This is a genomic window from Shewanella frigidimarina (assembly GCF_003797125.1).
GTDB classification, from domain to species: Bacteria; Pseudomonadota; Gammaproteobacteria; order Enterobacterales; family Shewanellaceae; genus Shewanella; species Shewanella frigidimarina.
Window position 1 is genome coordinate 99,661 of the sequence record NZ_RKKE01000002.1, and the last position, 57,671, is coordinate 157,331.

Consider the following 57,671-nt stretch of genomic DNA (forward strand, 5'->3'; position numbering starts at 1 on the left):
CCTTTAAATTCTTTAACCACGATTTAAAAAGTGGTGGGTCGTGAAGGATTCGAACCTTCGACCAATTGGTTAAAAGCCAACTGCTCTACCAACTGAGCTAACGACCCATCTTGGTTTTGCAAGAACTAATATTCTTACTGGAACAAAAGCCAACTGTCTCTATTTCAAGACCAACTGAGCTAACGACCCATCTTGGTGTAACCTTTAAATTCTTTAACCACGATTTAAAAAGTGGTGGGTCGTGAAGGATTCGAACCTTCGACCAATTGGTTAAAAGCCAACTGCTCTACCAACTGAGCTAACGACCCATCTTGGTTTTGCAAGAACTGATATTCTTACTGGAACAAAAGCCAACTGTCTCTATTTCAAGACCAACTGAGCTAACGACCCATCTTGGTGTAACCTTTAAATTCTTTAACCACGACTTAAAAAGTGGTGGGTCGTGAAGGATTCGAACCTTCGACCAATTGGTTAAAAGCCAACTGCTCTACCAACTGAGCTAACGACCCATCTTGGTTTTGCAAGAACTGATATTCTTACTGGAACAAAAGCCAACTGTCTCTATTTCAAGACCAACTGAGCTAACGACCCATCTTGGTGTAACCTTTAAATCCTTTAACCACGACTTAAAAAGTGGTGGGTCGTGAAGGATTCGAACCTTCGACCAATTGGTTAAAAGCCAACTGCTCTACCAACTGAGCTAACGACCCATCTTGGTGTAACCTTTAAATTCTTTAGCCACGATTTAAAAAGTGGTGGGTCGTGAAGGATTCGAACCTTCGACCAATTGGTTAAAAGCCAACTGCTCTACCAACTGAGCTAACGACCCATCTTGGTTTTGCAAGAACTGATATTCTTACTGGAACATACCTAACTGCTATATTTCAAGACTTGTTAAATTAACATCCCATTTTGTTGATTGTTAATAATAACTCATATCACAGTAACTGTAGACTAAGTTAGTATCACCTCAACACACCCCAGAAGGCTCTGCCGTTCTGAGGGCGCCTATAATACCTTTTTCAATTTCTCATGCAAGCGCAAATTTATAATTTCTTGTTGTTTGCATGAAAAACAGACTAAGAGGCTGTTTTTTGGCTTAATTAGCCTTTCAATGCTGATAATTGTTGTTGTGCAAGGCGTGCGGAGGCACTATCTGCGTACTCTTTTAGAACTTTGTTATACAAAGCTCTTGCACCGGCAGAATCATTTTCTTTTTCTGCAATCATGCCAAGCTTAACTAAACTATCGCCACGCTTATTTGAATCTGCAAATTTACTGACAACAGTACTAAATGCTTGTTTCGCATCATTGTACTCGCTTTTGTTGTACAACAACTGGCCTAACCAATAGTTTGCATTAGCTGCATAATTAGAGTCTGGGTATGTCGATATAAAACTACGAAAAGCAGGAATGGCTTCATCGTACTTACGTTCTTTAAGGACCAAGTTCACAGCGGCCTCATAGCTTCCTGTCTCGCCCAACGTTGAACTGGCTGCGGCAACCGTAGTGGCATCAGCTTGAACTGGTGCTGCTGGGGTTGATGACTTAGCAGTAAGATTAGCAATTTCCTCGTACAGCTGTCGTTGACGCTGTAACATCTGATTCATTTGATAATTTTGTTGCTCAGTAATGCCTCTTAAATCCAACACTTCATTTTGCAATGCATCCATACGACGCTGCATGTCGAATTCGCCTTGTTGCTTTGCTTTAATGATGCGCTCTAATCTTGAAATTCTGTCATCATTTGAACCACCAGATGCATCCGAAACCGGTGCTGGTGCAGCAAAAGCCGTTGCCGTTGTAAAGAACATCGCCGCAACTAATATGGCTAGTTTCATTTTTATCTCCTAAAAAAGGCCAACCGATAACGGTTGGCCTTGCACTTTTTACGCTTTAGTAAACTAACACACCACGACGGTTTTTAGCAAAACCAGTATCGTTGCGTGAATAATCTAATGGCTTTTCTTCGCCGTAGCTCACGATGCTCATTTGGCTAGGTTGTACACCCATACCTTGTAAATACTTAGCAATCGCTTTAGCACGACGTTCGCCTAGTGCGATGTTGTATTCTGGCGTACCACGTTCATCAGCATGACCTTCAATCAATACTCGAACATTTGGATGCTCAACTAAATAGTTACCATGAGCTTGAATGATCTCAGCATTTTCACTTTGAACTTCACTGCGGTCAAAGTCGAAGTAAATGATATTTTGACGACGTAATTCTTGTTCTTTTAAACGCTGCTGTTCTGCAGAGCTTAGTACAGGAGCTACACCGCCAGTTTCAATACCACCATTACCGTATTCACTACCAGTACCACTCATAGAACCGTTAGCGTCAGTTTCAGAGTCTGAAGTTGAGCTACAGGCACCCAGTGCCATAAGCGGAACTGCAACCAACATAGCTTTAAACAACTTATTCAGATCCATTTTAAATCCTTATCAATATCTATTTAGAGAAACGGAGACCATGCGGGTGACTTCACCTCGCCCTGGCCGACAGGCAATCTTGCTTTAAATCTGCCGTCCATAGAAACAGCAGCTAACACTTGTTTACCTTGATGGGTTGTACCGTAGATAACCATAGTGCCATTTGGAGCAACACTTGGTGATTCATCAAGTTGAGTTGATGAAAGCACCTGCATAAAGCGTGTTGCAAGATCCATTCTAGCAATATGGAATTTACCGTTAGTACGGTTTACAAAAATCATACTACGACCATCTGGGCTAATTGAACCGCCGAGGTTCCATTCACCTTCAAAAGTCATACGCGAGACTTTATTTGTATCTAAACTTACGCGATATAACTGTGGTTTCCCACCACGTTCAGAGGTAAATAAAATTGATTTACCGTCTGGGAACCAAGATGGTTCTGTATCAATTGCGTAATGCTCTGTAATACGTCGAGTTGCTTTAGTCGCAATATCGACGACATAAATTTCTGGTTGGCCATCTTTTGACAGTGTAACAGCTAATTTTTTCCCATCAGGAGAAAATGCTGGTGCACCATTAATACCGTCAAAACTACTCACTAACGTACGAGTTTGGCTGTAAATGTCTTGAACAAAGATTTCAGCTTTTCTATTTTCAAAACTCACATAAGCTAAACGACGACCATCAGGAGACCACGTTGGTGACATCAATGGCTCTGGTGAACGTAGTAACATTTGTTCATTGTAGCCATCGTAATCCGCAATCATTAGATGGTAAGGTGCTTTTTGACCTTGTTTAACCACAACATATGCAATACGGGTTAAAAATGCACCACGAATACCGGTGAGCTTTTCATACACAATATCACTGATACGGTGGCTGTACTGTCTAAATTGGTTTGCACTAATAACCGTTTCACGGCTTTCAAGTAATAACTCATTGTTATTCTGAGGCCCTTTACCCGCTTGAAGTTGTGCTTTGACTAAATCAATCAGCTCAAAACTCACTAAATATTGATCGGCGCCATATGGCTTAACCGTACCAACCACAAGCGCTTCCGCTTCTACATTAGCCCAATTTTGAGCAGTAAATCCATTTACAGACGAAATAGTTGATTGTGGCAATGCACGCACATCAAGTGTCTTAAATGTACCACTGCGAGACAAATCAGATGCTACCACATCAGAAATAGATGCAGGAGCTGGAGCTGGACCTTGACCTTGCCATACAAAAGGTACAACAGCAATCGGTCTTGCTGCATCAACCCCTTCTGTAATCACAATATCTAACGCTGCGCGAGCGGGTGTAGTTAACACTATTAATACCAGTGTTAGCCATTTAGCCAAATTATTCATGCGACTCCTTTTAACTCCATTCCATCATTAAATACGATTGATATTAATTAAATTCCGGTGAAACGGTTAAATTAATTTCTTTTAATTGCTGATAAACAGCCGGTTCAGGCGATACTGGTAACCGTCCCGCTTTATTTATCGACGCTTTGGCGGCTCGACAAACTACCTGATCACCATCTAACGTTTGGCTTGTTGTGACAAAACCATCTGACGCTAGACGAATAAAGACCCTGCAGCTTTTCCCACGCATTGACTCATCAACAACTAAATTTCGTTGAATAGTGGCAATAATCATGGCTTTATACTTATCAACTTCTGACAACACTTGCTTGTTACGTGTTTTAGAAAGTGAGTCTTGTTCAGCAGCCATTGCCTCTGCCATTTCACGTTCTTGACGCGCTTTAGTATCTGCTTCAGCTTTACGTTTACGCTCAGCATCTTCTTTACGTTTACGTTCGTCATCAGCGCGTTGACGTTCTTCTTGAGCTTTTTTCGCAGCGGCTTCTTCTTGCTTACGTTTTTCAGCGGCTTTCTTAGCTGCGTCTTCAGAAGCTTTTTGCTCTTGTTCTTTTTGCTTGCGTACTACTTCAGCTTTATCTGCTCGCTCTTTTTCTAGCACTTGCTTTGCCTGAGCGGCTTTAGCAGCATCATTAGCCTTTTGAGTTTCCTGCTCTTTTTGTTTACGCTGGATCTCTAAAGTTTTAATTTTTTCTTGTTCACGTTCACGTTCACGGCGAGCTTCTGATGCTTTACGTTCTAGTTCTGCTTGACGGGCTTTTTCTTGCTTATCCACATCTTGCTTTTGTTTCTTTAATTGCTCAACTCTGTCATTCACTTTCTGTTGATCTATTACAATAGCTTGAACGGCAGGTGCACTTGCTGCTGCCGTTTGCATTTGCTTGGGCTTATCATCAAAACTAATGCCTAAAGCAAGAATGACGATAAATCCAATATGAATACCAGCAGAAATAGAAACTGGTACGGTTAAATCTGAATTTCCAGCCACCTATTTCTCCTTTGGTGAATCGGTCATTAGCCCTACGGCAGGCACACCAGCACCTTGCAAGCTAATCATTAATTGAATAACGCTTTCATAAGGTATCGTGCGGTCCGCTTTTACAACCACTGGCCTTAACGGTTCAAGTTGGATTAATGCTCCAACTTCAGTTGATACTTGCTCTAAGTCCATAACTTCAGAGTTAGAACTACTGCCGATATTCAAAAAATATTGTCCCTCTGCGTCAATCGATGCAACGATAGGAGGCTTACTATCAGGTGGCAACGACTCCGCATTACCTTGAGGCAATTCTACTTTGACTCCTTGCGATACAATAGGCGCTGTCACCATAAAAATAATCAACAACACCAACATCACGTCGATGTAAGGTACCACGTTGATTTCTGCAACTGGACGACGACGTTTACGCTGATACATTAAACAGCTTCCTTCTCGCTATACGCTTGACGTTGCAATATGTTGGAGAATTCTTCCATAAAGTTAGCATAACTCATTTCAATTTTATCAACTTGCGTTGTAAAACGGTTATAACCAATAACGGCAGGTATTGCAGCAAACAAGCCCATTGCAGTTGCAATCAATGCTTCTGCAATACCAGGTGCAACCATTGCCAATGTGGCATTTTCTACCGCGCCCAGTGCAATAAAGGAATTCATAATCCCCCATACCGTCCCAAACAAACCAATGTATGGGCTGGTAGAACCAATCGTTGCCAATAGCGGCAAATGGTTTTCAAGCTTTTCCATTTCTCGCGACAAACTCACTCGCATTGCTCGAGAAGTTCCATCCATAACAGCTTCAGGTGCTTTACTGTTTACTTTGCTCAAACGAGTATATTCTTTAAAACCTGCCACAAACATCGATTCTAAACCAGAGATAGCACTACCACGTGCTATTAATTCTTTGTAAAGACGGTTTAAATCAACACCTGACCAAAACGTTTCTTCAAAACGTAATGACTTAACTCTTGCAGAGCCTAATAATTTGTTGCGTTGAATGATCACTGCCCATGAGGCAATCGATAATGCCAACAAGGTCAGCATAACTAACTTTACCAACACACTGGCTTCTAAAAACAAACCAATAAATGAAATTTCAGCGTGCACTGTCAAACTCCTGAACAATATTTAGGGGAATAGCGCGGGGACGCATACGTGATAAAGATATACACGCGACAACTACTGTCGCTTCACAATAGCAATCACCTTGATGATCAACTAGCCGCTGGTGAAACACCAACGACACTTTTTTTAATTCTATAACTTTTGATTCAACCACAAAATCCTGTTCAAATTTTGCAGCTTTACGAAAATCTAATTCTGCATGTTTGACGACAAAAGCAATATCTTCTGACAACAGTTCAGCTTGGCGAACACCCATTGATTTTAACCATTGCGTTCGGGCTCGTTCAAAAAATTTTAAGTAATTAGAATGGTACACAACACCACCGGCATCGGTATCTTCGTAATAGACTGAAATAGGCCAAACAAACATAATCTGAACATCAATTTTTAGGTTGTAAAAGTTGGCTTACTATACCGAGTACCAACACGCTTGTGAATATTGTACCGAGGGAAAAGTAGACTTTATTTTGCTCAAAATGCGCTAAAACACACGAAAAACCTCAGGAACTGTAAGAGATGAAGCTTTATTAATGTATTTATCAAAAAATTAACAATTTGTTAAACAAAACATGCAATATAGGCATAGTCATTTATTGGCTGAAAAAGCCTATGTTTAGCCGCTTAAAAAGCTAAATACACAAAAAAGACAACAACAAGATGGCAGCATCATCGCACACTCTGAAAAATGTAAACGTGAATAAAAGTTAAGCCAACAACATTCTGCGTTTTGTTTCCAGTCAATACACTATCAACGGCTCTACCAATAACGTTGCCTTATTTGTCTTGCTGACTATTTGGGATTAACTAAACCTCACGAAGAGACAGCCTTAACATTCCAACTTAATATGAGTAATTCCCACATATCTAACATTGTTTAGGATTATATTTAGCATATTTAAATCAAGAAGCATGCTTTGTCACATGATGAGATATAGACTATTTGTTAAATATTTTGACCGCTGCATTAACTAATCCGAATAGTTATGCAATAAATATAGGTAATAACTTAATAAAGCGCTATATAAGCCGATTAGAGTATAAATAACATCTAACAACCACATTAAACCATTAGTTTTACTAATGATAAATCGTAATTTTTCTTGTTTGTCAGATTAGTGTATACATTCTATTATGGCTTTGTTTTCAGGACACATCTGATTCAGATGTTGAAAACCAAGAACTCCAAACTGATGTAACCCAATACCTCAGTTATCCCTAGTTCTTATGCTTGACTTCCTTCCTTAGATTTGTTGATTGCAAATTATTTAGCCCACTTGGATTAAGTGGGTTTTTTTTGCCCTTTTTTTAGCATATTCATAAACCAAAATTAAAATACTAGCGAACAAATCTACAAATCTACAAATCTACAAATCTACAAATCTACAAATCAAAATATGCCACTATTGTAAATTTGAGCTATACGAATAAGAAATAGCGTAACCCTTTAAAGTGAAATGATGTCCACGCTATTGAGTTGGCTCTTAAGTAAACCACCATCCGTTTACAAATGAGTATTGTCGATTTGGCTTTTGGTATTAAAAAATATTGAATAGCAGCCAAGTGAAATGGGCATAGATGGATGAGGATAATCTAGTGATTGAGCCATTGTACTGCTTACCAGATAGATAACAGGCTCAAACAAATTATCATATCAATAAATGAGGCTACTACGCATGGTGCGCAATAAGCGATACATTATGGAATTATATAGGTTTGGTTATTTTAATCACGACCCTGCGATTCATCATACGTTCTTCTGCAAGATCATTACCTGTTACATGGCGTTTCTCACCATGACCCGATGTATGAATCCGATCTTTAGGAATACCACTAGCAATAAGAATATCTTTCACTGAATCGGCACGCTTATCTGACACCTTTTGGTTAACCGAACGTCCACCGTAACTGTCGGTGTAAGCATCAATGAGCACGAGCTCTACTTCAGGGTCAAAAGACAAATAACGCTGTATTTTCTGTAATTGCTGGCTAGAAAAACGAGTAAGCTCTACCCCGCCTTCTTGGTAATTTAACACCGTAAAAGCAATATCATCAAAACTGTATGGCAATAAATTAGCTAAGCAAGCACGAAATTCACGGTATTTACCGCCAAAATTAGCCGATGACAAACCGACGGCAATCTTGGCATTGTGATTATACCAATCAGCATAATAAAACGTGGGTTCCATTCCTTGGCTCAATTCATTCAGCATAGACCAGGCAGCTTTTTTAGGCACTTCACCATTAAACTGCTTATTGTAAGTCAGTTGAGTGATTTCTTTAGAATTGTGTCCTGGGCGCCAACTAGGGGCTCGACTAATTAATGTCGCTTTAGTCACTGCATCAGGTTTTAGCCACATGTCTAACGTGAAATGTAAATTTAACGCTTTACCGGCGTTACTGGTAAACACAGCTCGCCCATAGTCAGGAATATCATGTTCAAGACGGCATTCTATTGGATTGTTCTCGCCAATACGCCATGCAGAGTTTTCTAATGACGCAACGTAGTGCCTCAAGTCGGCATTAGCCGTTGAGCAAAGACACAAACTTGTGAGGACCATCAGTTTTCGCCACATAAAACCACCCTTTATACCCGATTACATTTGTTCTATCGGCCACAAAGTCAGTTCCTTTAGTAAACAATCATGTTTAATCGATGATAAAAACCACAATCAAACATGACACTGCGCTTGAGTTTGCGCATAATACTCGGCTTATATCATTTGCACCGATGAATGATAGCTATTGAGGATAAAAACTGTAATGACTGATATTTGCGACGCTAATAAGTTTAAACACCGATTTCGTGGTTATTTCCCTGTTGTTATCGATGTCGAAACTGCGGGTTTTAATGCCAATACCGATGCGTTGCTTGAAATTGCTGTCAGCTTATTAAAAATGAATAGTGATGGAGTCATTGTACTTGATAGAACCCTTCACTTTAATATTGAGCCTTTTGAAGGCGCAAACTTAGAACCTGCAGCATTAGCTTTTAACGGTATCGACCCCACCAATCCACTTCGTGGTGCAGTAGACGAAAAAGTCGCTTTTTTAGAGATTTTTAAAGAAGTTAAAAAAGCCCAAAAAGCAGCAGATTGTCATCGCAGTATCATTGTCGCGCACAATGCCGCTTTTGATTTAGGGTTTGTTAATAAGGCTATTGAACGAAATGGTTTAAAACGATCTCCTTTTCATCCTTTTGCTAGCTTCGATACCGCGACACTGGCAGGCCTTGCTATTGGACACACTGTATTAGCTAAAGCCTGTAAAATGGCAGGGATCGATTTCGACAATAAAGAAGCCCATTCAGCATTATATGATACCGAACGTACCGCTGAATTATTTTGCCTCATCGTTAACAGATGGAAAGCGTTGGGCGGATGGCCATTAGCGGCTGTGGAAGATGATAGCGACTCTACAAGCGAATAATGAATACTTAGCCCTTCGTTATCTCTTGCAGGCCATCAACACTTGGCTAGTTCAATAAGAAAGCATTAATGTCACCCAATAAAAAAGCTGCCGAAGCAGCTTTTTTATTGTCTCTAATTGCTAAATTATAGCTTGTCAGAGTTATCTTTTAGATATGCAGCAACACCTTCAGTGCTTGCAGTCATACCTTTTTCGCCTTTTGACCAGCCCGCTGGACAAACTTCACCGTGCTCTTCATGGAACTGAAGTGCGTCAATCATACGGATCATTTCATCAACGTTACGGCCTAGTGGTAAATCGTTAACCACTTGGTGACGAACTTGACCTTCTTTGTCTACTAAGAAAGAACCACGGAAAGCTACACCAGCTTCTGGATGCTCTACGTCATATGCTTTACAAATTTCGTGTTTAACATCAGCTACTAAAGTGTACTTAACTTGGCCAATACCACCCTTGTCGACTGGAGTGTTACGCCATGCGTTATGAGTAAACTGTGAATCAATAGAAACACCAATCACTTCAACACCACGTTTAGTGAACTCTTCCATACGGTGATCAAAAGCAATTAGCTCTGATGGACATACAAAAGTAAAATCGAGTGGGTAGAAGAAAATAACTGCAGGCTTACCTTTAATTGCGGTAGCAAGGTTAAATGTGTCAACAATTTCACCAGAACCAAGAACGGCTGCGGCTGTAAAATCTGGGGCTGGACGGCCTACTAATACGCTCATTATCTATCTCCATTTAATGGCTTAAACACTCAACAACAGTACATGTGTATCGCAAAATGGTGACCCACCAAGCAATTACCCATACTGTTGAGACTTAAATCAGTTGTATACCATACATCTAATTTAACGGACTTATAAGTTATTTCAGATGAATGTTGGTTTACTTGCTGAAAAATAAAACATCATGACTCATTAAATAATAAGTTTCAAATATGACAAAATGATTTGATGACATGATTTCATTCCTCGTTTTCTACAACCACATATTAAATGACAAGTCATTGTGAGTTAACTATCAGCAAAAATACCTAAAAAATCGATATCAGCTGGACAAATAGACTCTAGACAGTCAAGAATAGCGGCCTCACTTACTTTTAAGAAAAATGATTATGAATGCGGTTGTAATCGCGGTTTGCTTAATGTTGTTTTTAAGCTTTATTCGAATTAACGTTGTGGTCTCGTTAACCATCAGTGCAGTTGTGGCCGGTTTAGTCGGTGGATTAGATATTCATCAAACAATCGCAGCCTTTAATGATGGCCTAGGCGGCGGCGCTCAAATAGCCCTAAGCTATGCATTACTTGGTGCATTTGCAGCAGCATTGTCACATTCAGGTTTAACAACATTAATTTCTCATTCAATTATCAAAAAACTCGGTAAAGAGCCCAATAGTGGTAATACTCAAGTTGTACGTTGGTTACTATTAGTCACAATATTATTGATGGCTGTTTCATCACAAAACATTTTGCCGATTCACATCGCCTTTATTCCTATCCTTATTCCACCTTTATTGCATGTTATTTCAAAGCTAGGTATCGACCGCCGCCTTATAGCCTGTATCCTCACGTTTGGCTTGGTCACCACGTACATGATTTTACCCATCGGTTTTGGCGGTATTTTTCTCAATGACATTCTGTTGGCAAATTTAAACACTAATGGGCTAAATGCTATCGGTGAACAAATTCCTAAAGCAATGCTATTACCTGCTATGGGCATGGTTGTCGGCCTACTCACCGCAATATTTATCAGTTACCGCAAGCCTAGAGAATACATGATTGAACAACCCGTGATAAGTGACACTATTGCAACCACCATCAGTCGAAAAAGCCTTGTGATATCACTATCAGCAATTGTGGTTACTTTAATCGTTCAATTACAAACTGATTCGATGATCTTTGGTGCGTTAAGTGGTTTCATTATCTTTCGTTTCTCAGGGATCATTAAACACGAAGTGAGCAAAGACCTGTTTAACCAAGGTGTGCAAATGATGGCCAATATCGGCTTTATTATGATTGCCGCTGCGGGCTTTGCTGCTGTGGTTAAATCTACCGGGGAAGTTGGTACACTAGTGACCTCCCTAGGCGACATCATAGGTGACAACAAGGCTTTAGCCGCATTACTGATGCTAATTGTCGGCTTATTGATCACCATGGGAATTGGCTCTTCGTTCTCAACCATTCCCATTATTGCCACCATTTACGTGCCTTTAGCACTCAGTTTTGGTTTTTCTGTTGCGGCAACGATTGCGCTGGTAGGTACTGCTGCAGCGCTTGGTGATGCGGGTTCACCGGCATCGGATTCGACCCTAGGTCCAACAGCAGGTCTTAATGCCGATGGACAACATGATCATATTCGCGACAGCGTGATCCCAACGTTTATTCACTACAACATCCCACTGCTTGTTTTTGGTTGGATAGCTGCAATGGTGCTTTAACATTTAAATGATAACGACGGCTTATCAAGCTAGAAATAAAAACGGGAGCCTTACTAAAGGCTCCCGTTTTTATTGTCTCGTACATGATGTAAATCATGCCGAGCAATGGTATCAACAATTCAGTATAACGAATTATTTGGTACCGAATATCTTATCACCCGCATCACCTAAACCTGGCAAAATATAGCCTTGCTCGTTTAAGCAATCATCGATCGAAGCGGTATACAACTCAATATCAGGATGAGCTAATTCAAGTGCTTTAATGCCTTCTGGCGCGGCAACCAAAACTAACGCTTTAATTGAAGTACAACCGCGTTTTTTCAGCAGGTCGATAGTCGCAATCATTGAACCGCCAGTTGCTAACATCGGGTCAACCACTAAAGCGATACGCTCATCTACATTACTGACTATTTTTTCAAAGTAAGGTACTGGTTGTAATGTTTCTTCATCACGATAAATACCCACTACAGAAATACGCGCACTGGGTAAATGCTCAAGAACGCCATCCATCATGCCTAAACCGGCACGTAAAATAGGCACTACAGTTACTTTCTTACCTTTAAGTTGCTCAATAGTAACAGGGCCATTCCAACCTTCAATTGTCACCGTTTCAGTTTCAAAATCAGCGGTAGCTTCGTAGGTTAATAAACTGCCAACTTCAGTGGCGAGTTCACGAAATCGTTTGGTGCTGATATCCGCTTCACGCATTAAACCAACTTTATGACGAACCAGAGGATGCTTTACTTCAACGACTTTCATTTCTTTCTCCTAGATTTCTGACTATTTCAGGCAAATTTGATAAATGTTAGTCGATTTATCCTCTCTATAAAACATAAAGTTTCAAAATTGCAGTAAATCGTGACCTAAACCAATAAAAAATAGGCAATTCATCGTTTTCTTTATAGGATAAAGTAAAAACATGGCTTCCGACTAGCGGCACAAACTGGTAGAATATTGCCGCATAAAATTCCATAAAACGATGTACCCTAGAGGATCCTCCGTGACCACTCCTACCCCCCTAAGTTACAAAGACGCCGGCGTTGATATCGATGCAGGAAATGCGTTAGTAAACAACATTAAATCTGCGGTAAAACGCACTCGCCGTCCAGAAGTTATGGGCAATTTAGGTGGTTTTGGCGCATTATGCGAATTACCAACTAAATACAAACATCCTGTACTGGTTTCTGGCACAGATGGCGTTGGCACAAAATTAAGATTAGCCATTGATTACAAAAAGCATGACACCGTCGGTGTTGATTTAGTTGCTATGTGTGTCAACGATCTTATTGTTTCTGGCGCAGAACCGCTTTTCTTCCTTGATTACTACGCGACAGGTAAGCTTGATGTTGAAACAGCGACTTCAGTTGTTAGCGGCATTGCAGAAGGTTGTTTCCAATCTGGTTGCGCATTAATCGGTGGTGAAACGGCTGAAATGCCAGGCATGTACGAAGGTGAAGATTACGACCTTGCCGGATTCTGTGTTGGTGTTGTTGAAAAAGCAGACATCATTGATGGCACTAAAGTTAAAGCGGGTGACTCACTCATAGCGCTTGCTTCAAGTGGTCCTCATTCAAATGGTTACTCGTTAATCCGAAAAGTATTAGAAGTCAGCAAAGCAGACCCTCAGCAAGATCTTGCTGGAAAGCCTTTAATTGACCATTTATTAGAGCCAACAAGAATTTATGTTAAGCCTTTATTGAAACTGATTGAACAATCAGATATTCACGCTATGGCACACATTACCGGTGGTGGATTCTGGGAAAATATCCCACGAGTACTGCCTGATGATTGCAAAGCTGTAGTCAAGGGTAACTCTTGGAAATGGCCAGTAGTGTTTGATTGGCTAATGACAAACGGTAATATTGCACAGCATGAAATGTTCCTAACATTTAACTGTGGTGTAGGTATGGTTATTGCGCTACCAACAGAGAAAGTTGATGCTGCGTTAGCATTATTAACAGCTGAAGGCGAAAATGCTTGGTTGATAGGTGAAATTGCTACTCGTCAAGGTGACGAAGAGCAAGTGGAGATCATCTAATGAGTCAAAGCTGTCGAGTTGTGGTACTGATTTCCGGTAATGGCAGTAATCTTCAAGCTATTATTGATGGCTGTGACGATAACTTAAAAGCTGCCGTTGTTGGTGTGATTAGTAACAAACCGGATGCTTATGGGTTAATTCGCGCTCATCAAAGCGAGATTGATACCAGTTGTGTTATTCCTTATGCCAATGAAGTACGCAGTGATTATGATGCGCGTTTATTGAAATCAATTGAAAAATACCAACCGGATCTCATTATTCTTGCGGGTTTTATGCGAATTTTGACAGATGATTTTGTCAGTCATTTTCTAGGGAAAATGATTAACATTCATCCATCATTATTGCCTAAGTATACAGGGCTTCACACGCATCAACGGGCTATCGATGCTGGAGACAAAAAGCATGGCGCTAGCGTGCACTTTGTTATCCCTGAGCTCGATGCTGGACCAGTAATATTACAAGCTAAAGTCCCTATTTACCCAGAAGATGATGCTGAAGCATTAGCTGAGCGTGTTCATGAACAAGAACATGCCATTTATCCTCTGGTGGTAAAATGGTTCAGCTTAGGTCGTTTAGCGATGACCGATGGTAAAGCTTATTTAGATGGCGAGCTAATTGGGCCATCTGGTTACGCACCAGATTAACACCAATTACTAAGCCTTTAAATTAAACAAAAAACCTCGCAGATCCGCGTAATGCCGTTCACTTAAGGTGAGCGGCATTTTTTCTTTTTGCGACCGGATAACCATTTTTACTGACTTTTAAGCAGCGCGGGTAACTTCTTTCTCGCTTACCCTCCAACTTAAATTGCTTCGCATTCCTTTCAATATCCAAAATCAGTTTCGGCACATTTCCTGGTGCGTATAACGGCATATTAGTCAGTTTGTTAATGATATGAGAAGAAGCATCTCTAAAACTGAGTTGATTTGGAAAGACGCTTTTAAGGGATTTAGCCATCAATATCATTTTGTATCGAATTAAATTATAGGCCAATAATACTCCCCACAGCTCTTGTGTTATTAACTCCGGCAAGTTGCTTCGTAGCGTAAATCGGCTTTCTAATAAATACTGTTTCATCTCTCGATAGCCCAGCTCAATTTCCCATCGATGGGCATATAAATCCACGATTTCAGCGCTCGGATACGCCATTGGGTCAAGCATTGAACTCAGAATGCTGACTTGTTTTCCTTTCACTTGACGAGTGGTTAATCTCGCTTCTATCGTCAGTGGAAGTTCAGGCCGTTTTTTCCTCGATTGAGGTGTGGTTCTCAGCCTTACCAGTTTATCGTGCTTACCTAAGCTACGAATTTCCTCATACTGAGTGCCTTTTTTTAACGGCAGCAACCAGTGAGTTTTTTCTCTTTTTGACTGCCAATCGTGTAATAAACCTAACGAGTAAAAACCTTTATCAAACAAGGTTAAGCTATTATCAGGCACGCGAGCGATAAGCTTAGCGGCTAAGTTCATTTCATTTTCAGCAACACTGTCAAAGGCGCTATCCACAAGTAAATGGCTACTGAGCTCCATCATGCAAACCATGCGGACTTGCGGATAACCAGACTCACAAGCCTTGTTTGCTGTACGCGCAAACGCAGCACTGTTTTCTTTGGTTTCAGGTGTGCGCCATACTACGCCATCAACGCCAAAAAGATTCAAACCACACCAATGTGGATGTTCAGTCCGTTGATGCCACGCGGCAGCTGAACGATGAAATATATCGCGAACCACATCACTACCGAGCTTTTTTCTCGCCTGTGTTACGGCACTTCGAGCGACATAATCAACCTCTTGTGGCAACACAATATCAAGCTTATTAATCAATTGACGAACAGATTCCGTCCGAAATAAAGACATGCCTATAACAGCCCAAACCATCGCGTCCATGGGTAATTTACGTCGTCTTAATGTCGCCACGCCATTTGAATCAAGGCAAGATTGAATAATATCGGGCTCTAGAACATCAGCGAGAGATGAAAACTCAGTTAGGCGATTAATTGAGGTGCGAGCAAGGGCTTCTGAAAGTTCCATAAAAAAATCCGATAATAAAGATTATCGGATTTTCGCAGACTAGAAAGATCGGTCAACCGATCAGTTAAATTTTCTCGTTTTACCGCTTAACTGATCGGCATTACGCAGATCCGCGAGGTTTTTTATGTAATAAGCATTATCGTTATAGGGTACTAACGTACTGGTAATGTCATGTCGGCAAACATTTCATCAATCAATTGCTGATCTCGAAGCGCGACAGCTTTTTCTACTACATCGCGAGTTAAGTGCGGTGCAAAATGTCGCATAAAGTCATACATGTAACTGCGTAAAAAGCTACCACGTCTAAAGCCGATTTTGGTTGTACTATGAGCAAACAGATGGCTTGCATCAATCGCCACTAAATCTTTATCAACAGCCGGATCGATTGCCATAGAAGCAATAACCCCTACCCCTAATCCTAAACGTACATAGGTTTTAAGTACATCAGCACTGGTTGCACTAAACACCACTCGAGGATCAAGATCTGCACGCTTAAATGACTTTTCAATTTCAGAGGCTTTATCAAAACCAAACACATAAGTTACTAGCGGAAACTTAGCCAAATCTTCAATGCTAATTTTTGTCGATTGAGTCGCGAGTGGATGGTCACGGGTCACAACAATTGAGCGATTCCAATGATAACAAGGCAACATAATTAAATCGGTATACAAGTGCATAGCTTCGGTTGCAATGGCAAAATCAGCATCACCTCTAGCGGCTTGTTCACTAATTTGTGACGGCGTGCCTTGGTGCATATGCAGATTGACTTTGGGATATCGCTTAATGAACTCTTTAATAATTTGTGGCAAAGCATATCGAGCCTGAGTATCAGTGGTGGTAATATTTAAATCCCCCTGATTAGGCTGAGTATATTCTTCAGACACCTTTTTAATGCTATCGACCTTTCCAAGTATATCATTTGCAATATCAATAACTTGCTGCCCAGCAGGAGTTACGTGAGTCAAGTGTTTACCACTTCGACCAAATATTTGAATACCTAATTCATCTTCTAGCATTCTAACTTGCTTACTAATGCCGGGTTGTGAGGTATAGAGGTTCTCAGCCGTTGATGACACATTTAGGTTGTGTTTTACAACCTCTGCAATATATCTAAGTTGTTGCAGCTTCATGGTTTTATCCTTGATTTAACCAACACTCATCAGCAAAATATGCAAACAAGAACAAATCGGTCGTTGTTTTACATGTGAAGAACAAACGTTCAACTATAATAAAACGTTATATGACAATTGAAATGTAATATAAATAGTAATAACGAGCAAGCAAAAATCACTCGTTACTTAATTGACTTAGCTTTTGATAAACATCATGGCTCAAATGTTTAATGATTTATCAACAAAACGACTTATTATTCAACGACAGCCGCGATAACATACGCTAAGATATAGAATCATTTTGATGAAGTTTTATTGCAACGATTTACTCCAGCATCAAAATAACTTTTAGCCATTGTCGTTTGGCTATATTTACCATGAGATATGAAAGATAAAATGGAACCTTTATGTCCTTAATTTTGGTATTAATTCTTATTGGTGCATTATTATTGCTGATTATCGGCTTTAGTATTGTCCAACAACAAAAAGAGCGAGCAGAAGCTGAACGTCGAGTAGAAGCATCTCGCCAGCGCGCCATCATAGATGAAACTGATGCCGTATTATCCAACACTGGCATGACCCCATCTTCTAGCCACATTATGTTAGTACTATATCGACGCATTCAAGATGCTTTAGAACAATCTGTTGTCCATGCATCAGGTCAATTAAAATCGGATTATGAGCGTCGCCTAGGTGACATTAAAATGCAAATAGCCACAGTGTCTAATTCACCAAGCCAAGTCCCTGCGATTGAGAACTTTCGTTTACCTGATAATGATAGGCAAGTTTTAGAATTAGTAAAAACACTTAAGAAGCTCAAAGCCATTTTACGTGCTGAACATAACAAGGGAAAAGTGGATCCGTCTATTTTTGCACAAGAAGAAATGCGTATCGACAATCTGCAATTAAGAATTAATGTTGATTCTATGATTAGCCGAGCTCGTGCAGCTTGCTTTATGAAGCAGTACGGTTCTAGTAAACAAATGGTCACAAAAGCATTAAACACGCTCCACACGATTAAAGCGCAGACGCCCAATGATCCTTTTATTGCTCGTAAAGTCGATGAAGCTAAGCAGTTACTCGATGAAATCATGGGTGCTCAAAAACACAGTGAACCGAGTGCACCAAAACCGAAAAAAGAAGGTGATGATCTTGATATGTTGTTTCAGCCAAAAAAGAAATGGTAAGTATCTTTATCTTCACTAACTAAAAAAACCAAGTCTCATTAAGAGGCTTGGTTTTTTTACACACAAAATCCATTTTATATAAAATCTGCGTTATTTTTTAACCACACACAAAAAGTGTAAAAATACAGTGGGTTAGTATAATTACTCTCGTTCGTCAACACAGTTGTCCACAGAATCTGTGGATAACATTTTTAGCCAATTCTTATCACTATGTATAGTAGCTATAATGAATCGGTATGAGCACACGCTATATCGGTCTCTGTATAACTATCGTGTGTCGGTATCGTTAACTTATGACATGTCATTTTGATCGCGTCAAGCCATTACGATCAAAAGCACCCTGTTTTGTCGTTAATCGAACAAATAATAGCTTATCAGCAAACTCAATTGAACCATTGATACTTTCAATATATTACAAAATATGAGCATTTAAGGCTCTACGTTACAATTTTTGATAATGATATTATTTAAATCGAGCCTATCCTTGTAAGCTATAGCATAAATCGAGATACTAGATAAAAATAATAATATCAGCTGTAAAAAGAGCCTTATGTTAAAAATGAATTCCATTAAAGTATTGCCTGTACTTCTACTGTTCATTCTCACCGCTTGCGGACATTCAGATGAGTTTGGTCAACCTCAACTCACACCAGAACAAGTTTCTTTGGGGTTCTTCGAAGCTATTTATGTCGATCGTGATGTCGAGAAAGCTAAAAAGTTTGTCGCACCTGACATCCAAGAAATTATGGACCATTATCATATTGCATCAGCGGTACAACGACATGTATTAGGCTTATCCATGAAACAGGTGACGATGTCTATTGATGAAATTGATATCGACTTCTTCCGAAAATTTACCGACGACGTTACTGTCATCGTTAAAATGCAAGGATTAAAAGGTGGAAGAAATTGGATTGATGATCGAACCATTCGTCTGCATAAACAAGGTAATACCTGGGTGATTGTTGAAATATTACCCGAAAAAGGTCGTATTGAAGGTTAGTATTGAGTCAAAGCATATTACCAAACTTAGCTAGTTTTAGTTTAGTCATGATGGAAGATCAAAACAATTATCACTGATTACAGATATACACCGCTATGCGATATGTTTAAGTATTATTGAAAAAACCGATTATTAGCAATAACCAATAAAAATAGCAGCCTAAGCTGCTATTTTTATTTTTTTGTCGGAGTATTTAATGCAACAACTAAGTTGTCAAAGCATTAATCAGCTCGTTCAATCGTCTTATTCTTCGTCAGAAGGTAAAGACTCTAACACGTCATCTTTCACTTGATAGTAAGCGTTTTCGTATTCATGAACTTCCATAATAACTCCAATCTTTTAGGTCGTTTTGTAGGTGTAGGCCTGTCTTTTTATAAACAACAACACGATATTGAATCCTTAATACTGACGACATCGTGTTAATGCTGGGGGGATGACATTTGCCTTACAGAGAGAAGAGTACCAATCACTTTCTTCTTGGCGCTAAGTATATCAATAGTCAGATCACTTTCAAACCACAATTACGAAAAACTTTCAGTTCTGTTTTGCGGATAGTCTAAATGTGTCTTTAAATTGAGGTTTTGCACTAAAAAACAGAAAGTCTTTCAGAAATTACAACATGCTCGACGTGACAACGTACTAACGTATTGCGACACAAGTCGACGGATCCATTGCTGCTGTTAAGGCTAAATGCCGATGACAATGCCTCTATTACAGCAACTCAAACTCTATAGTTCTGATTATTTATTGAAAGAATAATGCCCTTAAAAGACGAAGCACAACATAATGAAGCACCTGAGAGCTTCACTCAAAAATAACGCCCTGCACCCATCCTGCACTATCAAAGCATTTAACACATACAGCTAAGCTTTTGGCTTAGAATTAATAGTTAAAGCTGATGAGTTCTTAGGAAATGACAGGTCTTACAGACATCAGTAGAAAATGAATCAATTTAGGATAATAAAAAACCGACATCACCTAAGTGATATCGGTTGTATTAACATCGTCATGCGATAGAGCAACGTGCCAAGGTTACACTTGACTGATAGAACTCAATACTCGCTTTTCTGAAATAGGATAAGCGGTACCTAATACCTGAGCAAAACAAGATACTCGGTACTCTTCTATCATCCAGCGAGCTTCAATTAGTGCTTCTGGGACCGGTTGTGAACGTGGCACTTTCGCTAACTGAGCCGTTAACGCCTCTTGTACTTTTGCAATACTGTGCATGTGTAATCGATCGCGTGTAGGGTCAACAGGTAGCTTATCGAGTCTATTTTCAATGGCTTTTAAATAACGAACAACATCCGTTAACCGTTGCCAGCCACAGTCTTCGACAAATCCTTTATAAACAAGACTATCAAGCTGAGTTTGAATATCACTCATTGCAAATGCAATATCTAAACTAATTTTGCCTTTAAGACGTTTTTTAATACGTTGATAAATTGTCAAAATTTGTTCTACATTTAGCGCAATATTCTCTGCTGTTGGGTTGAGCTCTTGGCGAACCCACTCTTTTGCTTGTTCGAACTGCTGCTCGTTACGAATATCTAGTTGCTTTTGATCTAACAACTGCTGTACCGCTGCATTAATTATATCTTCGATTAATATCTGCACTTGTCCAAATGGATTAAAGTACATCGCTAGCTTCGCTTTATTAGGCAAAGCTTGTTGTAAATGTTTCACTGGCGAAGGTATGTTAATCAACAGTAATCGGCGCAACCCTACTCGATGATGACGTTTTGCTTCATGTTCATCATCAAATAACTTAATCGCCACATCGGTTTTATTATCAATTAATGCCGGATACGCTTTAACTTCGTAATTACCTTTGCGCTGCTGATATTGAGCGGGTAAATCGCCAAATGACCATGTGGTTATTGCCTCTTGCTCAATGCCTTTGTCTGCCACTTTACGTATTGCTTTAGCAACAACACCTTGCAGTTGACCTTTTAACAGCTCTAAATCACGACCTTGGGCGACTAAACGACCATGGTCATCCTCAATCTTAAAGTTCATCTTAAGATGTTCTGTCAGTTGAGTTACATCAAAGTCGTCAGCTGAAATGCGTACACCGCTCATGCGCAGTAACTGTTTACACATGGTATCAAGCATCGATAACTCAAACGGCTTCATCGCTTGATAACATGCCCGAGCATAATCTGGTGCGGGAACGAAATTACGACGTAGATTTTTAGGCAAGGATTTAATCAGTGCAATCAGTTTTTCTTGTCGCAACCCAGGCACGAGCCAATCAAAGTCACTGTCATCAATTTGATTAATCAGTGCAACAGGAATATGCACAGATACGCCGTCATCAACACTACCCGGTTCAAAATGATAACTGACAGTTAAGCCGAGATTACCTTTATGCCATATTTCTGGAAAATCGAGCGCTGATATATGATCGGCACTACGCTGCATTAATAATGCTTGGCTGTAATCGAGTAAGTCAGGCGTTTGTTGACGCGCTTTTTTCCACCAGGCAAAAAACAGTGGTCCATTATAAATGCCAGCTGGTATTAGCGGTTCGTAAAAATCCACCAACACTTGCTCATCGACCAAAATATCTCGGCGGCGAGATTTATGTTCTAGCGACTCTATGTCATTAAGCAATTTTTGGTTATTAACAAAAAACGTTTCTTTCGTCTGTAACTGCCCTTCGGCTAAAGCACTACGCACAAAAATATCTCGAGCTTCTATAGGGTCAATCGGCCCATATTGTACTCGACGGCGATTGACTATGGTCAAGCCATAAAGAACTTGGTTCTCAAGTGCTATAACGCTTGCCGCTTTGGCTTCAAAATGCGGTTCTAGATAATTCTTTTTCACGAGATGAGATGCGAGCGATTCTAACCATTCAGGATCTATTTTGGCGCAACAACGCGCAAACAAACGTGAGGTTTCAGTCAGCTCAGCAGCCATTATCCACTTAGGCCCCTTTTTCGCTAAAGGCGATCCCGGAAATACAAAGAATTTACGGTTACGCGCCCCTAGATACTCGTTGTTCTCGCCTTTAAAACCAACATGACTTAACAAGCCTGATAATAATGCTCTATGTAATTGTTCGTAACTGGCTGCACTGTCATTAATACGCCATTTCAATTCATGGACGGCTTGTTTCACTTGAGTGTATAAATCTTGCCATTCACGTACGCGTAAATACGCGAGATATTCGTCACGACATTGTTTTCTAAACTGACTGGCTGATAGCTCATGCTTTTGATCTTTTACGTGATCCCATAACTTTACCCAGCTGGCAAAGTCTGAATCTTTATCAGCATAACGGCGATGACACTCGTCTGCTGCTTGTTTCTTTTCTGCGGGACGTTCACGCGGATCTTGAATCGACAAACCTGCAGTAATCACTAATGCTTCGTGTAAACAACCCAATTTGTTCGCTTCAATAACCATTCGGGCTAAACGCGGATCGAGTGGAATTTTCGCTAAATCTTTGCCTAAAGGCGTTAACACTAGGTCATTACCAGACTTTTTAACTGCTTGTAATTCTTCAAGCAATAAAAAACCGTCTCGAATGTGTTTTTGATCCGGTGGTTGAATAAATGGAAATCCGCCAATGTCACCTAATCCAATCGCCAACATGTGCAAAATCACTGAAGCAAGATTGGTTCGTAATATTTCAGGATCGGTAAATTCAGGGCGCTGAATAAAATCCATTTCATCGTAAAGTCGAATACAAATACCCGGTCCTACACGACCACAACGTCCTTGACGTTGATTTGCACTGGCTTGCGATATGGGCTCTATCGGTAAACGCTGTACTTTCGTACGGTAACTATAACGGCTTATACGAGCAGTACCAGGGTCGATAACATAACGGATCCCAGGTACGGTTAATGACGTTTCGGCAACGTTGGTGGCTAATACGATACGGCGGCCAATGTGGCTTTTAAAGACTTTAGATTGTTCACCATAAGAAAGACGCGCGTATAGTGGTAAAACCTCAGTATCGCGATATTGCTGTTTATTGAGTAAATCTGCGGTATCGCGAATTTCGCGCTCACCATTCATAAATATCAATATGTCGCCAGGACCCGCGGCCATTAACTCTTCTACGGCAGCAAAAATACCATCGCTGACATCTAAATCAGCATCAGTGTTGCGCACTAAAGGACGATAACGCGTTTCAACTTCAAAAGTACGCCCAGACACTTCAATAACAGGTGCGTTATTAAAGTGTTTTGAAAAGCGATCTACATCAATGGTAGCTGAAGTAATAATAACTTTTAAATCAGGACGCTTCTTTAATACCTGCTTCAGATATCCCAATATAAAATCAATGTTTAAGCTGCGCTCATGCGCTTCATCAATAATAATCGCATCATATTGGTTGAGAAATCGATCCGAGGTGAGTTCGGCGAGTAAAATACCGTCGGTCATCAGTTTAATGTAACTGTTGTCGCTCATGGCATCAGCAAAACGAACTTTAAAGCCAACAACTTCGCCTAATGGGCTGTTAAGTTCATCAGCAATACGGTTCGCAACACTTCGAGCAGCAAGACGACGAGGCTGAGTATGGCCAATTAAGCCTCTCGTTCCTAATCCCAATTCAAGACAGATTTTAGGTAACTGAGTGGTTTTACCAGACCCAGTCTCCCCCGCCACAATCACCACTTGATTATTGGCAATAGCAGAGGCTATATCGTCACGTTTTTGCGACACAGGCAGTTCATCTGGATAACTGATAATAGGTCTAGACTGCAAGCGCTGTTGCGCTTTTTGATAGGCTTGTTGCGCAGCTTCAGTTAACTGAGCTAACGTTTGGGATTTTTTTTCAGACTCGGCTTCTTTATTGACACGATACAAACGACGACGAATTTTAGCAGCATCGGTTTGATAACAAAGATTGAGATACGCCTTAGATAGCGGGTGAAGGTCCGAATTCAAATCTGATTCCCTTGCTTACATCAAAAAAAGCGATCCTAGCAAGGAAAACAGCAGAATGGTATTGATTTTAACGATTGTTAAGCTGGAGATAAGTAACACTGTTGCATATAAATATTCATCGCCTTAAGCACATTGGTCCGATTAATCGTCCCAATGACTTTTCCGGCACTCAATACAGGATAAATTTTCGGCTTCGCACCCAACATTTGTTCAGCGAGTTCTAAAATACTGTCATCCGGCGCGACCGTCAACACGGGGCTTTTCATGCAATCTGCCACTGTACTGGTCATATCACAGTGGTAGCTACTTTTTAACATCACTGACAAGCAATCTTGTTGGGATAAGAACCCCACTAACTTTCCAACACTATCCACCACTGGCGCGCCGCTCTTATTACTTTCGAGTAATTTTTCAACCGCTATTGCCAGTGACATATCTGCGGTTAACAGTATCGGACGTCTATCCATGTGATCTTTAATTTTTATTGAATCCATAAAGCCCCCTAAATGCACGCTAATTGACTACGTGCTTAATAAATCTCGTTAATCAATTCTTAATGAATCAACATTCGAGTACTGACTTAATTTAAGTTTAGTCAATAATGGCTCAGTGGATAGAAAATAAAACCGATTGTATTAATCGGTACTTATTATCACAGCTAGAACTTACTTATCACGCCAGATCATGATTGTTGCAGCTTGGCCTTGGCTTCGAGTGGCACGATACATACCTTCGGTATTAAATGGCGTTGCGATATTGCCACGCTGATCAATCGCTATCACACCTCCAGTTCCACCAGCTGATATTAAGCGTTGATTAATGACTTCATCAGCCGCTTGAATAATCGATAATTGTTGGTATTTAACTTTGGCGCATATGTCACCCGCCACCTGATAACGAATAAAATACTCACCGTGCCCAGTTGCAGATACCGCACATACGCCATTTTCAGCATACGTTCCAGCGCCAATGACTGGAGAATCACCAATACGACCAAAACGTTTTGCTGTCATGCCGCCGGTTGACGTCCCTGCAGCAAGGTTACCTTGCTTATCAAGTGCAACAGCACCCACTGTGCCATATTTATAATTGGCGGTTAACTGTTCCACTGACGCCTGATAATCATCGCCGTTATTTTGCTCGGCTTCAATGATACTCGCTTTAGCATCAAGTAACTGCGCATAACGATGTGGGGTATCAAAATGACTGTTGGGCACTAAACTAAATTGTTGGGTTAACGCAAATTCTTCTGCCCCTTGTCCGTAAAGCATCACATGGGGTGATTTTTCCATTACCTTTCTAGCCAAATCAATCGGGTTTTTAATATGTTTAACCCCAGCGACGGCACCTGCATTCATAGTGTTACCGTCCATAACTGAGGCATCAAGTTCATGTCCACCATCAAAAGTATAAACAGCGCCAACCCCAGCATTAAATAATGGGCTATTTTCTAACACATTTATCGCAGATTGAACCGCATCGAGGCTGTCGCCGCCTTTATCTAACACTTTATATCCGGCATCAACTGCCTGTTTAAGTTTGTCGCGAATGGCTTTCTCTTGCTCAGGGCTCAGGCTAGCAGCTGAAATAGTGCCGGCGCCGCCATGGATTGCTATAGCAAAAGGTGTATCGTCTTTAGCAAAACAGGTATTCGACGTTAAGCTTAAACATAGCGCTATCGTTAAATATAATTTATTCATGTTAGAAAAGTCCTTGAAGGTGGTTTATCTTTGTAACCATTTCTACTTGTAATTTCAATCATATCCTTGCGACTTTTATACTTTGTAGCGACAATGGTCATCATCATCAATTTTGGAAAAGTTAGCTTAACTTGTCGACAAAACGCCTTAAAATTAGCCAGTTTCTATTACTTTCGTTGACCTTACTGATGTCAGGCTTGGTGCTGGCCGACGAAAATTGGTTAACGATTAACGTTACCGGCGTGCCGAAAAAAATTGAAAAGAACATTTTTGCCCATTTAGGCACATTGCCAGATAACGATGTTCAGCGCCGAGCATTTTTATTTACAGTTGACGATAACACCCATGATGCGCTCGAATCCATGGGCTATTACCATGCAATTTTAAATATTGATGTTAGAGAGAATGATAAAGGCCCTTGGGAGTTAAGCCTCAATATAACGCCAGGTGAACCGGTCATTATTCAGTGGGTAGATATCCATTTTCAAGGTGAAATGCTCCAAGATAATACTTTCTCGTTGTGGCTAAATAGTCTGAAAATAAAACCTGGTGATACCTTAAACCATGGTGTCTATGATTCGATAAAATCACAATTAGTCACGTTAGCACTGGCAAGAGGATATTTTGATGGTCAATATACCAAATCAGAAATCAACATTAACCGTGACTTAAATACCGCCCAAATTAACCTACAGTTTAACTCGGGTAAGCGCTATTTATTTGGTGATGTTCACTTTGAAGGCAGTACTCTCAATAATGATGTTGTCGAAGCCTTAATTCCTTTTGATGCTGATGCGCCTTACGCCACACAGCTATTAACTGAGTTTAATCGCAATTTATTAGATACAGGTTACTTTAGTAATATCAAAGTATTACCACAACTAAACAAAATTGATACTGGTGTAGTGCCGATTAAAGTTGAGCTAAGCCCGCGGCCTAGTCATCTTATTGAAGTCGGTTTAGGCGCAGATATTGGAAATAGTACAGAAAACAGTGTCGATCCTCGTGTGCGAGTCACTTGGCGAACGCCGCAAATCAATCGCTATGGCCATTATCAAGAAACCAGTGCTGAGTGGTCACCTGAGCGGCCTAAGATTTTAACCACTTATACTATTCCGTTAACCCACCCTTTAGATGATCAACTGAAAATAAAACTTGGCTTATTACGCGACACCTATGGTGTTACCCAAGATTACGACGCTGATAAACGCCAATTTAATAATACCGGGCAATTAGAGTCTAAAAAGTATCTTGTTGGGTTAACGCGTCAAAGGCGCTCTAAAAGTAATTGGTTACATGGATATTCAATTGAATCCGTGAGAGAGTTTTATAATCAGCTCGATACAGATTACGACCCACGTTTTTATTTGTTGGGTTTCAACCTCACCAAAACTGTCCGTGGCGACAACACGCTCGATCCCAAATCAGGCTATCGTCAAACTTACAGTGTTGAATACGCCGACCCGTCCCTGGGCTCAACTATCCGTCTGGCCCGTTTACAAGCCCGATTTAAATGGGTAGATACAATATTCGATAAGCATCGTTTTGTTGCCCGGGTGGATTTAGGTGCTAATATTGCTGACAAAAACGATATGGCTAATATACCGCCATCGTTACGATATTTTGCCGGTGGCGACCAAAGCATACGAGGTTACAGTTACCAAGAATTAGGCCCCTATATTGACTACACCAACAGTGAAGGCGGCTTATCTCGACAGGTTGTCGGTGGGCGCTACTTGGCGATTGGCAGTGTTGAATATCAATATTATCTTACCCCGACATGGCGAGTTGCCACCTTTGTCGATGCTGGTAATGCTTTTGATACACAACAGTTTGAACCGGTAGTATCGGTTGGTGGAGGATTACACTGGATATCACCTATTGGCCCGATTCGAATGGACCTAGGTTTTGGCTTAAAAGAAACCGAGACAGTTGCACGTTCATATCGTTTCCATTTAACCATGGGAACTGATTTATGATAGATAAACATACCGAGCAAAGTACTTTGCAACATAATGAGCAAAACGCTCAGTCAGAAGAATCACTCAAACCAAGTAATAAAAAAGCACCTAAATCAACCAGTCTATCTGCAAGGATTTGGCGCAGCATTAAGCTTTATACCCGAATACTGATTTATGTCCCATTGGTATTATTGATGTTGTTTGCCATCATCATGGGCACCCCATTTGGCAGTAAAATGGGGGTGATGTTCGTCAATCAATTTATCAGTGATATCGATGTTGAATATGCTTCTGGCACCTTAAACAGTGATATCACGCTGCAGCACTTGTCATGGTCAATGCCTGGGATTAGCGTCGAAGCTGATGATTTAACATTGGAGTGGGTGCCAACATGCCTGATTAACAAGCAACTTTGTGTCACAAATCTGCTCGCATCAAGTATTGATGTGAACATTATCACTGATAATATTCCTGTAACCGAAAACACCACTGACACGGATGCTACTAACCAACCTTTTACCGAGCTTGAATTACCCATTGGCATTAATATCAGCCACGCCCAATTGGCCAATATTGATGTAGATGTGAATGGTATGACTTTTTATGCCGACAATTTAAAGACTCAAGCTATCTGGAATAGCGCTGGCCTTGTGGTTGAATCTCTCACCAGCCAGGGGTTAATCGTCAACATTCCAGATGCAACATCAACAAGCCAAACACGTTCTCAACCAAATAATAAAGCAACAAACCAAACAGCCGATCCCAAAGAAACTTCATGGCCATTGGCTAACTTACCACAGGTATTTATGCCTTTCCCTGTCAATGTTAGACAGTTTAATGCCACCGACAGTCAGCTCATTATCGGCCAGCGCAACGACCATTTTAGCCATATCGCGTTAGCGGCCAGTTTTCGTCAATTTCAACTTGGAATAACCCAACTAGACATTCAACATGATGATGGTGATATTAGCGTTATCGGTGATATTAGTTTACATGAGCACTACCCACTGACATTAAAGCTACTAGCCAATGTCGAAAACCTGCCTGAGTTGCCAGGGCTTCAACAGCAACAACTCCGTGTAGATCTTACCCAAGACTTAAGCCAATTAAATATCAACGCCATCGCTAAAGGCGATAGCCATTTCAATCTTACAGCAGACATTAATCTCACCTCGCCGGCGCTTGAATACCAAGTAACACTTACCGATGCTGCTTTGCAATGGCCGTTAAAAAACCCCCAGTACACCAGCAACATTACCCACTTTACCAGTGAAGGTAATATAAAAGACCAAGTGGCGCAGTTTGAAGGGCAACTGACAACACCTTACCACCCTACTTTGGCGGTTATTGCAGATGTTGTTAACCACAATCAAAAGTTGACCATCAATAAGCTCAATTTACAATCAATCGCGGGCAACCTAGATCTAACTGGGCAGCTATCATATAAAGATGACTTAACCTGGCAAGCCAATGTGCTTACCAACGACATTCAGTTGCAATATATTGATTATATTAATCAGCAAAATCCGATCAAAAGTAAATTCAGTGGCCATTTTAATAGCACGGGCAGCATTGCCGATAAGCAATGGCAAGTGGCCATTCAAGACGCCAATTTAACCGGTCGTTTAAATGGTTACCCGCTGAACTTACAAGGCGAGATTGCATTAAATCAAGATTTTGCGATAAACGCGACAAACCTGCAGGCCAATGCCCTTGGCGCTCAATTAATCATTAATGGTCAAGCCGACAAAACATGGGACATCGATGCCGAACTTAGCGTTCCCGATGTCAGTCAGTGGCTAAAAGGCGGCCGCGGTAATATTTTTGCAAAAGTTGATGTTACGGGTAATAGTGCCGACCCAATTGTGGATATTAATGCGCAAATCAGTCAATTCAGTTACCAAGGAAGTAAAATTGACAGCCTTGACTTGCTGGCGAATTATCGACCTTATACACAGCATCAATATCGGATAGAACTGCGTAATAACAATCTTGTATGGGACAGCTATAAGCTGACAGATATCGCATTCGTCAGTGAAGGCAATCAACATCAACAACAAAGCAAACTCAATACTCAAGGTGATGTGGTCATCAATACTCAAATGACCAGTAGTAGTAATATTGATAAACAACAGTTCAATGCCACATTAACAGAATTCAATATCAGTAATGCTCTTGGACAATGGCAACAAGATAAACACATAACCGCAAGCTGGGATCAACTCAATAATCGTGGCAGTGTGAGCCGTTTTTGCTTAGTGCATCCACACAATAAATTGTGCTTAATCAATGATGTTAATTTAGGTCACACTGGCCAGGCTAATATTACTTTTACCGGTAATCCCGGCAAAACATTGGCACCTGTGTTGTCTAAAAAAATCACCTGGAGCGGTGAAGCAGCGCTAACAACTCAAGTTAATTGGGCTAAAGGTAAAAAGCCTACTGCAAATGTTCAGTTTACGCTTTTACCGGGAAATATTAAGCTAAGTCGAGCCAAAAACAACACTATCAGCATCGACTACCAGCAGTTACTATTTCAAGCATCGCTTGATGAAAAACAAATTAATAGTTCATTGAGTTTTGATTCGTCCGGCATAGCAAGTTGGCAAAGTCAGCTGAGTGTCAACATCACGCCCGATCGCACCTTACTAGGTACGATTAATGTTAATGAGCTTAATCTGGCGCCTTTTGGAGAGTTCTTCCCAAGGTTAGAAACCTTAGAAGGCATGTTGTCCAGTCGATTAAATTTATCCGGCACTCTTATGGACCCGAGTGTCTCGGGTAATATTAAACTCAGTGACGGTGCATTTGCCTTATCCACTAACCCAACATTAATCGATAAACTGTACTTGTCACTGGCTCTAGAAGGCCAACAAGGACAACTCAATGGCCAATGGCATATGGGTGACGGACAAGTGAGTACGACAGGTACCCTCGCTTGGCCACAAGGAAAGTTTAGTGGTGACATTGATGTCAAAGGTGAAAATTTAGCAGTAATTCAACCGCCAATGGCAATATTAAATGTCTCTCCAGATATTAATATGACCTTTGATGAGCAACTGTTTGCGATAAAAGGCAAAGTTGACGTGCCATCAGGACAAATAAAAATTACACAGTTAGCAGAAGGAGGCGTTGCGGTATCGAACGATGTGGTATTTAACGATTCAGTGTCTGAACAAACCGTTAAAACCAGTCCTTATGCCGTTACAGCCGATTTAAATATCAGTGTAGGTAAACGTCTTACTATTGATGGTATGGGTCTTAAAGGAAGGCTAGAAGGCGATCTGATACTAAAACAACAAGCTTTTAAGCCGCCCATGTTATTTGGTGATATTAAAGTCAACAAAGGGACTTATAAGTTTATGGGACAAACCTTAAGTATTAACACTGGTGAAGTCCAATTTATTGGCCCGACAGAATTACCAAACCTAAATATAGAAGCGACTAGAGACATTAAAGAGAGTGATATCACCGCCGGTGTTCGAGTCACGGGTACCCCAATGCGTCCAGTGGTTACCTTATTCTCTAATCCAGCAAAAGAGCAAGCTGAAGTGCTTTCTTATATTTTGACGGGTAAAGGCTTTACCAGTACAACCAACCAACAAAGTAACTCACTAATGATGGGCGCCGCCCTCAGTTTAGGCTCACAATTTGATGGTGGAGCAATGAATAGCATTGGCAGTACTGCAACGGGTCTAATTGAAAAATTTGGATTTTCAAATGTACAACTTGATACTAATGATGACGGTAAAGTGGCCGTAAGTGGGTATATAGGTGAAGACTTAATGATTAAATATGGCGTGGGAGTATTTAACCCAGGTTATGAAATGACTGTGCGGTATTATTTGTTTTCACAATTATATTTAGAAAGCGTGTCGAGCACCTTAAGTCAATCACTTGATATCTACTATAGCTTCGAAATCGATTAGCATTTGGCATTTGGCATTTGGCATTTGGCATTTGGCATTTGGCATTTGGCATTTGGCATTTGGCATTTGGCATTATAAGAATAAATTTAGTGATAAAAATCAGCCATAAAAAAAGCGCCCTAAGGCGCTTTTTTTTCACATTTGCGATTAAGCAAACATGAAGTCAATGTGTTCAACCAATTGCTTGAATGCGTGACGTTGGATAGCTTTTACACGAACTTTAACTTCTTTACCTTCAATAGAAACGGTTAAGTCAGTTGTGTAAAAGTCATCATTTAACTGGATGTTAATGATGTCTTTGTGTTCAAACTTGATTGATACAGGCTCTTTACCTGGACCATAAATTACTGCAGGAACTTTACCGGCATGACGTAGGCGGCGGCTCGAACCTTTCCCGATTTCTGTGCGGGTTACTGCGTTGATTGTGTAAGACATTAGTCACTCACTTAATAATTAATAAAGTATGAAGGCGTCATCATTTTCGACCAACGATGACTCAAATAAAGCGCGCGGATATTACCACAGCCATTATCAACCCACAAGAAGATATACCAATCCTATTAAATATGTGATCTTTCAGCGGGAGTTCAATGTGCTATAGGCAGATTATTGAAACGAATAGTGATGCTCGGTAACAAGCTCCTGCGTTATTCTGCCATCAACACCTGACCGCCATGGATGGTGGGAATATTTTATTTTTTATAGAAAAAATAGACCATGGCGTAGTATTTTGAAAGCATCTAACGAAGCATAAAGTACTTTGAAACCCACCAGAATGGAATCTTTCAGGTATTCCACTTCTGTGTTGCATCGATTTAAAAGGGAACAACCATTTCTACATCAATGCGCCTTGAATTGAAAAACCTGAGAGACTCTGAACTGACTAGATATTAATGAGATTAGTATTAATTAACCCCAACGCCTCACAGGCCCACAATCAATATGCACAAACCCATCTCGAGGATAAAATCCTACACCACCCAACTTAAGCGACTCAGCAGCATCGCGTAAGTGTTTAGTTTTCACTCCGGGTAAAGCAATATCCATCGCCATCCCTTTCATGTGATAACTTTTCTTGGCTACCCCGTTGCTGCGAGAAGCGAGCATTTGATTTGTTTTTGGTGAACGATAAGCTGAAATAACATGGATTTCATCTTGATTATCTAATGTAGCCTGTAATTTATACAAATATTCAAATAATCTTTTATCAATCGGTGCGGCTACATTCTGACGATGATCACGTAATACTTGGTTAAATTCAGTCAATGTTTCCGATTGATATTGACCATCAACCCAAAAACTTCCCTGGCTTCTCTCACCGGTGTGCAAGTTATAAAAACGTAAATCTTTAACACCAATAGTAGAACGACTTGCTTGCGCGGTATTAGGTAACAGAGTTACCACTGCGGCACCGCTTAACCCTAATAATAACTGCCGACGAGTTAGGCACTCTATTGTCATTTATACACCACTTAAATTATCTAAATTACGATACTTATCGACTTTAAAAGCACGATTTCATCTTCACAACGTCTTTATTTCGTTGTTGATTTTTTATCCAACTGGCGAATAAATTAACCATTAATGCTGATAAATGCAAGTCTGCCCATGTTGAGCTGAGCAACAAATACGCTAATATCTATAAGAGTGTGATATAGCTCAAGTGCTTAGGGCAAAGTAAAACGTCATTAACTTTGTTTCATCAATTAAGATTATTGCACAATATCGTTATTGATGGCTTTATGGCTTAATAACTTCATCGACTCTGCAGGGGTTAATTGATAAATGTCATCTCGGTACTGCGCAACATGTTGTTCATCCACCCAAGCGCGCCAATACACCATGTGCACAGGTAAAGATGACGATAAGGCAAACCATTGAGTTTGAGTGTGATTAGACTGCAAATGGGCCCAAGTACGCTTGTCGATAACCAAATGGTTAGCAAACCAATCGGCTAACTGTTGCACCTTTTCAATTCGTACACAGCCTGATGATATATCCCGCTCCACATGTGCGAACATTTCGGGGGTTGGCGTATCATGCAAATACACGCTCTGGTCATTGTTAAAATGAAATTTATAGCGGCCTAATGCATTACCGCTACCGGGGCGCTGAACCACTCTATAAGGGAACTTACCTGTTGCAGCCTGTTGCCATTGTTGAGGTGTTTTATCAACACGATGACCTTCATAATCAAACACATCAAAATGTCTATCGGCAAAATAAGCCCCATTTGACCTAACTTGCGGTAAAATATCCTTACGTAAAAGTTGTCGAGGTACCGTCCATGTGGGATTGATAACTATATTGGAAATTTGTCCCGTCATCACCGGCGTCTGTCGATATGGCTTACCTACAATCACTTTAGACGCTAACACAACTTGATTTTGGTCCACTAGCACCATTTGAAAAGCGGGAATATTAATCAACAAATAAGGTTGAGGCAGCTGACTCAAATAGACCGTTTTTTCTACGAAGCTTTTTGCTAATAAAGAGGCTCGTTGTTGTGGTGTTTGATTTAACCAGAATATGGTTTTAGGGCCAATAACGGCATCAGTCTTTAACCCATGCCGAGACTGAAAGCGTTTAACGCTTTGCACCAAAGCTGGTTGATAATCTATTTCGTCCGCAAGGTATTCGTATGCATCACCCAATAACCACAAACGTTGATTAATTTGCTTAATGCTGGGATGACGGTCTCCAGGGCGTAACAGCCCTTCAAGCGTGATGGCTGGCCAATCTTGCGTTTGTGATAACCACATTAACTTACGCAGATCGTTTATCACCCCCAGGTAATCATCCACGCTAGGCTCCAGTGCAATATTTTTGTCACGTAACGAAGTGGTGTTATCCATTGAGTCAAATGGCAGAGAAACTTGTTTATTATGCCAAAAAGCAGCCACACTCTGTTGAATGTTGTCGATATATTCTAATTGCTCGGCAGCGGACCCCATCTGTAATATCGCTAAATATTGTGCCCGCTGTGCGGTGGGCTCAGCCAAATACTGTAATTGCAGGTGTTGAGTTAAATTTTCATATTGAGCTTCAGTGTTGGCCAAGACAAATGGCGACATACACAAAAGCAATATGCTTATTATGCAAACATTTACAGACAGTTTCAGTTTTCTGAACATGCTACCCCCCATTGGCCCACACACTGATATTGTCATGTTTTTCACACAAGTGGAATGAATATAGCCATTATGCTAAATAATAAATGCACCTGGATGTCAGAAACAATTAATCAACAAAATTGAATACCAAAGCGTTACCAACGCGCTACCTATGCCCTACTTAAATAAATGAAAATTAATCATCTAGATGAAAAGTAACCAGTTAACATTAATTTATGAATACACAACTAGGAAGGACCATGCTGAATTGTTATAAGTGGATTAAGAAGTACTAAAGCAGTAGAGAATCACATGAATAAAAAACAACTCGCTCAAACTATGGCCAGTAAAATGGACATTCCCCAAGTTCAAGCTAAGCAACAACTTGAACAAATCCTCGCGGTAATTCATCAAGGTTTAGCTGAAGGTGAAAAAGTTTACATCCCACAATTCGGTACATTTGAATTACGCTTTTACTTACCAAAAGTAGGTCGTAATCCACAAACGGGTGAAGCCATAGAGATTGACGGATTTAATCAACCCAGTTTTAAAGTCTCACCCGCATTAAAAGCATTGATCAACGCTTAAGCCAAAGTGGTAGAAACCTTAAAAGCCGAGGTACTAGAACGCTTCGCTGCTAGAGGCTATAACTGCGTCACGAGAAAACGGTTTGCGGATTATTGTTGCATGCTGAGCGTAGAGTGCTCAACGTCTGGAGATTAAAAGCCTAGGTGCTAGAACGCTTCGCTGCTAGAGGCTATAACTGCGGTTATCCAGTTTAACTCTACCTAACTGAAACTAGCCAACGACTTTCCCAATAACCCGCTCTTGTAGCCGCGTAGCGAACTAGTAGGCCGAAGTCCGCCCTAGCATCTAAGCTCATTCGCTCTTATCGCCCTCACCTTCTTTTGCGTTTGTTACCCTTAAAGACCAAATTTTAGACGTAAAAAAGCCCCAACAGAAGTTGAGGCTTTTTTACACCACTCTCTATTGCTAGAGATTATAATGGTATCCGAGGCCAGACTTGAACTGGCACGCTAATGTTCAACAAGAGCGCGAGAGATTTTATTTTTCGATGTTATTTATTAAATTTCAGACGTAAAAAAGCCCCAACAGAAGTTGAGGCTTTTTTACACCACTCTCTATTGCTAGAGATTATAATGGTACCCGAGGCCAGACTTGAACTGGCACGCTTATTCAGCGAGGGATTTTAAATCCCTTGTGTCTACCGATTCCACCACTCGGGCAAACTGAGTGTGTTTTGATAACAAACATCAAATCACTTAATTCATATCTGCATAAGATAAACAGCGTTGCTTTCGCGTCCTGCTTAACTTGGTGCACACTTTACTGATTTTTTTTAGCCAAGCAACTAAAATATTCATCACACCGAACTGAACGCTTCAAAAAACGCCAATCCGATGTAAAATTCAACAAAACGAGATGCTTAGCACAAAAAATGATTAATTGGCTCTAACAGGGGTTAACCCTTTACTGCGATTGGTGACCGCTTCCTCAATTTCAAAACCGGCTTCGCTCCACACTTGCGCTTCTTCAACATTAAACGATTCTTTCGCCCAAATGGTTGCAGTATCTAAATTGAAGTTAGCTTTTATCCAACCATCAGACTCAGTAGGGCCAAAACCTCTTAAACGCCAATTTTGTGCTTGAGTTGAATCAAAACCTATTGCTTTCCATTGGCTTATCTCACGTTCAGACATCCCTTGCCAGCTAGGGGCCGATGCGCACGCTACCAATAATGATACTAATAAACCTAACAATAATTTTTTCATACAGTCCTAATAACTAATGTAAATGCTGCGGCGCATAAATCGTCGAATAACAGCACTATAAGTCGTAAATTTTGAGAATAATATCTGAGAAAAAACTTTTGACAAGTAGGCGAGCAACAATTAATTTTTATCAAAAAAAGTTAATAAAAAAGGCCGCATCTGCGACCTTCTATAAAGTAATCTAAATCAAAACATTAGCTACGCTGACGTGTTGGTTTGCCATGATTTCCAACCACTTTATGCTTATGAACTGCACGGCGGATTTTAGCACTTTTAACTTTAGAACGAGCAACACTGTGTTTGTCCGATCCTAAAACAGAGCGTGTTTCAGCTTCTAAGCCAGCAAGTTGACGTAAATAGTTAACTTGATCCATCGGCAACTCAATCCAACCACCACGCGGTAAGGTTTTTGGTAACTCAACCTTGCCATAACGTACGCGGATTAAACGGCTGACCTGTACGTCTTGTGATTCCCACAAACGACGTACTTCACGATTACGCCCTTCGCGAAGGGTGACATGCCACCACTGGTTTATGCCTTCGCCACCAGCGGCTTTAATGGTATCAAACTGTGCTGGACCATCTTCCAAAGTCACGCCGGTACGTAAACGCTGCACAGCTGCTTCTGGCACTTCACCAAAAGTACGCACTGCATATTCACGCTCTACTTCATTTGACGGATGCATTAAACGGTTAGCTAATTCACCATCACAGGTAAATAACAACAACCCTGAAGTATTAATATCTAAACGTCCTACCGCAACCCAGCGAGCATCGCGCACTTTAGGTAGACGTTCAAACACAGTAGTACGGCCTTCAGGATCTTTGCGCGAACAAATTTCACCTTCAGGTTTATGATATGCCAGCACACGACAAATAATATCGTCAGCTGATTTTAATGAAACAGCACGGCCATCAATACGTATTTTGGCATCAGCCTCGACACGATCACCTAAGCCGGAAATTTCACCGTCAACACTAACTCGGCCTGCAGCAATCCATGCCTCCATCTCACGACGGGAGCCATGGCCTGCACGGGCCAAGACTTTCTGCAATTTTTCACTCATTAGCGGGGACTCTTTAAAGAAATTTAATAAAAAACAAAAGGTTAATCACTTTTATTTTATTGTCTTTTTAGGATTGTACCCGCCAATGGCGCATACAATTAGAAAAGTGCGTAGATTATACGCTGAATGGGGCTTGTGAGCAAAAAATACCACCGTTAATCACCAAAATCATCATAGAGTTTACAGACCAAGCCATTGAATCACACAAAAAAGGCAGCTGACGCGAAACCGTCAGCTGCCTTATTAAACAACTCAATATGAAATGTAGAGGTTAACGTGTCACTTTAAGATTAAACACAAGACTATACATTACCGGCAACACCACTAAGGTGAGTAGAGAAGCAAAGCCCAAACCAAAAATGATAGTGATGGCCATAGAACCAAAGAAAGCATCGCTGATTAATGGGATCATGCCTAACATAGTAGTAATGGCCGCCATCATCACCGGACGAACACGGCTCACACACGAATCAACCAGTGCAAATCCAGGTTCTTTACCTTCTTCAAGTTCGAGATTGATTTGGTCCACTAATACAATGCCATTTTTAATCACCATTCCAGAAAGACTCAATAATCCAAGTAGCGCCATAAAGCTGAATGGGGCATCGAACAATAGTAACCCCGCTGAAACACCGATGACCGCTAATGGTACAGTGAACCAAATAACTAAAGGCTGCCTAACTGAATTGAACAGAAATACCGTAATTAAAAACATGGCTAAATAACCCATTGGGATCGAGCTAAATACGGCTGTTTGAGCTTCACCTGCTGATTCAAACTCACCGCCCCACTCCAAGCGATAACCTGCAGGCAACTGAATATTCTCAACTTTACTTCTGATTTTTTTATGTACCGAGTCTGCCGTTTCATTAGATCCCAATTTGGGGTCGCCCAATACTGCCAGCATACGAATTCGGTCACGGCGCATCACGAGAGGGTTTTCCCATTCCGTGCTGAACTCACTCACTACTTGCGTTGCGGGTACAAATATATTGTTCTCAGTGCTCCATATTTGCATTTTCCACAAACTATCAGCTTGAAGACGTTCGGCTGCAGGTGCTCGAGCAACAATCGGTAACAGGTGGCTAGTTTCACGATACAAACCAATTTGTTTGCCGCTAAAATTAACCAGTAAGGCATTATCTAAATCTTGCTTACTGATGCCGGTTTCACGTGCTTGTGCATTTTGCAGTTGCGGACGAATGAGTGGCACTTGATTGCGCCAATCATGGCGAACACCATCCATTGTCGGCTCATTTCTAAACACCATTTCAGCCTGTGCCGCCAAACTGCGCAGCACTTGAGGATCTTCGCCATAGAAACGCGCTTCGATTTTGGCCGCTGGAGACGGACCATTTTCCATATTTTTAAAGCGATATTGTGCTTGGGGAAAATGGCTATTTAACAACAGTTCAACTTGCGGCATATAAGCCTTAACTGCTGCGAGATCGCGCATTTCTACGATAAGCTGAGCAAAGGCTGGATAACCTTTTTCAGGCTGATAAGGTAATACAAAACGCTGAGCCCCTTGGCCTATGACAGATGTGAGGTGTACTAAACCGCTGTCATTAAGTTCACTTTCTTGCAGTAGCTTTTTCTCTATTTCGCTGGTGAAACGCTCAGTTGCTTTAATGTCTGTCCCTTCTGGCATCCATACATCAACAAAAAATATTGGCGTATTCGATGCGGGGAAAAACACGTTTTTAATATGACCAAAGCCTATTACTGCAGTGACTAACATCGCCAACACCACTGACAACGTAACTAGACGAAAGCGCAATACAAAATACAGAAAACTGCGATAAGTGGTAAACAACCAACCTTTATAAGGGTCAACTTGTTCAGCTTGTGGCGAGGCTTCTTTGAATAATAAATTACAGAAAAATGGTGTTAAAGTAATTGCTGTTATCCAACTGATAAACAGTGAAATCATCAACACTTGGAACAATGAACGACAAAATTCACCGGCAGCATTTTGGGACAAACCAATTGGTGCAAAAGCAATAATGGCTATTACCGTTGCGCCTAACAATGGCCATTGTGTTTGCGATACCACTTGCTTAGCCGCTTCAAGGCGGGTTTTGCCTCGTTGTAAGCCAATTAAAATACCTTCGGTCACCACAATGGCGTTGTCGACTAACATGCCTAAGGCAATGATCAGCGCACCTAGAGAAATAAGCTGCAATTCAATGTCTAATACTTTCATCACAATGAAAGTACCTAAAATCGTTAGCAACAGAATTAGGCCCATCAATAACCCAGAACGAAGGCCCATAAACAATAACAATACCGCGATAACAATCGCAATCGACTCTAAAAGGTTAATCAAAAAACCTTGTACGGTATTATCTACAGCAGAACTTTGGTTATAAACCGTATCAAGGCTCATCCCTAACGGTCGTTGCGATTCAAGTTCAACTAAACGTTCACTAACACGTTGACCAACATCGACTACGTTTACGCCGCCAGAAAACGCAATACCTAACGACAATGCCGCCTCACCTCTATTGTGATAAAGCACATTTGGGGTGTCGTCATAGTCTTTTTCAATGTTAGCAATATCCCCAAGGTAAATAAGCTCAGTGCTACCTGGTGAACTCACCACCAAACGAGATAATTCCTCTACCGAACTAAACTCACCAGTAGGATGTAAACGGATACGATTATCACCAATGACAATGCTGCCAGCATTAGACACTACGTTCTGATTGTTGACTAATCCATAGATGTAATTTTGATCTAAACCTAGCGCTGACAATTTTTGTTGTGAAATTTCAATCACAACCTGCTCTGTCACATCACCCACCACAGAGACTTTTTTTACCCCGGGAACAAGCACAAGTTCGCGGCGTAAATAATCTGAATAGTTGCTCAGTTCTCGGTTACTAAAATCGTTACCTGACAAGTTAAGTAAAATACCGTATACATCACCAAAGTCATCAATCACTTGTGGCTTTGCGGTGCCGGGTGGTAAACGGCCTGTCGTGTCATTAACTTTTCGACGTACCTCGTCCCACACTTGTGGTAAGCGATGTTTGTCATAACTGTCTTTAATTTCAACCTGAATTTGTGATAGTCCAGCACTGTTAATAGAGGTGATATGTTTAATACCATCAAGCTGCTGTAATGCATCTTCAAGCGGTAATGTCACCTCTTCTTCTACTTGTTCAGGCGACGCACCAGGGTAAGCGGTGATCACCAACGCTTGCTTAATGGTAAATTCAGGAAATTCTAATTGTCCTAATCCAGTAAAAGCAACACTGCCGCCAATAAGCAGTAAAAACGCGAACATCCAGCTAATGACTTTGTGATTGATGGAATACTCAGCAACATTCATCAATTACACTCCTCGTTGCCAGCGTAAAGGTTTTACTTTCATGCCTTCAGATAATTGCGATAATCCTGCTGCAACAATAGCATCGCCTTTTTGGAGCCCAGTTAACACTTCGACGCCGTCAGTACTCACCCGCCCGAGAGTCACTTTTACCGGGCTAACATCTCCGCTATCTGGCTGATAACGCCATACGGTTACATCACCATTTTGGTCTTGTTTGTCTACGGCAGAAATAGGAACAATAGTCCTAAAACTCTGTTTCGAGTCATTGAGTGTCGCTAAAGTTAACTCGGCACTCATGCCTGGCAATAGCTGTACATTGTCAGGTTGTGGTAATGAAAACACCACTTCGTAAGCTTGTGTGCCTGGTGTCACTTGAGTTGAGTATTCTTTAAATTTTGCATCAAACACCATGTCATTTAGTGCACTAAAACGTACTTTTGCGGCTAAACCGTTGGCAATATCTTGAGTTAATACTGCTGCCATTGCTTCTGGGACTTGAATGCTGACATCAAGTAACTGATTATTTTGCAGAGTCATCACGCCTTGATTTGGTTGAACAATTTGGTGGTTATCCACCAAACGTTTTGCAATGGTGCCGTTAAACGGCGCTTCTAAACGGGTATAACTGACTTGGTCATTGGCAGCTGCTAACGCTGCTTTGGCCGATTTAAGTTGGGCCTTACTGCTGTCAAATAACGCTTGTGAAATCAATTTACGTTCTAATAAGGTTTGATTACGACTAAAGTCAGCGAGCAACAAGTCATACTCGGCCTCTCGAGTCATTAAATTATTACGCGCATCGCGATCATCTAATTGAGCCAGTAAAACACCTTGTTTAACGTGTTGGCCTTCAACGAGATCCAATCTGACAAGTTGGCCTGAAATCCTAAATGATAATTCTGCACGGCTATTGGCTTCGACTCTTGCAGGAAACTGACGAATGGTATTGCCTGACGACTGTGTCACTTCAAACAATTTTACTGGGCGCACAAGCACTTCTTGTACAGCGCTTTCAACAGGCGTACAACCGACTAAAATAAGAGAAATAAGCAGTGCCAACGGCAATGTTGAGCGATGTTTCATCGACTATGATCCTTAGGAACTAAGCGTTAAAAAGACGTGGTGATAACAATATTTCCCTTTTCAGGGATAACAGTTAATTTACAATTGGGCTGAACAATACCCTGAATTATAGTTGCAATAAATGGGTTTATTTGGGAATATCAGTCTCATTATTTGAGTTTGACTTATTTGCCATTATCAGAGCAATCAATATGAAAACCGAAGACATTGCCTTATTTCACCGAATTGTCGAAACAGGCAGCATACTTGAAGCGGCTAACTTATTGAATTTGCCTAAATCGACGGTCAGCAGACGCTTGCAATCGTTGGAAGAGTCATTAAATTTAAAGTTATTTCATCGTCAAAGCCGGGCAATAACACTGACCTCTGCAGGCAGTCATTTCTATGAAAAAACCTTGGTGATGTTAGCTGACTTAGACCGAACCCTTTCAGATATCACCGACAACAAAGCAGAGTTGACTGGCCACTTGCGGATTTTGATATTTCCTATCCCACAGATAATGGATATTGTGAGTAAAATATTTGCCTTTATGGATGAAAATCCTAACTGTTCGATTGAAATTATTACCAGTACTGAGCCCTTAGACATGGTACGTAACAATATTGATATCGCGTTTATGGTGAATGAAACGTTTAGTGAACTCGACATGGTGGCAAAACCAGTTATCAGTGAAGATATGTGTTTCTTTGCCAGCCCAGAATACTTAACCAAAGCAGGCATGCCTGTCACCTTGAGTGATATTGAACAACACAACTCAATTCTATTTCGCTTCCCAAATGGTAAAACCTTCAGTGAAGTTCCACTCGCCAATGATGCAATGCAGGCCGTAAAAGGCAACTTATGCACCAACAGCATTCAACTGGCTTATGAAGCGACAAAATTAGGCAGAGGGATAGGTTATTTACCACAAAAATTATGTCACGATGACGTAGAGCAAGGGGAGTTAGTGCGTTTATTTAATGATTTAGCGCCTTATGCTGGCGTGGTATTTCTAGTGTATCCATCAAGACGATTTTTAAGCCTAACGGGTCAGCGCTTACTCGATTACATGCTCGCCCAGCTACCCGAGCAAACCAACGAAAAAACAACGGCAACCAATACTAAAGTGTGGATTTAATGGGTTAGATTTTGACCTTTTTCAACAACATCGATGGCTTCGTCGTCTACATCATCAAGTTCATTTGTCGTTGTATCACTGCCGTTTTCGGTATCGTTTTGCTCGTCATTGACTTGGTGATCATCACTACTGTCATCATCGTTAGATTCATCGAGAGCAACTTGCACTTTATCAAATAACCCTTGTAGTGATGCGGCATCCGTTAATGCAGGTAAATCGGCAAGTTTTGTTAAATTAAAATAATCCAGAAATGCAGGGGTGGTCGCATATAATGCTGGTTTTCCGGGCACTTCCTTATGGCCAACCACTTTAATCCACTGCCGATCCGCTAAACTTTTTATAATATGACTGCTAATCGCCACGCCTCTAATATATTCAATATCACCACGCGTTACCGGTTGTCGATATGCAATCACCGCCAACGTTTCAAGCGTTGCACGAGAGTACTTAGGGGATTTTTCTTGCCACAGAGGTTGTAAATAAGGGCTGAGTATTTCTTGAGTTTGAAAACGATAGCCACTAGCGATTTTAACTAGCTGTACGCCCCGCTCTTGATAATCTTGCTGTAATTCATCAAGCGTTTCCTGAATGCGCATACGCGATACACTAAAGTCTGCTAACACCGTTTCTTTAATGGCTTTTACCGACAACGGCTTAGCTAAGACAAACAAACTGGCTTCAATAAGCTGTTTTAACTGAATAGGATTAATTGGCTTCATGGATCTCTTCGAATATCGTTAATTAATACGCTTTTACATAGATGGGTGAAAACGGTTCATTTTGCACTAACTCAACGAGTAACTCTTTAACCAGCTCCATGAGTGCCAAAAAACTCACCACAACACCGGCTCGACCTTCACTGACATCAAACAAACACTCAAAACCAATGTATTCTGTACTGGATAACTTAGCTAAAATTTGGCTCATGCGTTCACGGGTAGATAAATGTTCACGCTTTACGTGATGATCTTCGTTAGCATCAATGCGTTTTAGTACTTCGCCAAACGCACGGGCAATATCCACCAGCGACACTTCAGGCGCTACTGTTATAGGTTTAATGTCTGGAGCCGCGCTAACGGATGCTTGAAACACATCTCGTTCAATCCGCGGTAACGTATCAATATCGGCTGCAGCTTGTTTGATCACTTCATAGGCTTTTAATTGCCGTATAAGCACCACTCGAGGATCTTCTTCCTCATCATCTTCACTGGCCATTTTAGGTAACAATAATCGGGATTTAATCTCCGCTAATGTTGCCGCCATCACAAGGTAATCGGCAGCCAGTTCAATCCGCGCTTCAGTGAGAATTTCAATATAGAGTAAATATTGTTGGGTGATTTGTTGAATAGGCAAATCAACCACATCTAATTTTTGTTTACGGATTAAATATAACAATAAATCTAATGGGCCTTCAAAGGTTTCAAGAAACACTTCTAAGGCCTCAGGCGGAATAAACAAGTCTACGGGCATGCTATTAAGCGCTTGGCCACGAACCATTGCTAATGGCAGGCTTTGCTGACTGCCTGGCATGTTTATCTTAGATGATTCGTCTGCGGGTATCACTTTCGTTTATTCAAATGCACTGGTATCGCCAGCACCATGACGTAATATCACCATCTCATCTTCAGACATATCAATCACTGTCGTTTGATTTTCAGGTAAATAACCACCGTGAATAATACCGTCGACCAAGTGATCGAGTATATCGCGAATATGCTCTGGGTCTGATTCAGCAAATTGCTCATTTGGCATTACTAAACTGGTGGTCATCATTGGTTCGCCCAATGCTTCAAGTAACGCGAGCGCAATAATATTATTAGGTACGCGAATGCCTATGGTGCGCTTTTTATCGCACTGTAAACGGCGTGGCACTTCTTTAGTGGCTTTGAAAATAAATGTATATGGGCCAGGCATACAGCTTTTTAATAAACGGTATGCTTGGTTATCAACGCGGGCAAAATTAGCCAGCTCAGATAAATCACGACACATTAATGAAAAATTGGTGTCATTTTCAATCTGGCGGATACGTGCCATACGCGTCATGGCATTTTTTTCACCAATCATACAGCCCAATGCATAACCTGAGTCAGTTGGGTAAACAATGACTCCACCTTGTTTAAGAATCGCCACTGCTTGATTAATTAATCGTGCTTGTGGGTTCTCATCATGAATATAAAAAAATTGACTCATACTCTTTTCGTCCAATGTTGTGATTGCCAAACCCATTCCACACCTTGTGGTTGGAATAAGTTTTTACCTAACTCGATCCAATTACTGGGAAAGTGAAAATCGCTCCCCACTGAAGCAAGTAGTTTATTTTGCTTACTTAATGCAATAAGATTATTACGGTCGTCTAATGTTTGCTGGCCTAAAATAACTTCAATCGCATCGCCACCGGCCTCTGCAAATTCACGCACTAAGCGCTTAAGCCATTTGGCCGATAATTTGTAACCGCTGGGATGAGCTAATACAGCAACACCACCGGCTTGATGAATATGCTCTATCGCATTGGCCATATCGCCCCAATTATTGGGTACATAACCTGTTTTGCCTCGAGCTAAGTAGCGTTTGAATACGCTAGGCATATCTGTCGCATGACCATTATCTGCTAACCATCTAGCATAATGGCCGCGGCTAAGCGCTGCATCACCGGCAATAGCTTTAGCACCTTCATAGGCACCCTCTATCCCAGCTTTAGCTAAACGTTCACCAATTTCTTGGGCTCGGACTTCACGCAACTCACGTTGATGAGTTAAAAAGTCCAACAATCCTGTGTGAGCGATATCCAAGTTTAATCCGACGATATGAATATCAAAACTGTTCCAACGAGTCGAAATCTCACAACCGTTAATTAATAATAACGGCGTGGCATGGTTTTGATTAGCAAGATGCGCTTCTGCTAACCCTCCGACAGTGTCATGGTCAGTAATAGCAAACATCTCAACGCCTTTTTCAATAGCGCGAGTTAATAATTCTGTTGGTGTTAATTGACCGTCTGATGCGGTCGTGTGGCTGTGAAGATCGGCCAAGAGAGTCTCTGTAATCATGTGGTTATTGTACTAGAGTGGCGATAAAAATACTGCTTGGATTTATGAATAAATGATGGCAATTGATGAATTATTTATGCATAAGTTAGTTAGAGGGCTCAATAAATAGACTAGATCTATCCTGATTGTCATTTTTTGTCAGCTTTTGAGAAATATTCAATTGACATTAACCTCCAGCTGGGTTTTCCTATAGGCATTAAACACAGACATAATACAGCGATTAACGATGACACACTCTTTAGCTTCATTACACATTACATGGTGGTGGCACTTCCCAAATTAACGGGTGGTGTGAAGCGTTGTGCTCATTTTTAAGAGACAAGATTTTACCAAAAAGCCCGCAGAGATGTGGGCTTTCTTGTTATTTGGCCCATTCAATTTAGTCACTCGGGTTACATAATATTAAAGGCCAACAGATGATAAACAAACAGGATACAAGGAGCGGCGACATAGTGATGACGACAACAGTGACTGCACCAAACCAACTCGCTCAGGTTACCACGCAAAAGCAGCCATTAACCTACCATACTGATCCGCTAAAACTGTATCAGCAAGTCACTAATAACGCGCCGCATACCATGCTATTAGAGTCTGCTGAGGTCGAAAGTAAAGACCACTTAAAAAGTATCGTACTCACCCATGCGGCAATGATGATACGTTGCGACGGTTATCAACTCACTTTTAGTGCATTAACGCACAATGGTGCGGCCTTGTTAGTGCCAATTGCCAACTTCTTCAGTGATGCACAGCAACAACGAGATAATGATACTTTAATCGTCACGTTGAAAAAGGCCACCGAGTTACAAGACGAAGATGCACGCTTAAAGTCAACATCTCCTCTTGATGGCTTAAGAATGTTTATTAAGCACATACAAACCAATAATCCACTTAAATTTGAAGATTTATTTTTAGGTGGTGTATTAGCATATGACTTAATTGATACCGTCGAGCCACTCCCTGCTGCGCCCAACGCTCACAACGATTGCCCTGACTATTTATTCTATCTTGCTGAAACACTTATTTTAATTGACCATCAAACTCAGCAAGCCGAGATTGTTAGCCACCAATTCAGTCAAGATAACATCATTGCACAACAATTAGATCTGCAACTGCAACACGTCATCGAACAATGCGCCGAGCTAGGTGATATTGCTCCGTTAACACCAGTGACAACCGACGAAAAAGTTAACATTACTGACGAGCAATTTAAGCAAACCGTGATTGATTTGAAAGAACACATTGTCGCCGGTGATATTTTCCAAGTGGTGCCATCTCGTTGTTTCAGCTTACCTTGCCCGAATACGCTTGGTGCATATCGCGCTTTGCGCTTAACCAATCCAAGTCCATATATGTTCTATTTTAGAGGTCCTGATTTCACCTTATTTGGTGCGTCGCCAGAAAGTGCCCTGAAATATGATGCGGCCAGTAACCAAGTCGAAGTATATCCCATTGCAGGCACGCGTAAGCGCGGTAAAAATGCCCAAGGTGAGATTGATTTTGACCTAGACAGCCGTATCGAACTTGAGCTGCGTTTAGATAAGAAAGAATTATCAGAACATTTAATGCTGGTCGATTTAGCCCGTAACGACATCGCTCGCATTAGTCAAAGCGGTAGCCGTAAAGTGGCTGAACTGTTAAAAGTTGATCGTTACTCGCACGTGATGCATTTAGTCAGTCGTGTTACCGGTCAATTACGCTTAGATTTAGATGCTCTGCACGCTTATCAAGCCTGCATGAACATGGGAACCTTAGTAGGAGCCCCAAAAGTACGTGCATCACAATTAGTACGCCAAGCAGAGCAAGCTCGTCGCGGCAGTTATGGTGGCGCAGTGGGTTACCTCAATGGTCTCGGCGACATGGATACCTGCATCGTTATTCGTTCAGCTTTTGTTAAAAATGATGTTGCTCATATACAAGCAGGTGCTGGCGTGGTGTTTGACTCAGACCCACAAGCCGAAGCGGATGAAACACGTCAAAAAGCCCAAGCGGTCATTTCTGCGATAAAAATGGGAGGTGGGCTATGAGCACTGCAACCACACAAGCAAATAAACCGATGAAATTATACCTACTCGATAACTTCGATTCGTTTACTTACAATCTAGTCGATCAATTCCGCAGTCTAGGTTGTGAAGTTGTCATTTATCGTAATGATGTCAGTGCCGATTATGTGGCTGAAAAGCTCATCAATGAAACCGGTAAAACGGCATTGGTGTTATCACCCGGACCTGGTGCGCCTCATGAAGCGGGTTGCATGATGGAACTCATTGGCAAAGTGGCTGGTAAAGTCCCAATGCTTGGCATCTGTTTAGGTCATCAAGCCATGGTTGAATATTATGGCGGCAAAGTAGAACGAGCACCGTTTGTTGTCCACGGTAAAGCCAGCCCGACCTTCCATAATGGTCAGGGCGTATTTGCCAATTTACCCTCCCCATTACCGGTTGCCCGTTATCACAGCTTAGTTGCGACTAAAGTACCTGACTGTTTAGACGTTATTGCCACCACAGATGACATGCCAATGGCAGTATTGCATCCACAACATCAAGCAATGGGCTTTCAATTTCATCCAGAATCAATTTTAACCACCTTAGGCAGTCAGTTACTTACGCAGACATTAGCGTATTTAACCCAAGACCATGCCTTTACTGGAGGTAAGTAATGGATAATCTGCAAACCTTATTCGACCATCTGTACCAAGGTAAGCCATTAACTCGCGAACAAATGGCACAAGTGTTTAGCACTATTATTCAAGGTGATATGCAACCTGCTACCATGGCGGGTATGTTAGTGGCGCTAAAAATGCGCGGCGAAACCATTGATGAAATAGCCGGAGCGGCTGACGCATTGCGCCAAGCAGCTAAACCCTTCCCTCGCAGTGATGCCTCAAAACAAAGCGGCATTGTTGATATTGTCGGTACAGGTGGCGATGGCCATAACACCATCAACATTTCGACTACAGCCGCATTTGTTGCAGCAGCTGCGGGGGCAAAAGTAGCAAAACACGGTAACCGCAGCGTATCAAGCAAGTCTGGTTCTTCTGACTTACTGTCACATTGCGGTATTGCGCTCACCATGGCACCAGACGCTGCAAGCCAATGTTTAGATAAGCTTGGCTTATGTTTTCTATTTGCGCCGCATTACCATGGCGGAGTGAAACACGCAGTACCAGTAAGACAAGCGTTAGAAACTCGGACCATTTTTAATGTGCTAGGCCCATTAATTAACCCAGCAAGCCCAGAATTTATGCTATTGGGCGTCTATACACTTGAACTCATCGAACCTATTGCGCAAGTACTTCATGCCCTTGGGGTTAAACGCGCTATGGTGGTGTATGGCAGTGGTTTAGATGAAGTAGCATTACATGATAATACTCATGTGGCAGAACTAAAAGACGGTGTGGTGCGTACTTACCAACTTAGCCCTGAAGATCTCGGCGTTAACCGTGCAGACATAGCACAGCTAACGGGTGGAGAACCAGCACAAAACGCTTTAATCACTCAAGCCATTTTACAAGGTAAAGGCCTCCCTGCTCATCGAGATGCAGTGGCGATTAATGCAGGTTGTGCTTTGTATATAAGTGGTATTTGCGACTCAGTTCAAGCCGGTACTCAGCTAGCACTTGCCACACTCGCCAGCGGTACAGCTTTTACCTTATTAACCGATTTAGCTGCCGCGAGCCAAGCTGGAGAACACAATGAGTAAGCCAGAAAGTAATGTATTAACCCGTATTGTTGATACAAAAGCGGCCCATATCGCCGCGCTAAAACTGCGTTTCCCTGAAGCCCGACTACAGCCTAAAATATCTGACCGTAGCTTATACGATGCCATGAAAGCGCCTAATGCTCAGTTTATTTTTGAGTGTAAAAAGGCCAGCCCTTCTAAAGGGCTTATTCGCCCTGTGTTTGATGTTGAAGCCATCGCAGATATTTATGTCCATTACGCTGCAGGCATCTCAGTACTCACCGATGAACAGTTTTTCCAAGGTGACATGGACTACATTCCAAAAGTCCGCGCTAGAGTGACTCAGCCAATTATCTGTAAAGACTTTTTTGTCGACCCGTATCAAGTGAAATTGGCGGCCCATCAAGGTGCGGATGCCATTTTATTAATGTTGTCAGTGCTTGATGATGAGCAATATCGTTTATTAGCCAACGAAGCGGCTAAGTATCAATTAGATACCTTAACTGAAGTGAGTAACCAAGAAGAATTGATCCGAGCGATTGATCTCCTTGCCCCAATAATTGGTATTAACAATCGTAATTTACGCGACTTAAGTACTAATTTGGCGACAACTGAGTTATTAGCGCCACAGATCCCAGCAGACAGAGTCGTTATTAGCGAATCAGGTATTTATAACCATCAACAAATTTGCCGCCTAAATCCATTGGTTGACGGTTATCTTGTTGGCAGTTCAATTATGGCGCAAGACGATATTGATTTAGCGTGCAGACAACTTATTTTTGGGAACAACAAAGTCTGCGGTTTAACTCGAATTGACGATATTGAGGCAGTGGCGACTGCTGGGGCGGTATTTGGTGGGCTAATTTTTCATCCCCAATCACCTAGATCCGTAACACCTGCACAAGCAAGTGAATTAATCGCCCAAATGCAGCAACGTAATATTGGCTTAAATATGTTGGGTGTGTTTGTTAATCACCCCGTTGCAGATATCGCTTCATTAGCCCAAATGCTGAATCTTTTTGCCGTGCAATTACACGGCAATGAAACTGAACTTGAAATCACAGAATTAAAAGCGTTACTTAAGCAACAACAGCTCAATACCAAAATTTGGAAAGCCGTTGCAATTGACAGTAACAACGGCGAAGTGAGCCAAAAACCTGCTGGCGCCGATCGTTATTTATACGACAGCAAGTCAGCACAACAATTTGGCGGCACCGGGCAAACGTTTAATTGGCAAGCAGATATTGATGATAAACAAGATGCGATGTTGGCGGGAGGATTAACCCCAGACAATGTTTATCTAGCAAGCCAACAAGGATTTTATGGGGTCGACTTAAATTCAGGAGTAGAATCTACCCCTGGCCATAAAGACCACCAAAAACTGATTGCTGCATTTACTCAATTACGCCGTAATTAATTTTCTATTTACGACATTATTTTTAGTTAAAAACATGATTACTCGAAGGGAATATTTATGACCGAGCTCAAGCTTAACCCTTATTTCGGCGAATACGGTGGGATGTACGTACCGCAGATTTTAGTGCCTGCATTAAAACAACTCGAAACGGCCTTTGTTGAAGCACAACAAGATGAAAGCTTTATTGCTGAGTTTACCGACCTGTTGAAAAACTATGCTGGTCGCCCAACAGCGCTAACACTTACCCGTAATTTAAGTCCAAATCCGCTGGTGAAAATCTACCTAAAGCGTGAAGACTTACTCCACGGCGGTGCGCATAAAACCAACCAGGTATTGGGTCAGGCTTTGTTAGCTAAGCGTATGGGTAAAAAGGAAATCATTGCCGAAACAGGCGCTGGCCAACATGGTGTAGCCACTGCCCTAGCCTGTGCGCTTTTAGGCTTAAAATGTAAAGTATACATGGGTGCAAAAGACATTGAGCGTCAGTCTCCAAACGTATTTAGAATGAAGCTAATGGGCGCTGAAGTTATTCCTGTGACATCGGGTTCATCAACCTTAAAAGATGCTTGTAACGAAGCCATGCGCGACTGGTCAGGCAGCTATGATAAAGCCCATTACTTATTAGGTACAGCAGCAGGACCACACCCATTTCCAACCATTGTTCGTGAATTCCAACGAATGATTGGCGAAGAAACCAAGAAACAAATTCTTGAAAAAGAAGGTCGTTTACCAGATGCCGTTATCGCTTGTGTAGGCGGTGGCTCGAACGCTATTGGCATGTTTGCCGACTTTATTGACGAACCGTCAGTGGAATTAATTGGTGTAGAACCTGCTGGTAAAGGAATTGATACCCCGATGCACGGCGCGCCGCTTAAACATGGTAAAACCGGTATTTTCTTTGGGATGAAATCACCCTTAATGCAAAATAGCGACGGTCAAATTGAAGAGTCATATTCGGTTTCAGCGGGGCTTGATTTCCCATCCGTTGGGCCACAACATGCGCATTTAAATGCCATTGGTCGTGCTCGTTATGAGTCTGCAACCGATGATGAAGCACTTGAAATGTTTCAAACGCTCGCTCGTTGCGAAGGGATTATTCCTGCATTAGAGTCTGCCCATGCCCTAGCCTATGCTGTACGCATGGCAAAAGAAGCCACTAAAGAAACCATTTTAGTGGTTAATTTATCCGGCCGTGGTGACAAAGATATTTTTACAGTGGCAGATATTTTAGAAGCCAAACAAAAACAACAGGAGAGCGGCAATGAGTAACCGTTATCAAGCAAAATTTGCTGCACTGAAAGCACAAGATAAAGGTGCGTTTGTTCCTTTTGTGACCATTGGCGATCCGAGCCCTGAATTATCGTTAAAAATTATTCAAACCTTAGTCGATAATGGTGCGGATGCTCTTGAATTAGGCTTTCCTTTTTCAGATCCATTAGCCGATGGCCCTGTTATACAAGGTGCTAACTTACGGTCATTAGCGGCAGGTACAACTTCTAGTGATTGTTTTGACATCATCACTAAAGTCCGCGCTCAACACCCTGATATGCCTATCGGATTATTGCTTTATGCCAACCTAGTTTTTGCTAATGGTATTGATGAGTTTTACGCTAAAGCTCAAGCTGCTGGTGTTGATTCAGTGTTGATTGCTGACGTGCCTGTTGAAGAGTCTGCTCCCTTTAGTAAAGCCGCCAAAGCACATGGTATTGCACCGATCTTTATTGCACCGCCCAATGCTGATTCTGACACCTTAAAAATGGTCAGTGAACAAGGTGAAGGTTACACCTATCTATTATCACGAGCTGGCGTCACGGGTACAGAATCCAAAGCGGGTGAGCCAATTGAGAATATTCTGGCACAGCTGGCCGAGTTTAATGCGCCGCCACCGCTATTAGGTTTTGGTATTGCCGAGCCTGAGCAAGTGCGCGCCGCTATCAAGGCTGGAGCCGCTGGTGCTATTTCAGGTTCTGCAGTGGTTAAAATCATTGAAGCACATCAACATGATGAAGCCACATTACTCGCGAAACTGGCTGAATTTACCGCTACAATGAAAGCGGCGACATAAGCCCCATTTTTGGTCAAAAAAGGAGCAATTTTATTGCTCCTTTTTTTATGTCCGTTATACTAGGACAAATATCAACCAACTCGGTGTTATATGAAAAGTTCGTTAATAGGGATTTTAACGATTACCATTCTATTTGTTAGCTACAGTCTTAAGGCTGTGGATACCTCTGTACAACCTAAAACTATCGTCACTTATAATGCTGCAATTCATGGGATTGACCCAAAACAAGCGTATTTTGTCTCGTTACTTGAACTTGCGTTAGAAAAAAGTCGCGATAAATATGGTGACTTTCAAATGAATGCCGCCATGATCCAAATGCCACAGGGTCGAGCACTTAAAATGGTGGCTGATAACACGATTATTGATGTTGTCTGGACCATGACCAGCATCGAACGAGAAGATCAATTACAAGCTATTTATGTGCCATTGCTTAAAGGACTAATGGGTTACCGAATTGGGTTAATCCGTAAAAATGATCAAGCTAAATTTGATAACATACACTCCATAGAAGACATCAAAAAAACCTTAATTGGCCAAGGCGCTGATTGGCCAGATGTGCCAATTTTGAACAGTAATGGTTTTACAGTCACATCGGGCAGTGATAGTCGTTTAATAGCGATGTTACTGAAAGGTCGCTTTGACTACTATCCCCGCTCAATACACGAACCATGGCGAGACTTGTACCGTTATCCAGATGTAATACTTGAACAAAGAATTTTATTAAAGTATCCCGCCCCAATTTATTTTTTTGTCAGTAAAGACAACACATCCTTAGCGCAGCGAATTGAATTCGGCCTAAGAAAAGCCATCGATGACGGTAGTTTCGACGACTTATTCTACAACCATCCAATCACTCAAGGTATGCTCAGTAAATCAGAGCTGGATAACCGCACTGAATTTGTGCTGCATAATCCCTTTTTATCTAAAAAGAGTGCTGATCTACTCAACGAAACTCAGTTATGGCTCACCTTAAAGCAACAATGATCACTCAGGGAGCAATAGCACGACTGCTTATGGTTCATAAACACTATCTCATCATGTTACAATCGGCATATATTGTCGTAGTGACAGCGGTTTGTTGTCCTTTTCCTGCAAGAGATTTTTATGAAACAACTGTTAGACTTTTTACCACTTGTCATTTTTTTTGCCGTTTACAAATTCTATGATATCTACGCCGCAACAGGAGTATTGATTGCTGCCACGGCTATTCAACTCGTCATTACCTATCTGATTTATAAACATATTGAAAAAATGCATTTAGCCACCTTCGCCATGGTGACGGTATTTGGTTCCCTCACCCTATTTTTCCACGATGATGCTTTTATCAAATGGAAAGTCAGTATCGTTTATGCCTTGTTTGCTATAGGGTTAATTGCCTCACAAATCATGGGAAAATCTGCGCTTAAGAGCATGTTAGGCAAAGAAATGAAAGTGGACGATAGAATATGGGCTCAAGTCACATGGTATTGGGTTGGATTTTTTGTATTATGTAGTTTCGCCAATATTTATATTGCGTTTAATTTACCTTTAGAAACCTGGGTTAATTTCAAAGTATTTGGCTTAACCGCCCTTACCTTAATTAACACAGTAATAACGGTAGTTTATCTGTATAAAAATATGCAAGATGACAACTCGCAACCTACTGATAACCAATAATTGTTTATGTAAAATCAAATAAAGGAAGCAGCTATATGTGGTATATGATTTCATCTCAAGATGTTGAAAACAGTCTAGAAAAGCGTTTATCTGTTCGTGCTGAACATTTAGCACGTTTACAAGCTTTAGCCGATGAAGGCCGTTTATTAACTGCCGGACCACACCCTGCAATTGATAATGAAAATCCTGGTGAAGCGGGTTTCACAGGATCATTAGTTATCGCTGACTTTCCTTCATTAGAAGATGCACAAGCTTGGGCTGATGTGGATCCTTATATCGGTGCTGGCGTGTACAAAAGCGTTATCGTTAAGCCATTTAAACGAGTGCTTCCTTAATGAAAATAGTTTCTTTTAATATCAATGGTATTCGTGCTCGTTTGCATCAACTGCAAGCTCTCATTGACAGTCATTCACCCGATATAATTGGCTTACAAGAAACCAAAGTGCATGACGAAGCTTTCCCAGTAGCTGATGTTGAGGCTATGGGTTACAAGGTCCATTATCATGGTGGCAAAGCACATTATGGCGTGGCGATGTTGTCAAAAGCAGAACCTGTCAATGTTGTTAAAGGTTTTGAAACCGATGATGAAGACGCGCAACGCCGCCTGATTATTGGTCAATTCAAGCAAGATAATGGCCGCATATTAACCGTTTTCAATGGTTACTTTCCACAAGGTGAAAGCATCCATCACGAAACAAAGTACCCTGCGAAACGTAAGTTTTATCAAGACTTAATGGTGCATTTAGAAAAGCATCATAGCGCAGATGAAGACATCGCGATTATTGGTGACATTAATATTTCGCCAACCGATTTAGACATCGGTATTGGTGAGGTTAACGCCAAACGTTGGTTAAAAACCGGTAAATGTAGTTTCCAACCAGAAGAACGTGAATGGTTAGCACGTCTACAGCAATGGGGCTTTATCGACAGTTTCCGTCAATTACACCCTACTCGCACTGAACGTTATTCATGGTTTGATTATCGTAGCAAGGGTTTTGATGATAACCGTGGACTTCGAATTGACGTCATTCTGGTCACAGAGTCAATGTTGCCACGTTTAGTTGAGTCAGATGTAGATTACGAATTACGTGGTATTGATAAACCATCAGACCATGCGCCAATTTGGAGCACATTTAGTTAGTCGAAGTGGATGTTAACTGACCCTTAGATTAAACGATATGATGCTTGAAAAAAAACGCTATGCCTAACAGCATAGCGTTTTTTTATGATTGTTGACTCTGCGTTAGCCATTAGCCCATGCTTGTAGTTAACCCATATTAGCCGTTAACTAACCTAAACTTGGAATAATAAACACCTTTCAAACTGCCCCTATCTTGCTAACTTTGTCTTGCTAACTTTATTGAATTAACTTGCAGTAGGCTTAACTAAAAAAAGTAACGACTAGACACTTGCCATTGTTGCTCAAGCAGCTCGACCGATTCATTAAGATACGCTCTAGCAGGTCGAGTTGAATCGACAGCATTGTATTCAAATTGGATAAACCACGGTCTATCGAGTTGATATTGATACGCAAGGGTCAATGATTGGCCATCTTCATTATTATTATCCTCAGGAGTAAGATCATTATCGGAAACAGAAAAGTCTTCAACTCTTAGGCTTAATCTGTGCTTGTCCCAACGTTTACTCAATAACACATAACCAGAATAAAAATCATTATCGACCACAGGATAACCGTCAGTATTGGTCATTAAGGTGGTCCCTTGCATAAATTGACTGATTAAACTGACACCAAATGGCAAACGCCATTTTGCCCCGATGTGACCAAACTGGGTCAACCACACATATTGACCTTGCTTAACAATATGCGTATTGGCGTTATTATCATAATAGCCGGCTTGAACACTGCCTTTATTACGCCAAGTCCACTTTGCGAGTACATGCCCACCGATACGGTCGTCAAGTTCAGTAAAAGGGTCTGAGTTAGCGGCTTGGGCCTCTAACATACCACCCTCTGCCATTGCAGGAATGGCAGTGATAGGAATGGTTTCTTGCACTAATGTTTGTCTTGAGGTTTGAGTCCAGCCGTGCCAGGCCAGCATAGCGCCGGTGGTATCGTTAAACATAAAGGCTTCTGCAGTTAACGAAAAATCATGCTCTGATTGCCGATATTTCCCTAATGATTCAACCGTTGTCGACAGGCCAATGTGCCTAACCTCTTCGGCCAGCCAATTATTCATGGTTGAATAGTTTAAGGTGAAAGGTGATGCCCATGCGGTAGCGACATTTTCTAACGATATTTGCGGATACATCAAGCCAAACTGAACATCAAACCGAATACCTTGCTCACTCGGAATATCCCGATAACGTAAAATGGCTTCAGTGATACCTAACCCATTATTGATACCATCAACATATCCATTCGCCACAATACGACTCGACCAGGCATCGCCCCATTGGCTGTGATAACTTAACCCCAGTTGTGATAAAGCTAAGTGCGCGCCATTGTCAACGCCAAACTTGCCCAATCCACCATCCAAATAAGAATCGATGCTATCAGCATAACCAACACGGACATCTATCACGCCACTGAAATCATGCTCAACATCTGCATGACCAATCACGTCATTATCCAATGGTTCGGCATAAATACTGCTACTCACACACAGTA

47 protein-coding genes and 6 tRNA genes are annotated in these 57,671 nt (G+C 41.3%); 20 read left to right on the forward strand and 33 right to left on the reverse strand.

All coding sequences use genetic code 11. The features are described 5' to 3' along the window. Positions 1 to 31: 31 nt before the first annotated feature. The 13 genes from EGC86_RS05475 to EGC86_RS05535 form a co-directional block, all read right to left on the reverse strand. Positions 32 to 107 (reverse strand) — tRNA-Lys (locus tag EGC86_RS05475). A 125-nt stretch (positions 108 to 232) separates the two neighbouring features. Continuing rightward, positions 233 to 308: transfer RNA gene (locus EGC86_RS05480), tRNA-Lys, on the reverse strand. A gap of 125 nt (positions 309 to 433) precedes the next feature. Continuing rightward, positions 434 to 509, reverse strand: a tRNA-Lys gene (locus tag EGC86_RS05485). Between the two features lie 125 nt (positions 510 to 634). Next, positions 635 to 710: transfer RNA gene (locus EGC86_RS05490), tRNA-Lys, on the reverse strand. A 43-nt stretch (positions 711 to 753) separates the two neighbouring features. Beyond that, a tRNA-Lys gene (locus tag EGC86_RS05495) sits at positions 754 to 829 on the reverse strand. 274 nt (positions 830 to 1,103) lie between these two features. Beyond that, on the reverse strand, positions 1,104 to 1,841 hold the full coding sequence (gene ybgF, locus EGC86_RS05500; protein WP_011636937.1) for a tol-pal system protein YbgF: 738 nt from the start codon (positions 1,839 to 1,841) through the stop codon (positions 1,104 to 1,106). Positions 1,842 to 1,896: 55 nt separating this feature from the next. Then, entirely contained in the window at positions 1,897 to 2,433 is a 537-nt protein-coding gene (gene pal / locus EGC86_RS05505) for a peptidoglycan-associated lipoprotein Pal (RefSeq protein ID WP_011636936.1), read from the reverse strand. Positions 2,434 to 2,456: 23 nt separating this feature from the next. Beyond that, positions 2,457 to 3,791, reverse strand: a complete 1,335-nt coding sequence (gene tolB, locus EGC86_RS05510; protein WP_123776893.1) for a Tol-Pal system beta propeller repeat protein TolB — start codon at positions 3,789 to 3,791, stop codon at positions 2,457 to 2,459. Positions 3,792 to 3,834: 43 nt separating this feature from the next. Next, positions 3,835 to 4,797 (reverse strand): cell envelope integrity protein TolA, encoded by a 963-nt coding sequence (tolA, locus tag EGC86_RS05515; RefSeq protein WP_123776894.1) that lies wholly within the window; start codon positions 4,795 to 4,797, stop codon positions 3,835 to 3,837. Then, the gene (tolR, locus tag EGC86_RS05520; RefSeq protein WP_101086784.1) at positions 4,798 to 5,226 is read right to left on the reverse strand and encodes a protein TolR; all 429 of its coding nucleotides are present in this window, start codon (positions 5,224 to 5,226) and stop codon (positions 4,798 to 4,800) included. It abuts the gene before it with no gap. Beyond that, positions 5,226 to 5,915: a protein TolQ gene (gene tolQ / locus EGC86_RS05525; protein WP_101086783.1), complete on the reverse strand. Its 690-nt coding sequence runs from the start codon at positions 5,913 to 5,915 to the stop codon at positions 5,226 to 5,228. Before tolQ ends, tolR begins: the two co-directional genes overlap by 1 nt. After that, positions 5,905 to 6,306 carry a tol-pal system-associated acyl-CoA thioesterase gene (gene ybgC, locus EGC86_RS05530; protein WP_086019746.1) on the reverse strand — a complete coding sequence of 134 codons (402 nt, stop codon included), beginning with the start codon at positions 6,304 to 6,306 and terminating at the stop codon, positions 5,905 to 5,907. The genes tolQ and ybgC overlap by 11 nt, the downstream gene beginning before the upstream one ends. Before the next feature lie 1,330 nt (positions 6,307 to 7,636). Beyond that, positions 7,637 to 8,506, reverse strand: a complete 870-nt coding sequence (locus EGC86_RS05535) for a flagellar protein MotY (protein ID WP_059745505.1) — start codon at positions 8,504 to 8,506, stop codon at positions 7,637 to 7,639. Positions 8,507 to 8,693: 187 nt separating this feature from the next. Between EGC86_RS05535 and rnt the strand changes: the two genes are divergently transcribed. Continuing rightward, a complete protein-coding gene (gene rnt, locus EGC86_RS05540) occupies positions 8,694 to 9,359 on the forward strand; it encodes a ribonuclease T (protein ID WP_011636929.1) in 666 nt (221 codons plus the stop codon). A gap of 125 nt (positions 9,360 to 9,484) precedes the next feature. Here the strand turns inward: rnt and EGC86_RS05545 are convergent, their stop codons facing one another. Then, positions 9,485 to 10,090: a peroxiredoxin gene (locus EGC86_RS05545; RefSeq protein ID WP_011636928.1), complete on the reverse strand. Its 606-nt coding sequence runs from the start codon at positions 10,088 to 10,090 to the stop codon at positions 9,485 to 9,487. Positions 10,091 to 10,479: 389 nt separating this feature from the next. On the opposite strand from EGC86_RS05545, the gene EGC86_RS05550 reads away from it, so the two are divergent. After that, on the forward strand, positions 10,480 to 11,802 hold the full coding sequence (locus EGC86_RS05550) for a Na+/H+ antiporter family protein (protein ID WP_123776895.1): 1,323 nt from the start codon (positions 10,480 to 10,482) through the stop codon (positions 11,800 to 11,802). Positions 11,803 to 11,934: 132 nt separating this feature from the next. Here the strand turns inward: EGC86_RS05550 and upp are convergent, their stop codons facing one another. Next, positions 11,935 to 12,561, reverse strand: coding sequence for a uracil phosphoribosyltransferase (gene upp / locus EGC86_RS05555; protein ID WP_011636926.1), 627 nt, complete (start codon positions 12,559 to 12,561; stop codon positions 11,935 to 11,937). Positions 12,562 to 12,802: 241 nt separating this feature from the next. Here upp and purM point away from each other — a divergent pair, with 241 nt between their 5' ends. Then, on the forward strand, positions 12,803 to 13,840 hold the full coding sequence (purM, locus tag EGC86_RS05560; protein WP_123776896.1) for a phosphoribosylformylglycinamidine cyclo-ligase: 1,038 nt from the start codon (positions 12,803 to 12,805) through the stop codon (positions 13,838 to 13,840). Continuing rightward, a complete protein-coding gene (gene purN, locus EGC86_RS05565) occupies positions 13,840 to 14,484 on the forward strand; it encodes a phosphoribosylglycinamide formyltransferase (protein WP_011636924.1) in 645 nt (214 codons plus the stop codon). Before purM ends, purN begins: the two co-directional genes overlap by 1 nt. Before the next feature lie 58 nt (positions 14,485 to 14,542). Here the strand turns inward: purN and EGC86_RS05570 are convergent, their stop codons facing one another. Further along, entirely contained in the window at positions 14,543 to 15,868 is a 1,326-nt protein-coding gene (locus tag EGC86_RS05570; RefSeq protein WP_123776897.1) for an IS4 family transposase, read from the reverse strand. A gap of 152 nt (positions 15,869 to 16,020) precedes the next feature. Continuing rightward, positions 16,021 to 16,998 (reverse strand): HTH-type transcriptional regulator CysB, encoded by a 978-nt coding sequence (gene cysB / locus EGC86_RS05575; protein ID WP_011636923.1) that lies wholly within the window; start codon positions 16,996 to 16,998, stop codon positions 16,021 to 16,023. A 389-nt stretch (positions 16,999 to 17,387) separates the two neighbouring features. Between cysB and EGC86_RS05580 the strand changes: the two genes are divergently transcribed. Both EGC86_RS05580 and EGC86_RS05585 read left to right on the forward strand, forming a co-directional pair. After that, positions 17,388 to 18,167 (forward strand): hypothetical protein, encoded by a 780-nt coding sequence (locus EGC86_RS05580; RefSeq protein WP_011636922.1) that lies wholly within the window; start codon positions 17,388 to 17,390, stop codon positions 18,165 to 18,167. 550 nt (positions 18,168 to 18,717) lie between these two features. Continuing rightward, on the forward strand, positions 18,718 to 19,170 hold the full coding sequence (locus tag EGC86_RS05585; protein WP_123776898.1) for a DUF4878 domain-containing protein: 453 nt from the start codon (positions 18,718 to 18,720) through the stop codon (positions 19,168 to 19,170). A gap of 1,032 nt (positions 19,171 to 20,202) precedes the next feature. On the opposite strand, the gene hrpA is transcribed toward EGC86_RS05585, so the two are convergent. The 3 genes from hrpA to EGC86_RS05600 all read right to left on the reverse strand — a co-directional run bounded on the left by hrpA (position 20,203) and on the right by EGC86_RS05600 (position 25,778). Next, entirely contained in the window at positions 20,203 to 24,078 is a 3,876-nt protein-coding gene (gene hrpA / locus EGC86_RS05590) for an ATP-dependent RNA helicase HrpA (RefSeq protein ID WP_123776899.1), read from the reverse strand. 77 nt (positions 24,079 to 24,155) lie between these two features. After that, positions 24,156 to 24,572 carry a CBS domain-containing protein gene (locus tag EGC86_RS05595; RefSeq protein WP_011636919.1) on the reverse strand — a complete coding sequence of 139 codons (417 nt, stop codon included), beginning with the start codon at positions 24,570 to 24,572 and terminating at the stop codon, positions 24,156 to 24,158. Positions 24,573 to 24,743: 171 nt separating this feature from the next. Continuing rightward, on the reverse strand, positions 24,744 to 25,778 hold the full coding sequence (locus EGC86_RS05600) for an isoaspartyl peptidase/L-asparaginase family protein (RefSeq protein WP_123776900.1): 1,035 nt from the start codon (positions 25,776 to 25,778) through the stop codon (positions 24,744 to 24,746). A 188-nt stretch (positions 25,779 to 25,966) separates the two neighbouring features. Between EGC86_RS05600 and EGC86_RS05605 the strand changes: the two genes are divergently transcribed. Both EGC86_RS05605 and tamB read left to right on the forward strand, forming a co-directional pair. Next, positions 25,967 to 27,757, forward strand: a complete 1,791-nt coding sequence (locus tag EGC86_RS05605) for an autotransporter assembly complex protein TamA (RefSeq protein WP_123777357.1) — start codon at positions 25,967 to 25,969, stop codon at positions 27,755 to 27,757. Next, on the forward strand, positions 27,754 to 31,668 hold the full coding sequence (gene tamB, locus EGC86_RS05610; protein WP_123776901.1) for an autotransporter assembly complex protein TamB: 3,915 nt from the start codon (positions 27,754 to 27,756) through the stop codon (positions 31,666 to 31,668). The genes EGC86_RS05605 and tamB overlap by 4 nt, the downstream gene beginning before the upstream one ends. A 147-nt stretch (positions 31,669 to 31,815) precedes the next feature. On the opposite strand, the gene rplY is transcribed toward tamB, so the two are convergent. The 3 genes from rplY to EGC86_RS05630 all read right to left on the reverse strand — a co-directional run bounded on the left by rplY (position 31,816) and on the right by EGC86_RS05630 (position 34,742). After that, the gene (gene rplY / locus EGC86_RS05620) at positions 31,816 to 32,103 is read right to left on the reverse strand and encodes a 50S ribosomal protein L25 (RefSeq protein ID WP_011636915.1); all 288 of its coding nucleotides are present in this window, start codon (positions 32,101 to 32,103) and stop codon (positions 31,816 to 31,818) included. Between the two features lie 474 nt (positions 32,104 to 32,577). Beyond that, on the reverse strand, positions 32,578 to 33,129 hold the full coding sequence (gene mepK / locus EGC86_RS05625; RefSeq protein WP_059745494.1) for a peptidoglycan L,D-endopeptidase MepK: 552 nt from the start codon (positions 33,127 to 33,129) through the stop codon (positions 32,578 to 32,580). Between the two features lie 251 nt (positions 33,130 to 33,380). Then, a complete protein-coding gene (locus EGC86_RS05630) occupies positions 33,381 to 34,742 on the reverse strand; it encodes a L,D-transpeptidase family protein (protein WP_245423110.1) in 1,362 nt (453 codons plus the stop codon). 351 nt (positions 34,743 to 35,093) lie between these two features. Between EGC86_RS05630 and EGC86_RS05635 the strand changes: the two genes are divergently transcribed. Further along, positions 35,094 to 35,369, forward strand: coding sequence for an HU family DNA-binding protein (locus EGC86_RS05635; RefSeq protein ID WP_123776903.1), 276 nt, complete (start codon positions 35,094 to 35,096; stop codon positions 35,367 to 35,369). Between the two features lie 573 nt (positions 35,370 to 35,942). Here EGC86_RS05635 and EGC86_RS05640 read toward each other — a convergent pair. The 5 genes from EGC86_RS05640 to EGC86_RS05660 all read right to left on the reverse strand — a co-directional run bounded on the left by EGC86_RS05640 (position 35,943) and on the right by EGC86_RS05660 (position 42,061). Next, positions 35,943 to 36,028, reverse strand: a tRNA-Leu gene (locus EGC86_RS05640). A 216-nt stretch (positions 36,029 to 36,244) separates the two neighbouring features. Next, entirely contained in the window at positions 36,245 to 36,574 is a 330-nt protein-coding gene (locus tag EGC86_RS05645; RefSeq protein ID WP_011636911.1) for a hypothetical protein, read from the reverse strand. Between the two features lie 194 nt (positions 36,575 to 36,768). After that, positions 36,769 to 37,641: a 23S rRNA pseudouridine(2605) synthase RluB gene (gene rluB / locus EGC86_RS05650; RefSeq protein WP_011636910.1), complete on the reverse strand. Its 873-nt coding sequence runs from the start codon at positions 37,639 to 37,641 to the stop codon at positions 36,769 to 36,771. A 271-nt stretch (positions 37,642 to 37,912) separates the two neighbouring features. Continuing rightward, positions 37,913 to 40,978, reverse strand: a complete 3,066-nt coding sequence (locus EGC86_RS05655; protein ID WP_102036718.1) for an efflux RND transporter permease subunit — start codon at positions 40,976 to 40,978, stop codon at positions 37,913 to 37,915. 3 nt (positions 40,979 to 40,981) lie between these two features. Then, the gene (locus EGC86_RS05660) at positions 40,982 to 42,061 is read right to left on the reverse strand and encodes an efflux RND transporter periplasmic adaptor subunit (RefSeq protein WP_123776904.1); all 1,080 of its coding nucleotides are present in this window, start codon (positions 42,059 to 42,061) and stop codon (positions 40,982 to 40,984) included. Between the two features lie 191 nt (positions 42,062 to 42,252). On the opposite strand from EGC86_RS05660, the gene EGC86_RS05665 reads away from it, so the two are divergent. After that, complete coding sequence (locus EGC86_RS05665) at positions 42,253 to 43,179, forward strand: LysR family transcriptional regulator (protein WP_165872378.1); 927 nt, start codon at positions 42,253 to 42,255, stop codon at positions 43,177 to 43,179. On the opposite strand, the gene scpB is transcribed toward EGC86_RS05665, so the two are convergent. The 4 genes from scpB to rnm are packed head-to-tail and all read right to left on the reverse strand — an operon-like array spanning position 43,176 to position 46,226. Continuing rightward, positions 43,176 to 43,898, reverse strand: coding sequence for an SMC-Scp complex subunit ScpB (scpB, locus tag EGC86_RS05670; RefSeq protein ID WP_123776906.1), 723 nt, complete (start codon positions 43,896 to 43,898; stop codon positions 43,176 to 43,178). The two genes, EGC86_RS05665 and scpB, sit on opposite strands and share 4 nt — an antisense overlap. Before the next feature lie 22 nt (positions 43,899 to 43,920). Continuing rightward, positions 43,921 to 44,709, reverse strand: coding sequence for a segregation and condensation protein A (locus EGC86_RS05675; RefSeq protein WP_123776907.1), 789 nt, complete (start codon positions 44,707 to 44,709; stop codon positions 43,921 to 43,923). A gap of 39 nt (positions 44,710 to 44,748) precedes the next feature. Next, complete coding sequence (locus tag EGC86_RS05680; protein WP_011636904.1) at positions 44,749 to 45,369, reverse strand: L-threonylcarbamoyladenylate synthase; 621 nt, start codon at positions 45,367 to 45,369, stop codon at positions 44,749 to 44,751. Beyond that, positions 45,366 to 46,226, reverse strand: a complete 861-nt coding sequence (rnm, locus tag EGC86_RS05685) for an RNase RNM (protein WP_123776908.1) — start codon at positions 46,224 to 46,226, stop codon at positions 45,366 to 45,368. Before rnm ends, EGC86_RS05680 begins: the two co-directional genes overlap by 4 nt. A gap of 455 nt (positions 46,227 to 46,681) precedes the next feature. On the opposite strand from rnm, the gene EGC86_RS05690 reads away from it, so the two are divergent. The 10 genes from EGC86_RS05690 to xthA all read left to right on the forward strand — a co-directional run bounded on the left by EGC86_RS05690 (position 46,682) and on the right by xthA (position 56,183). Continuing rightward, on the forward strand, positions 46,682 to 48,250 hold the full coding sequence (locus EGC86_RS05690; protein WP_123776909.1) for an anthranilate synthase component 1: 1,569 nt from the start codon (positions 46,682 to 46,684) through the stop codon (positions 48,248 to 48,250). A 29-nt stretch (positions 48,251 to 48,279) separates the two neighbouring features. Next, entirely contained in the window at positions 48,280 to 48,882 is a 603-nt protein-coding gene (locus EGC86_RS05695) for an aminodeoxychorismate/anthranilate synthase component II (protein ID WP_041413496.1), read from the forward strand. Next, a complete protein-coding gene (gene trpD, locus EGC86_RS05700) occupies positions 48,882 to 49,925 on the forward strand; it encodes an anthranilate phosphoribosyltransferase (RefSeq protein ID WP_123776910.1) in 1,044 nt (347 codons plus the stop codon). Before EGC86_RS05695 ends, trpD begins: the two co-directional genes overlap by 1 nt. After that, positions 49,918 to 51,321, forward strand: coding sequence for a bifunctional indole-3-glycerol-phosphate synthase TrpC/phosphoribosylanthranilate isomerase TrpF (trpCF, locus tag EGC86_RS05705; protein ID WP_123776911.1), 1,404 nt, complete (start codon positions 49,918 to 49,920; stop codon positions 51,319 to 51,321). Before trpD ends, trpCF begins: the two co-directional genes overlap by 8 nt. Before the next feature lie 57 nt (positions 51,322 to 51,378). Continuing rightward, a complete protein-coding gene (gene trpB, locus EGC86_RS05710) occupies positions 51,379 to 52,590 on the forward strand; it encodes a tryptophan synthase subunit beta (protein ID WP_123776912.1) in 1,212 nt (403 codons plus the stop codon). Continuing rightward, the gene (gene trpA, locus EGC86_RS05715; RefSeq protein WP_102036510.1) at positions 52,583 to 53,386 is read left to right on the forward strand and encodes a tryptophan synthase subunit alpha; all 804 of its coding nucleotides are present in this window, start codon (positions 52,583 to 52,585) and stop codon (positions 53,384 to 53,386) included. The genes trpB and trpA overlap by 8 nt, the downstream gene beginning before the upstream one ends. Positions 53,387 to 53,476: 90 nt before the next feature. Then, positions 53,477 to 54,370: a substrate-binding periplasmic protein gene (locus EGC86_RS05720; RefSeq protein WP_102036511.1), complete on the forward strand. Its 894-nt coding sequence runs from the start codon at positions 53,477 to 53,479 to the stop codon at positions 54,368 to 54,370. A gap of 120 nt (positions 54,371 to 54,490) precedes the next feature. Further along, positions 54,491 to 55,042 carry a septation protein A gene (locus EGC86_RS05725; RefSeq protein ID WP_011636895.1) on the forward strand — a complete coding sequence of 184 codons (552 nt, stop codon included), beginning with the start codon at positions 54,491 to 54,493 and terminating at the stop codon, positions 55,040 to 55,042. 35 nt (positions 55,043 to 55,077) lie between these two features. After that, positions 55,078 to 55,377 (forward strand): YciI family protein, encoded by a 300-nt coding sequence (locus EGC86_RS05730; protein WP_011636894.1) that lies wholly within the window; start codon positions 55,078 to 55,080, stop codon positions 55,375 to 55,377. Next, positions 55,377 to 56,183, forward strand: a complete 807-nt coding sequence (xthA, locus tag EGC86_RS05735) for an exodeoxyribonuclease III (protein WP_123776913.1) — start codon at positions 55,377 to 55,379, stop codon at positions 56,181 to 56,183. The genes EGC86_RS05730 and xthA overlap by 1 nt, the downstream gene beginning before the upstream one ends. 244 nt (positions 56,184 to 56,427) lie before the next feature. Here the strand turns inward: xthA and EGC86_RS05740 are convergent, their stop codons facing one another. Then, positions 56,428 to 57,663 carry a hypothetical protein gene (locus tag EGC86_RS05740; RefSeq protein WP_245423111.1) on the reverse strand — a complete coding sequence of 412 codons (1,236 nt, stop codon included), beginning with the start codon at positions 57,661 to 57,663 and terminating at the stop codon, positions 56,428 to 56,430. Between the last annotated feature and the right edge of the window lie 8 nt (positions 57,664 to 57,671).

What these genes read in the sequence shown, in the direction of transcription:
- ybgF (WP_011636937.1), bottom strand. Translation starts at nt 1,841, where the DNA reads ATGAAACTAGCCATATTAGTTGCGGCGATGTTCTTTACAACGGCAACG.
- pal (WP_011636936.1), bottom strand. Translation starts at nt 2,433, where the DNA reads ATGGATCTGAATAAGTTGTTTAAAGCTATGTTGGTTGCAGTTCCGCTT.
- tolB (WP_123776893.1), bottom strand. Translation starts at nt 3,791, where the DNA reads ATGAATAATTTGGCTAAATGGCTAACACTGGTATTAATAGTGTTAACT.
- tolR (WP_101086784.1), bottom strand. Translation starts at nt 5,226, where the DNA reads ATGTATCAGCGTAAACGTCGTCGTCCAGTTGCAGAAATCAACGTGGTA.
- EGC86_RS05535 (WP_059745505.1), bottom strand. Translation starts at nt 8,506, where the DNA reads ATGTGGCGAAAACTGATGGTCCTCACAAGTTTGTGTCTTTGCTCAACG.
- rnt (WP_011636929.1), top strand. Translation starts at nt 8,694, where the DNA reads ATGACTGATATTTGCGACGCTAATAAGTTTAAACACCGATTTCGTGGT.
- EGC86_RS05545 (WP_011636928.1), bottom strand. Translation starts at nt 10,090, where the DNA reads ATGAGCGTATTAGTAGGCCGTCCAGCCCCAGATTTTACAGCCGCAGCC.
- EGC86_RS05550 (WP_123776895.1), top strand. Translation starts at nt 10,480, where the DNA reads ATGAATGCGGTTGTAATCGCGGTTTGCTTAATGTTGTTTTTAAGCTTT.
- upp (WP_011636926.1), bottom strand. Translation starts at nt 12,561, where the DNA reads ATGAAAGTCGTTGAAGTAAAGCATCCTCTGGTTCGTCATAAAGTTGGT.
- purN (WP_011636924.1), top strand. Translation starts at nt 13,840, where the DNA reads ATGAGTCAAAGCTGTCGAGTTGTGGTACTGATTTCCGGTAATGGCAGT.
- EGC86_RS05570 (WP_123776897.1), bottom strand. Translation starts at nt 15,868, where the DNA reads ATGGAACTTTCAGAAGCCCTTGCTCGCACCTCAATTAATCGCCTAACT.
- cysB (WP_011636923.1), bottom strand. Translation starts at nt 16,998, where the DNA reads ATGAAGCTGCAACAACTTAGATATATTGCAGAGGTTGTAAAACACAAC.
- EGC86_RS05580 (WP_011636922.1), top strand. Translation starts at nt 17,388, where the DNA reads ATGTCCTTAATTTTGGTATTAATTCTTATTGGTGCATTATTATTGCTG.
- EGC86_RS05585 (WP_123776898.1), top strand. Translation starts at nt 18,718, where the DNA reads ATGTTAAAAATGAATTCCATTAAAGTATTGCCTGTACTTCTACTGTTC.
- EGC86_RS05595 (WP_011636919.1), bottom strand. Translation starts at nt 24,572, where the DNA reads ATGGATTCAATAAAAATTAAAGATCACATGGATAGACGTCCGATACTG.
- EGC86_RS05600 (WP_123776900.1), bottom strand. Translation starts at nt 25,778, where the DNA reads ATGAATAAATTATATTTAACGATAGCGCTATGTTTAAGCTTAACGTCG.
- EGC86_RS05605 (WP_123777357.1), top strand. Translation starts at nt 25,967, where the DNA reads ATGTCAGGCTTGGTGCTGGCCGACGAAAATTGGTTAACGATTAACGTT.
- tamB (WP_123776901.1), top strand. Translation starts at nt 27,754, where the DNA reads ATGATAGATAAACATACCGAGCAAAGTACTTTGCAACATAATGAGCAA.
- rplY (WP_011636915.1), bottom strand. Translation starts at nt 32,103, where the DNA reads ATGTCTTACACAATCAACGCAGTAACCCGCACAGAAATCGGGAAAGGT.
- mepK (WP_059745494.1), bottom strand. Translation starts at nt 33,129, where the DNA reads ATGACAATAGAGTGCCTAACTCGTCGGCAGTTATTATTAGGGTTAAGC.
- EGC86_RS05630 (WP_245423110.1), bottom strand. Translation starts at nt 34,742, where the DNA reads ATGTCGCCATTTGTCTTGGCCAACACTGAAGCTCAATATGAAAATTTA.
- EGC86_RS05635 (WP_123776903.1), top strand. Translation starts at nt 35,094, where the DNA reads ATGAATAAAAAACAACTCGCTCAAACTATGGCCAGTAAAATGGACATT.
- EGC86_RS05645 (WP_011636911.1), bottom strand. Translation starts at nt 36,574, where the DNA reads ATGAAAAAATTATTGTTAGGTTTATTAGTATCATTATTGGTAGCGTGC.
- rluB (WP_011636910.1), bottom strand. Translation starts at nt 37,641, where the DNA reads ATGAGTGAAAAATTGCAGAAAGTCTTGGCCCGTGCAGGCCATGGCTCC.
- EGC86_RS05655 (WP_102036718.1), bottom strand. Translation starts at nt 40,978, where the DNA reads ATGAATGTTGCTGAGTATTCCATCAATCACAAAGTCATTAGCTGGATG.
- EGC86_RS05660 (WP_123776904.1), bottom strand. Translation starts at nt 42,061, where the DNA reads ATGAAACATCGCTCAACATTGCCGTTGGCACTGCTTATTTCTCTTATT.
- EGC86_RS05665 (WP_165872378.1), top strand. Translation starts at nt 42,253, where the DNA reads ATGAAAACCGAAGACATTGCCTTATTTCACCGAATTGTCGAAACAGGC.
- scpB (WP_123776906.1), bottom strand. Translation starts at nt 43,898, where the DNA reads ATGAAGCCAATTAATCCTATTCAGTTAAAACAGCTTATTGAAGCCAGT.
- EGC86_RS05675 (WP_123776907.1), bottom strand. Translation starts at nt 44,709, where the DNA reads ATGCCAGGCAGTCAGCAAAGCCTGCCATTAGCAATGGTTCGTGGCCAA.
- EGC86_RS05680 (WP_011636904.1), bottom strand. Translation starts at nt 45,369, where the DNA reads ATGAGTCAATTTTTTTATATTCATGATGAGAACCCACAAGCACGATTA.
- rnm (WP_123776908.1), bottom strand. Translation starts at nt 46,226, where the DNA reads ATGATTACAGAGACTCTCTTGGCCGATCTTCACAGCCACACGACCGCA.
- EGC86_RS05690 (WP_123776909.1), top strand. Translation starts at nt 46,682, where the DNA reads ATGACGACAACAGTGACTGCACCAAACCAACTCGCTCAGGTTACCACG.
- EGC86_RS05695 (WP_041413496.1), top strand. Translation starts at nt 48,280, where the DNA reads ATGAAATTATACCTACTCGATAACTTCGATTCGTTTACTTACAATCTA.
- trpD (WP_123776910.1), top strand. Translation starts at nt 48,882, where the DNA reads ATGGATAATCTGCAAACCTTATTCGACCATCTGTACCAAGGTAAGCCA.
- trpCF (WP_123776911.1), top strand. Translation starts at nt 49,918, where the DNA reads ATGAGTAAGCCAGAAAGTAATGTATTAACCCGTATTGTTGATACAAAA.
- trpB (WP_123776912.1), top strand. Translation starts at nt 51,379, where the DNA reads ATGACCGAGCTCAAGCTTAACCCTTATTTCGGCGAATACGGTGGGATG.
- trpA (WP_102036510.1), top strand. Translation starts at nt 52,583, where the DNA reads ATGAGTAACCGTTATCAAGCAAAATTTGCTGCACTGAAAGCACAAGAT.
- EGC86_RS05720 (WP_102036511.1), top strand. Translation starts at nt 53,477, where the DNA reads ATGAAAAGTTCGTTAATAGGGATTTTAACGATTACCATTCTATTTGTT.
- EGC86_RS05725 (WP_011636895.1), top strand. Translation starts at nt 54,491, where the DNA reads ATGAAACAACTGTTAGACTTTTTACCACTTGTCATTTTTTTTGCCGTT.
- EGC86_RS05730 (WP_011636894.1), top strand. Translation starts at nt 55,078, where the DNA reads ATGTGGTATATGATTTCATCTCAAGATGTTGAAAACAGTCTAGAAAAG.
- xthA (WP_123776913.1), top strand. Translation starts at nt 55,377, where the DNA reads ATGAAAATAGTTTCTTTTAATATCAATGGTATTCGTGCTCGTTTGCAT.